This is a genomic window from Sphaerisporangium album, from assembly GCF_003323745.1.
GTDB classification, from domain to species: domain Bacteria; phylum Actinomycetota; class Actinomycetes; order Streptosporangiales; family Streptosporangiaceae; genus Sphaerisporangium; species Sphaerisporangium album.
The window spans coordinates 1-57,671 of the sequence record NZ_QOIL01000019.1 but is presented as its reverse complement, the minus strand read 5'-3'; the positions used below and the strand labels follow the sequence as shown (position 1 = coordinate 57,671).

Annotated in this window: 41 protein-coding genes and 1 pseudogene (1 of these 42 running past the window's edge); 22 read left to right on the top strand and 20 right to left on the bottom strand. The window is 70.2% G+C overall.

All coding sequences use genetic code 11. The features are described 5' to 3' along the window. Positions 1–862: the 5' portion of a GNAT family N-acetyltransferase gene (locus DQ384_RS29165; RefSeq protein ID WP_114032088.1), read on the bottom strand. 20 nt of this gene lie to the left of the window's left edge; 862 of the gene's 882 nt are visible here — the first part of the coding sequence; it begins with the start codon at positions 860–862; its stop codon lies beyond the left edge, outside the window. Between the two features lie 294 nt (positions 863–1,156). Between DQ384_RS29165 and DQ384_RS29160 the strand changes: the two genes are divergently transcribed. The 3 genes from DQ384_RS29160 (at position 1,157) to DQ384_RS29150 (ending at position 4,688) form a co-directional block, all read left to right on the top strand. Then, complete coding sequence (locus tag DQ384_RS29160) at positions 1,157–2,191, top strand: polysaccharide deacetylase family protein (protein ID WP_114032087.1); 1,035 nt, start codon at positions 1,157–1,159, stop codon at positions 2,189–2,191. A 58-nt stretch (positions 2,192–2,249) separates the two neighbouring features. Next, positions 2,250–3,242 (top strand): glycoside hydrolase family 11 protein, encoded by a 993-nt coding sequence (locus DQ384_RS29155; RefSeq protein ID WP_114032086.1) that lies wholly within the window; start codon positions 2,250–2,252, stop codon positions 3,240–3,242. 138 nt (positions 3,243–3,380) lie between these two features. Next, positions 3,381–4,688 carry an aldehyde dehydrogenase family protein gene (locus DQ384_RS29150; protein ID WP_114032085.1) on the top strand — a complete coding sequence of 436 codons (1,308 nt, stop codon included), beginning with the start codon at positions 3,381–3,383 and terminating at the stop codon, positions 4,686–4,688. 48 nt (positions 4,689–4,736) lie between these two features. On the opposite strand, the gene DQ384_RS29145 is transcribed toward DQ384_RS29150, so the two are convergent. Then, complete coding sequence (locus DQ384_RS29145) at positions 4,737–6,107, bottom strand: helix-turn-helix domain-containing protein (protein WP_147268930.1); 1,371 nt, start codon at positions 6,105–6,107, stop codon at positions 4,737–4,739. Between the two features lie 251 nt (positions 6,108–6,358). On the opposite strand from DQ384_RS29145, the gene DQ384_RS29140 reads away from it, so the two are divergent. Further along, positions 6,359–6,991: an ATP-binding protein gene (locus DQ384_RS29140; protein WP_181871480.1), complete on the top strand. Its 633-nt coding sequence runs from the start codon at positions 6,359–6,361 to the stop codon at positions 6,989–6,991. A 72-nt stretch (positions 6,992–7,063) separates the two neighbouring features. On the opposite strand, the gene DQ384_RS29135 is transcribed toward DQ384_RS29140, so the two are convergent. The 7 genes from DQ384_RS29135 to DQ384_RS29105 form a co-directional block, all read right to left on the bottom strand. Then, a complete protein-coding gene (locus DQ384_RS29135; RefSeq protein ID WP_114032082.1) occupies positions 7,064–7,921 on the bottom strand; it encodes a TatD family hydrolase in 858 nt (285 codons plus the stop codon). 40 nt (positions 7,922–7,961) lie between these two features. Then, a complete protein-coding gene (locus tag DQ384_RS29130) occupies positions 7,962–8,669 on the bottom strand; it encodes an EboA domain-containing protein (RefSeq protein ID WP_181871479.1) in 708 nt (235 codons plus the stop codon). A 28-nt stretch (positions 8,670–8,697) separates the two neighbouring features. Beyond that, positions 8,698–9,579: a sugar phosphate isomerase/epimerase family protein gene (locus tag DQ384_RS29125; RefSeq protein WP_114032081.1), complete on the bottom strand. Its 882-nt coding sequence runs from the start codon at positions 9,577–9,579 to the stop codon at positions 8,698–8,700. Positions 9,580–9,724: 145 nt separating this feature from the next. Further along, the gene (locus DQ384_RS29120; RefSeq protein WP_114032080.1) at positions 9,725–10,867 is read right to left on the bottom strand and encodes an inositol-3-phosphate synthase; all 1,143 of its coding nucleotides are present in this window, start codon (positions 10,865–10,867) and stop codon (positions 9,725–9,727) included. A 216-nt stretch (positions 10,868–11,083) separates the two neighbouring features. Continuing rightward, positions 11,084–12,655: a ThuA domain-containing protein gene (locus DQ384_RS29115; RefSeq protein ID WP_114032079.1), complete on the bottom strand. Its 1,572-nt coding sequence runs from the start codon at positions 12,653–12,655 to the stop codon at positions 11,084–11,086. A 116-nt stretch (positions 12,656–12,771) separates the two neighbouring features. Next, on the bottom strand, positions 12,772–15,603 hold the full coding sequence (locus DQ384_RS29110; protein WP_114032078.1) for a carbohydrate-binding protein: 2,832 nt from the start codon (positions 15,601–15,603) through the stop codon (positions 12,772–12,774). 218 nt (positions 15,604–15,821) lie between these two features. Further along, a complete protein-coding gene (locus DQ384_RS29105) occupies positions 15,822–17,117 on the bottom strand; it encodes an ROK family transcriptional regulator (protein WP_245966861.1) in 1,296 nt (431 codons plus the stop codon). A gap of 549 nt (positions 17,118–17,666) precedes the next feature. On the opposite strand from DQ384_RS29105, the gene DQ384_RS29100 reads away from it, so the two are divergent. The 3 genes from DQ384_RS29100 (at position 17,667) to DQ384_RS29090 (ending at position 22,782) form a co-directional block, all read left to right on the top strand. Next, on the top strand, positions 17,667–19,175 hold the full coding sequence (locus tag DQ384_RS29100) for a galactose-binding domain-containing protein (RefSeq protein ID WP_114032077.1): 1,509 nt from the start codon (positions 17,667–17,669) through the stop codon (positions 19,173–19,175). Positions 19,176–19,712: 537 nt separating this feature from the next. Then, a complete protein-coding gene (locus tag DQ384_RS29095) occupies positions 19,713–21,200 on the top strand; it encodes a sensor histidine kinase (protein ID WP_114032076.1) in 1,488 nt (495 codons plus the stop codon). Between the two features lie 385 nt (positions 21,201–21,585). After that, positions 21,586–22,782, top strand: a complete 1,197-nt coding sequence (locus DQ384_RS29090; RefSeq protein ID WP_114032075.1) for a lipase family protein — start codon at positions 21,586–21,588, stop codon at positions 22,780–22,782. Between the two features lie 166 nt (positions 22,783–22,948). Here DQ384_RS29090 and DQ384_RS44285 read toward each other — a convergent pair whose 3' ends face one another. Continuing rightward, positions 22,949–23,158 (bottom strand): helix-turn-helix domain-containing protein, encoded by a 210-nt coding sequence (locus DQ384_RS44285; RefSeq protein ID WP_114032074.1) that lies wholly within the window; start codon positions 23,156–23,158, stop codon positions 22,949–22,951. A 1,017-nt stretch (positions 23,159–24,175) separates the two neighbouring features. On the opposite strand from DQ384_RS44285, the gene DQ384_RS29080 reads away from it, so the two are divergent. From DQ384_RS29080 to DQ384_RS29070, 3 genes are all read left to right on the top strand, one after another. After that, entirely contained in the window at positions 24,176–24,862 is a 687-nt protein-coding gene (locus tag DQ384_RS29080) for a LuxR C-terminal-related transcriptional regulator (RefSeq protein WP_147268929.1), read from the top strand. A gap of 212 nt (positions 24,863–25,074) precedes the next feature. Beyond that, complete coding sequence (locus DQ384_RS29075) at positions 25,075–25,614, top strand: gamma carbonic anhydrase family protein (protein WP_114032072.1); 540 nt, start codon at positions 25,075–25,077, stop codon at positions 25,612–25,614. Then, complete coding sequence (locus tag DQ384_RS29070; RefSeq protein ID WP_114032071.1) at positions 25,614–26,444, top strand: 4'-phosphopantetheinyl transferase family protein; 831 nt, start codon at positions 25,614–25,616, stop codon at positions 26,442–26,444. The genes DQ384_RS29075 and DQ384_RS29070 overlap by 1 nt, the downstream gene beginning before the upstream one ends. A gap of 31 nt (positions 26,445–26,475) precedes the next feature. On the opposite strand, the gene DQ384_RS29065 is transcribed toward DQ384_RS29070, so the two are convergent. Then, complete coding sequence (locus DQ384_RS29065; protein ID WP_114032070.1) at positions 26,476–28,275, bottom strand: fatty acyl-AMP ligase; 1,800 nt, start codon at positions 28,273–28,275, stop codon at positions 26,476–26,478. A 32-nt stretch (positions 28,276–28,307) separates the two neighbouring features. Here DQ384_RS29065 and DQ384_RS29060 point away from each other — a divergent pair, with 32 nt between their 5' ends. The 10 genes from DQ384_RS29060 (at position 28,308) to DQ384_RS29015 (ending at position 48,300) form a co-directional block, all read left to right on the top strand. Continuing rightward, the gene (locus DQ384_RS29060) at positions 28,308–28,535 is read left to right on the top strand and encodes a hypothetical protein (RefSeq protein ID WP_114032069.1); all 228 of its coding nucleotides are present in this window, start codon (positions 28,308–28,310) and stop codon (positions 28,533–28,535) included. 287 nt (positions 28,536–28,822) lie between these two features. Continuing rightward, positions 28,823–38,491 carry a type I polyketide synthase gene (locus DQ384_RS29055; protein ID WP_114032068.1) on the top strand — a complete coding sequence of 3,223 codons (9,669 nt, stop codon included), beginning with the start codon at positions 28,823–28,825 and terminating at the stop codon, positions 38,489–38,491. Positions 38,492–38,522: 31 nt separating this feature from the next. Further along, positions 38,523–39,389 carry a 3-hydroxyacyl-CoA dehydrogenase family protein gene (locus DQ384_RS29050; RefSeq protein ID WP_245966860.1) on the top strand — a complete coding sequence of 289 codons (867 nt, stop codon included), beginning with the start codon at positions 38,523–38,525 and terminating at the stop codon, positions 39,387–39,389. A gap of 71 nt (positions 39,390–39,460) precedes the next feature. Beyond that, positions 39,461–39,721: an acyl carrier protein gene (locus DQ384_RS29045; protein WP_114032066.1), complete on the top strand. Its 261-nt coding sequence runs from the start codon at positions 39,461–39,463 to the stop codon at positions 39,719–39,721. Then, a complete protein-coding gene (locus DQ384_RS29040; RefSeq protein WP_114032065.1) occupies positions 39,718–40,890 on the top strand; it encodes an acyl-CoA dehydrogenase family protein in 1,173 nt (390 codons plus the stop codon). Before DQ384_RS29045 ends, DQ384_RS29040 begins: the two co-directional genes overlap by 4 nt. Beyond that, on the top strand, positions 40,887–41,954 hold the full coding sequence (locus DQ384_RS29035; protein ID WP_114032064.1) for an HAD-IIIC family phosphatase: 1,068 nt from the start codon (positions 40,887–40,889) through the stop codon (positions 41,952–41,954). Before DQ384_RS29040 ends, DQ384_RS29035 begins: the two co-directional genes overlap by 4 nt. Next, complete coding sequence (locus DQ384_RS29030; RefSeq protein ID WP_220183197.1) at positions 41,951–42,709, top strand: thioesterase II family protein; 759 nt, start codon at positions 41,951–41,953, stop codon at positions 42,707–42,709. Before DQ384_RS29035 ends, DQ384_RS29030 begins: the two co-directional genes overlap by 4 nt. A 172-nt stretch (positions 42,710–42,881) precedes the next feature. Continuing rightward, positions 42,882–43,715, top strand: a complete 834-nt coding sequence (locus DQ384_RS29025; protein ID WP_114032063.1) for an ABC transporter ATP-binding protein — start codon at positions 42,882–42,884, stop codon at positions 43,713–43,715. Beyond that, a complete protein-coding gene (locus tag DQ384_RS29020; RefSeq protein WP_114032062.1) occupies positions 43,705–44,460 on the top strand; it encodes an ABC transporter permease in 756 nt (251 codons plus the stop codon). Before DQ384_RS29025 ends, DQ384_RS29020 begins: the two co-directional genes overlap by 11 nt. 42 nt (positions 44,461–44,502) lie before the next feature. After that, entirely contained in the window at positions 44,503–48,300 is a 3,798-nt protein-coding gene (locus DQ384_RS29015) for an SDR family NAD(P)-dependent oxidoreductase (protein WP_114032061.1), read from the top strand. A gap of 219 nt (positions 48,301–48,519) precedes the next feature. Here the strand turns inward: DQ384_RS29015 and DQ384_RS29010 are convergent, their stop codons facing one another. Then, entirely contained in the window at positions 48,520–49,113 is a 594-nt protein-coding gene (locus tag DQ384_RS29010; protein WP_181871478.1) for an ATP-binding protein, read from the bottom strand. A gap of 186 nt (positions 49,114–49,299) precedes the next feature. On the opposite strand from DQ384_RS29010, the gene DQ384_RS29005 reads away from it, so the two are divergent. After that, complete coding sequence (locus tag DQ384_RS29005; RefSeq protein WP_114032059.1) at positions 49,300–50,121, top strand: helix-turn-helix domain-containing protein; 822 nt, start codon at positions 49,300–49,302, stop codon at positions 50,119–50,121. After that, positions 50,114–50,311, top strand: a complete 198-nt coding sequence (locus tag DQ384_RS29000; protein ID WP_114032058.1) for a DUF397 domain-containing protein — start codon at positions 50,114–50,116, stop codon at positions 50,309–50,311. Before DQ384_RS29005 ends, DQ384_RS29000 begins: the two co-directional genes overlap by 8 nt. Before the next feature lie 227 nt (positions 50,312–50,538). Here the strand turns inward: DQ384_RS29000 and DQ384_RS28995 are convergent, their stop codons facing one another. The 8 genes and pseudogenes from DQ384_RS28995 to DQ384_RS28960 form a co-directional block, all read right to left on the bottom strand. Next, complete coding sequence (locus DQ384_RS28995; RefSeq protein WP_245966874.1) at positions 50,539–51,042, bottom strand: GNAT family N-acetyltransferase; 504 nt, start codon at positions 51,040–51,042, stop codon at positions 50,539–50,541. Positions 51,043–51,081: 39 nt separating this feature from the next. Further along, positions 51,082–52,245: a JmjC domain-containing protein gene (locus DQ384_RS28990; protein WP_114032056.1), complete on the bottom strand. Its 1,164-nt coding sequence runs from the start codon at positions 52,243–52,245 to the stop codon at positions 51,082–51,084. Further along, complete coding sequence (locus DQ384_RS28985) at positions 52,242–52,943, bottom strand: TfuA-like protein (protein WP_114032055.1); 702 nt, start codon at positions 52,941–52,943, stop codon at positions 52,242–52,244. The genes DQ384_RS28990 and DQ384_RS28985 overlap by 4 nt, the downstream gene beginning before the upstream one ends. Next, positions 52,940–54,217, bottom strand: a complete 1,278-nt coding sequence (locus DQ384_RS28980; protein WP_114032054.1) for a YcaO-like family protein — start codon at positions 54,215–54,217, stop codon at positions 52,940–52,942. The genes DQ384_RS28985 and DQ384_RS28980 overlap by 4 nt, the downstream gene beginning before the upstream one ends. Continuing rightward, the gene (locus DQ384_RS28975) at positions 54,214–56,190 is read right to left on the bottom strand and encodes a S9 family peptidase (RefSeq protein WP_245966873.1); all 1,977 of its coding nucleotides are present in this window, start codon (positions 56,188–56,190) and stop codon (positions 54,214–54,216) included. Before DQ384_RS28975 ends, DQ384_RS28980 begins: the two co-directional genes overlap by 4 nt. 5 nt (positions 56,191–56,195) lie before the next feature. Next, the gene (locus DQ384_RS28970) at positions 56,196–56,978 is read right to left on the bottom strand and encodes a cupin domain-containing protein (RefSeq protein ID WP_114032052.1); all 783 of its coding nucleotides are present in this window, start codon (positions 56,976–56,978) and stop codon (positions 56,196–56,198) included. A 4-nt stretch (positions 56,979–56,982) separates the two neighbouring features. Then, entirely contained in the window at positions 56,983–57,543 is a 561-nt protein-coding gene (locus DQ384_RS28965) for a JmjC domain-containing protein (RefSeq protein WP_114032051.1), read from the bottom strand. A 10-nt stretch (positions 57,544–57,553) separates the two neighbouring features. Beyond that, positions 57,554–57,671, bottom strand: a pseudogene (locus DQ384_RS28960) (IS5/IS1182 family transposase); the annotation flags it as partial.

The window sequence follows — 57,671 nt, the reverse complement described above, 5'->3', positions numbered from 1 at the left end:
GGAGGTAGCGGTCCAGGCGGATCGCTCCGGGGTCGGTCGCCATGAACGTGTCCAGGTCGTCGATCTGCCAGCCGGACTCCAGCAGGCGGGGCAGCACGGGGTGGACGCCGGGGACCGCCACCTGGATCTCGTCGACGTCCGGGTGCGCGGCGACCGCCGCGTACAGGGCGGCGGCGCAGTCCTGCGGCGTGTCGCCGCCCACCGGGCCCACTTCGAGGTCCTCGCCGCCGGTCACCCGGGCGAACGCGTACCCCGTGCCGGTGACGTGCAGCGTCACCCCGGGCAGGTCCGCGTACCAGGCCAGGGCCCCGGTCCGGTCGCCGCCGCTGAGCGGGGCGTCCAGGATCGCGGCCTCCCGCACGCCGGGCCGCTCTCCCGTCTCCGGCCGAGGCGCGTCCACCGGTCCTCGTACGGACGGCGCGGGGAACGCCTCCCCGTCCCGTGCGACGAATCCGGGCGGCCTGACGGCCTCGGGCGAGGCGGTCAGGTAGAGCAGCGGGCACATGGGGCGCATCCCCTGCCTGATGTACAACGCGAGAGCCCTCGGGTCGTCGGACGCGAACGTGACCGCCGGCGTGCCGGGCGGCAGCAGGCGGCCCAGGATCGCCCGGCCGATCCCGGAGGACTGGTGCTCCGGCAGGACGAACAGGTCGCCCAGGTGGGCCACCGGCCCCCGGCGGAGCACTCCGCCGAACCCCGCGATCCGCCCGTCGACCTCGCCCACGACCAGCGTCCCGAACGCCCGCTCGGCGTCCAGGAAGTCCGGCGTGCCCGTCCAGTCGTCCAGAAGCTCGTAGTGCGCGGCGACCTCCCGTACGCCCGGCATGTCGCCGTCCCTCGCGACCCGTACGACCGATTCCATCGCCGACGCTCCTCACCTGCGCGTTCACACCGTTCCGCCCACCCTAACAACGCAACTCCGCCGGACGGGTCCCCGGCGCGACGACCTCTCCGGGGCGGGCTGCGGCCTCACCTCCGAAATGTTTCGGGACTTTCATTCGCGTCTTACGAGGTCATAACCGTCTTAACCGGTTCATCCGTCTGAAACATTTCTTCATCTCATTGACATGTTTCGGGGATCTCCGCAGAATTACGCGCAGGCCGGCCGCCGCACACATGCCATCTCGACGATCAGCGTTCCACTGGAGGAACAGAGATGATCGACAGTGCCATCCCCCACGGCAGGACCCGGAAGCGTCTTTCCGCCGTCCGCAAGGCCCTCGTCGCCGGCGTCGCCGGCGTCCTTGGCGCGAGCTTCCTCGTGGGGCTGTCGTCCTCGGCCAGCGCCGCCGACTGCAGCGCCGGCTACGTCGGCCTCACCTACGACGACGGACCCAACCCCGGCAACACCAGCACCCTGCTGAACGCCCTCAAATCCAACGGCCTGCGGGCGACGCTCTTCAACATCGGGCAGAACGCGCAGAACAACCAGGCGCTGGTCCGGGCCCAGCAGGACGCCGGCATGTGGATCGGCAACCACAGCTACACCCATCCGCACCTGCCCCAGCTGAGCGGCTCGCAGATGCAGTCCGAGCTGCAGCGCACGCAGCAGGCCATCCAGCAGGCGACCGGGACCGCGCCGAAGCTGTTCCGCCCACCGTACGGGGAGACCAACTCCACGCTGAAGTCGGTCGAGCAGCAGCTCGGCCTCACCGAGATCCTCTGGGACGTCGACTCCCAGGACTGGAACGGCGCGAGCACTGCCCAGATCGTGCAGGCCGCGGGCCGGCTGCAGAACGGCCAGATCATCCTCATGCACGACCAGTACGCGACCACGGTCCAGGCGATCCCGCAGATCGCCGCGAACCTGCGGAGCCGCAACCTGTGCGCCGGCATGATCTCCCCCTCCACCGGCCGGGCCGTCGCGCCTGCCGACGGGGGCGGCGGCACCCCGCCTCCGTCCAGCCCTCCGCCCGGTGGCGGCAGTTGCACGGCCGCGGTCTCGCCCGGCCAGTCGTGGAGCGACCGGTTCAACCTCTCGGTCACGGTCTCGGGGACCAACTCCTGGATCGTCACGGTCACCGTGCGCAGCCCCCAGAAGATCATCGCCACGTGGAACGGCAGCCCGAGCTGGGACGGCAGTGGCAACGTCATGACGATGCGGCCCAACGGCAGCGGCAACACCTTCGGGTTCACCGTCCAGAGCAACGGCAACACGCAGTGGCCGGCGGTCTCCTGCCGGGTCGGCTGACCCTGCCCGGCCCGCCTGACACACCGCCCGGCCTTCACCAGGAGGAGGAAACACGCACATGAACGACGTCCCCGCCCACCCGAAGAGCCGAGGACGCGGCCACGCCAGGCCGCTCATCGGCCGCGCCTTCGCCTTGGCGCTGGCCATGGTCGTGGCGATGCTGCCCGGCGTCGCCCACGCGGCCATAACCACCAACCAAACCGGCACCAACAACGGCTACTTCTATTCGTTCTGGACCGATGGCGGCGGGTCTGTCTCCATGGAGCTGGGATCCGGAGGCAATTACAGCACCTCGTGGAGCAACAGCGGCAATTTCGTCGCCGGGAAGGGCTGGAGCACCGGCGGACGCAGGGCCGTGAACTATTCGGGCAGCTTCAACCCGTCCGGCAACGCCTATCTGGCTCTGTACGGGTGGACGAGAAACCCGCTCGTGGAATATTACGTCGTCGACAACTGGGGCACCTACCGGCCCACGGGAACGTACAAGGGCACGGTCACCACCGATGGCGGCACGTACGACGTCTACCAGACGACGCGAACCAACGCCCCCTCCATCGACGGCACCAGAACCTTCAATCAGTACTGGAGCGTCCGGCAGTCGAAGAAGACCGGCGGAACCATAACCACCGGTAACCACTTCGACGCATGGGCCCGTTACGGGATGAATCTGGGCAGCCACGCTTACATGATCCTCGCCACAGAGGGATATCAGAGCAGCGGGAACTCCAACATCACGGTGGACTCCACCTCCGGTGGTGGCGGCGGCGGTGGAGGCGGTGGCGGTGGCGGTTGCACCGCATCGCTGTCCGCGGGCCAGCAGTGGAGCGACCGGTACAACCTCAACGTCTCGGTCAGCGGCTCGGCCAACTGGACCGTGACGATGAACGTGCCGTCCCCCGCCAAGATCATCGCCACCTGGAACATCAGCGCGAGCTACCCCAGTGCCCAGGTGCTGACCGCCAGGCCCAACGGCAACGGCAACAACTGGGGTGTGACGATCCAGCCCAACGGCAACTGGACGTGGCCGTCGGTCTCCTGCAGCGCCGGCTGAGACCCGGACCCCCGGAACACCGCACCCGTGGCGCGGCGGCCCAGGACCGCCGCGCCACACCGCCGCCGGCCGGCGATCCCACGTGCACGGCCCGCCCGCCTGAAGGCGGATGATGAGAGAGGGGAACGGGGATGCGTCATGATCACCATAGATGTTCCGATCTGGGCCGCCCGGCTGCGCGTGCTGCGCGAGAGCCGCCTGTGGAGCCGCGAGGGGCTGGGACGACGGCTCCGGCAGGTGGCGGCCGAGGACGAGCGCGACCGACTGCCGTCGCCCGCCGTGCTCGCGGAGGACGTCCGCCAGTGGGAGGACGGCGAGCGACGGCCGGGTGAGGCCGAGGCGGACCTGTTGTGCCGGGCCTTCGGCATGCCCGAGCGCGGCCTGTTCGCCGGCGAGCGGTCCGGCACGACCCTCTGGCACCACCTCACCCGGATCCCGCTCGTACCGGGGTTGGTCTCCGAGGACGAGGACGAGGAGGAGCGGACCGGACGGGCGATCGAGCGGCCCGACCGCGTGGACGAGGCCACGGCCCGTTACTTCGAGGCGCTCGCCGACGCCGTTTCCCGGATCGATCGGGCGCCGTCCGCCCTGGTCGCCGCCCTGCGCCCGGTCTTCGCGGCGATCGAGGGGTTCCGCCGGGACGCCCGGCCGGCCGTGCGGCGGTCGCTGCTCGCGCTCGCCTCGCGGGACGCGGAGCTGATCAGCCGCATGCAGCACGAGGCCGGGAACGCCCGCGGAGCGCGGGAGTGGTCCGACCGCGCCATCGGCGAGGCACGGGAGGGCGCCGACACGTTGCTGGAGACCTACGCCCTCGTCCAGCGGGCGGGGCTGGTCGACGCGACCGGCCCCCGGGAGGCGGTCGAGGCCGCCCTCTCCGCCAGGGAACGCGGTCGCATCACGGCCGGGATGGCGGCGGCGTCGCGGCGGTACGAGGCCCGCGGCCACGCCATCGCGGGCGAGGAGGACCTGTGCCACCGGTGCCTGGAGGAGTCGGCGTCGCCGCCGGAACAGCGGGAGCAGGGGGAGGACGTGCGATACCGCCTGGACGTTCCCGCCGAGCCGGAGGCCGTCCTGTGCGCCGGCTGCCTGGTCGACCTGGGCCGTCCCGCCGGAGCCGTCGAGATCTTCGAACTGCGGACCGCCGCGTCCGGGGCCGGCTCCGCCCTTCGCGAGGGGGCCGGCGGGCCGGAGCGTGTCGAGGAGGGACGCGGGCCGGTCGGTGAAGGCGGCCCCTACGGCCCGGAACCCGGTTATGCCACCGCGTTCGCGACCGCCCGCATGGCCCACGCGTACGCGGAGGCCCATGAGCAGCGCGACCGGGCGGCGGCACTGGCGCGAGAGGCGCTGGCCCTCGCCCGCCGGACCGGGGCCGCGCGCGCCCTGCGGGAACTCGCCATGCTCCATCTGCCCCCGGATCCCTCGGCCCGGCGACGCATTCTGCTGTGAACGCCTGCCCCGGATCGTCAGGCCCGCCCTGCTGCGTACGGTGTCGAGTCAGGAGGCGAGTTCGCTGTTCAGGTAGGCGCGGAATTCCTTGACGTGGATGGTCGCGGCGTAGGGCTCAAGGCGGTCGGAGAACTTCCTGACGCGTTCGACGGATCGGACGGACGTGAGTGACCTGGCCATCGGTATCGCGGCTCGGGCGGAATCGATGGCCTGCTCCACCTCACCCATACCGAGGTAGGCATCCGCCGCGTTCATCCGATTGATCTGAGCCGATCTAGGACGCCTCTCCAAGAACTCGCGTACCGCGAAGTCCGCCAGGTGAGCCGCCCTGTCGTACTTGCCGAGCAGTTCCCAGCAGAGGCCGATCTCGGAGCCCAGCTCCGGTTCGTCACACCACGTCGTCCAAACCGGATCGCGGTCCGTGCTGCCTTGGGCATACGCTTGTTCGGCTCCGGCTAGCAGCTGTTCGACTTGCTTGGCGGCATGTGTGTCCAACGTGTCGGCCTGTCTCGCCAGGAGCGCCGTGGTCCATGCCTCTCTGACCAGCAACGGAGCCAGGACACGCGGCGGCGCCTGCGCCCGGCGGGCGGCATCGACCGCTGCACGGGCGAGCCAGACCGCCTGCGAGGGGTGTTCCAGCCAAATCGCCTGCTGCGTCATGCTCGTCAAAACCCAGACGCCCGTAAGCGCGTCGCTACTGGCCTTGGACAACTTCAGCGCCTGGCCGAAGTAGTGCTGTGCCAGCCCATGGCGGCCAAGATCGAAGGCTGTCCACCCGGCCATCTGGGTCATCGACGCAGCCGCCGTCATCAACTCGGCCCCGACCTTGTCGTTGTAGCGGCCTCGTAGGAGCGGAGCGACGACGGTGTTCAGGTAGTCCACCACGGCAGGGCGCACCAGCCCCGCTCCGAACTGGTGGTCCATCTGCCCGAACGCCTGACGGGCTTCGACGATCCGCTGGACGTCGGAGAGACCGACGAGCGGCCCGGACGCCTGGCGTGCCGCCGACGTGACCGGAGCGCCATAGCTCCACGCGGACAGCCAGCCTCCGAGGGCGGCGGGTACGAACGGCAGCGTGGCCAGCAGATGACGCCGTTCCGGATCCACGTCGCACCTCCACAGTCGTCCGGCCGCCTCGACGGTAGCGGGGAGCGACAAGTCGCTGAAGTCCGGACATAGCCAGGCTTCCGTATCGACCGGCTGTCCGCCATCCACCCACCGCTCGACCTCGATCGGGTCTACCCCGAATACCTCCGCCATCCGTGCCCGGTAGACCGGCCGGATCTTCTGCTTGCCGCGCTCCCAGCGGCTCCAGGTCGTGGGCGACACCCACAGCGCCTCCGCGATCTCGTCCTGGCTCATGCCCAGCCGCTTGCGCGCCCGCGCCAGCTCCGGACGTCCCTTGCCCTGTTCGCTCATGACCACCCCCGGAAACAATGAGTCATCAATCAGCTACTCATTGTCAATATCTGTTCTGGTGCGGCCACGTGCGTCCGTGGAAACGACGGGGAAACGACCACCCGGCGTGGTGATCCCTATGGACGGCGGCGCCCCATCGGGCGTGCCGGTCGATCTACGCGGTGCAGCGCGACGCCCGCGTCCGGACCTGCCGGATGAGCCAGTAGATGGCGTCTCCTGCTGAGCACTGCCAGCGAGAGCGAGGAGTCCCCATGAAGCCCACCCCCCGGAACCAGCAGCACGACCCCGCCCCCGGTACGCCGAAGGCCGAGATCCCCTCGGACGAGACCCGTGCGGAGGGCGCCTCAGAGGAGACCCCCGCCGACCTGGCCTCGGACGAGGCCCGTGCCGAGGTCGGCATGCTGGTGGCGTTTCTGCATCCCGGGTCGGCCTCGCGCCGGGCCCGCGCACTGGTTCGTGAGGCACTTCAGGGCGAAGGGGTATCCGAGGACGAGATCTCCGACGCCGAGACGGCGGCCGGGGAACTGGCCGCGAACGCCGAGCGGCACGGCCGTCCGCCGTACGAGGTGCGGGTATTCACACTGGGCGGCGCGCCCGCCTGGTGCGAGGTGGTCGACGGCGACCCCGACCTCGGGTGGATCCCGGCCGTCCTGGACCGGCCGCGCGTCCAGACCGTGGTGGACCTGTACGCGGAGGGCGGGCGCGGCCTGATGCTGGTGCGCGTGCTGTCGGAGGGCCACTGCCGCGCCTACCCGACGACGACGTTCGCCACCGGCGAGCCGGCCAAGGCCGTCGCGTTCGCGCTCCCCACGCGGTCGGGCACCCGGCTGACCTGCCCTCCGTTGCTCCGCCTCGGCCGTCGCCGGGCCCGAGTCCTGTCGTAGGCGCCGCGTCCCGCCCCGGGGCCGGGGCCGTGGGGATGGCCCCCGGGGCGGGGAGCTCTTGGGGCGCCGGGGTCAGCGGTCGCGGGGGGCGCCGCGCTGGATGCTGTTGCCCGCGTAGGTGTCGCCCGGCTTGACGTCGGAGAGGTCCAGGCGGCCGCTCTGGGCGTAGAAGGCGACGGGGTTGTCCCACAGGACGGTCTCGACCTCGGCGTCGGAGAAACCGCTGCTGAGCATGGCGTCGGCGACGGCGCGGGTCTTCAGCGGGTCGCTGCGGCCCCAGTCGGCGGCCGAGTTGACCAGCATGCGGTCCGAGCCGTAGTCCTTGAGGATCGCGACCATCCGGTCCTCGTCCATCTTGGTGTCGGGGTAGACCGAGAAGCCCATCCAGCAGCCGCTCTCGGCGACCATGCCGACCGTCATCTCGTTGAGGTGGTCGATCAGCACGCGCTCGGGCGGCAGGCCGGACTCGCGGACGACGTCCAGCGTGCGGCGGGTGCCGGCGGCCTTGTCGCGGTGCGGGGTGTGGACGAGGACGGGCAGGCCGTGCTCGGCGGCGAGTTCGAGCTGGCGGGCCAGGGCCTCGTCCTCGGCGGGGGTGACGTCGTCGTAGCCGACCTCGCCGACGGCGACCACGCGGTCCTTGGCCAGGTAGCGCGGCAGCAGGTCCAGGACGGGGCGCAGGCGCGGGTCGTTGGACTCCTTGGGGTTCAGCGCGATCGTGCAGTGGTGCACGATGCCGAACTGCGCGGCGCGGTAGGGCTCCCAGCCGAGCAGGCCGTCGAAGTAGTCGGCGAACGTGCCGGGGGACGTGCGCGGCTGGCCCAGCCAGAAGGCCGGCTCGACGATGGCGCGGACCCCGGCCGCGTACATGCGCTCGTAGTCGTCGGTCGTGCGCGAGGTCATGTGGATGTGGGGGTCGAAGATGCGCATGGGGGTGGGATTCCTCTCGGTCGGGCGATCTCGGCAGGGCTCAGGCCAGGTCGCGTGGGGCGTCGGACCCGGCCGCGGCGTGCGGATCGCCCTCGGCCAGCAGGGCGCGGACCTTGGTCAGCAGGGAGGGGTACCGCTCGACGACGGGCCAGATGTCGGCGGGGACCTCGCGGCCGGCGAGCAGGCGTTCCTGGGCGAAGTCGGCCATCATGCGGGCCAGTTCCTCGTCCGCGCGCGTGTCGAGGCCGGACACCTCGGCCAGCGGCACCCCGATGAAGACGCACTTCAGGATGGCCTGCCGGTAGGAGTGGTCGGGCAGGTGGCGCGCCCCGTACGGCCCGAGCGCCGCGCGGACGAGGCGGGCGTCGTTGGTGCGCAGGGCGTCGCGGACGACGGGCAGGCCCGCGTCGCCGAGCCCCCGGTCCTCCTCCAGGGCGGGCAGGCCCTTGAGGACGGCGAGGCGCTCGGCGGCGTCCCCGTGGGTGTACAGGTCGAAGAGGGTCTCGCCGAGATCGGCGCCGGTCAGGGGCAGTGCCCGCAGGAGTTCCACGCGGACCGCCTGGTCGACGGTCCAGCCGGGCATGGCGGCGACCGGCCCTCGGCCGCAGACCCGCCCGGCGGCGGGGAACAGGCTCGCGAGCGCCCGGGGGTCGGCGCCGATCCGCCCGGCGGCGTCCGCCAGCCAGCGGGCGGCCTCCTCGCCGAGGCCGAGGGAGAGCGCCGGGCCTGGGTCGTGGGTCGTGCTCATCGTTGGCTCGTCCTTCCGGTACGGGCGGTCATCGCTGCCTCACGCCCCTGGTGGGGTGGGCGCGGGACGGGATGGAGGGGGTGGGGGCCGCCTCGCGCAGGAAGCGCAGCGACCGTTCGGCGATCATGGGGGCGGCGTGGCTGTGCCGGGGCAGCTCGACGCTGACCAGGCCGCGGTACCCGGTCAGCTCCAGGGCCGCGAGCACGGGCGGGAAGTCGATCTCGCCCTCGCCGAACTCCAGGTGCTCGTGCACGCCGCGCCGCATGTCCTCGATCTGGATGTTCACCAGGTGCGGCCCGGCGCGGCGGACGCAGTCGGGGACCGGTTCGGGCTCCACGGCGCGGCAGTGCCCGATGTCGAGGGTCATGCCGAGCCGCGGGGGCGCGCCGGCCAGCGCGTGGAGGCGCTCGAACGCGGCGATCGTGTCCACGAGCATGCCCGGTTCGGGTTCGAAGCCGAGCGTGACCTGGCGTTCCTCGGCCTCCTCCAGGACGGCGGCGACCCCGGACAGCAGGTTGTCCCAGGCCTGCCCCTCGTCGACCTCGGGCGGGATGACGCCGCTCCAGAAGGAGACGGCCTCCGCGCCGAGGTCGGCGCCGATGCGCACGGCGCGGCGGAGCAGGTCGATCCGGCGGGCCGCCGCCTCGGGGGGGTGGAGCAGGGTCGGGTGGTGTTTGCGGTACGGGTCCAGGACGTAGCGGCCGCCGGTCTCGATCACCACGGCGAGGCCCAGCTCGCCGAGTCGTTTGGCGACGTGGCCGACGTCGCGGGCGATCCCGGGAGCGTACGGGTCGAGGTGGCCGGAGTCCAGGGTGAGCGCGACGCCGTCGTAGCCGAGGTCGGCCAGGACGTCGAGCGCCTCGTCCAGGCGGTGGTTCGTGAACCCGTTGGTTCCATACCCGAACCTCATGCCTGGCCGCCTTTCCCGCTATACCGTGATATTTCGGGCTTAACGGTATCGGGCGTGCAAAGCAAGACCTCTGCCGGGACGGGCCGCCGGACGGGCACACCGGCGGGGAGCGTACGCCGCTCCCCGGACGGACGACGGGAGGTGCTCACGCGAGGGTCCGGGCCCAGGCGCGCAGCAGGTCGTACTGGGCGTGCAGGCGGTGCTCCTCCTGCCCGATCGGGTCCTTGAAGAAGAAGCCCAGCTCGGGGACCGCCCCGGCGTGCCCCCGCTCGTGCGCGCGGGCGATCAGCCGGACGAGGTCGAGCACGAGCGGCGCCGCGAGGGCCGAGTCGCACCCCTGCCAGGTGAACTGCATCGTCATGCGGACGCCGAGGAAGCCCTCGAAGGTGATGTGGTCCCAGGCGGTCTTCCAGTCGCCGAGGTGGGAGACGTGGTCGATGTGCGTCTGCCCCTCCACCGGGTGGCCGAGGATGCCGGGCAGGGCGCGGTCCTTGGAGATCTTCTTGCTCTCCCCCGCCGCCGGGTCGGCCAGCGTGGCGCCGTCTCCCCCGCCGAGCAGGTTCGTCCCCGACCACGAGCGCACGGCCAGCGCCCGGTCGGCGAACATCGGCGCGAGCGCGGTCTTGACCAGGGTCTCCCCCGTCTTGGCGTCGCGGCCCGCGTACGGCACGCCCTGCGCCCGGGCCAGCTCGTCCAGGGCGGGCAGCGACACGCCGGTGGACGGGGTGAAGTCGACGTAGGCGCACCCGGCGCGCAGCGCGGCGTACGCGTACAGCGAGCTCGGGGGCAGCACGTCGCCGGGCCGTTCGAGGGCCTCGGTCAGCGCCGCGAGGTCGCCGTGGGCCGGGTGCGCGGGCACGGGCGGCTCGGTGGAGGCCACATGGACGACGACGACGCGGGCCAGTCCCCTGCGCTCGCGGAAGCCGGTGATGTCATCGGCCAGCCGGCGCGCCTGCTCGGCCTGGGTGCCCGCGGGTCCGGGCGTGACGCCGGGACGGATCTCGGCGTCGGCCTCCTCCAGGTCCTGGCGCACGAGCTCGGGCAGCCGGGCCGGGACGACCCCGGCGAGGGCGAGCTCCTCCGCGCGCTTGGGCAGCGGCGTGCCGGCGATGTCATGGCCGCCGAACACCAGGCCGCGGATCGGCGGCAGGCCCGCCTCGGCGAATCCGGGCTGCTCGGTTACGCACCCTATGGGCGCCGCGAGCCCGGCGCGCAGCGCGGCCGCGCCCGTGATCACCGTGGTCGCGACCGATCCTCGTGCTCCTACGAGCCACACCCCGACGTCCATCGCCTACTCCTTTTACTTTTACGGGCGGGCCCCCGCCGGGCTCGCCTTCTCGCGATACAGCAGTGGGCGCCGCGCGCCTGCCCGATGCCCCGGGCCCCGTCCGCGGGGGCTCCGGGGGGCATGCGCGCGGACACCCGTGCGCCCGGGACATCCGAAGTGGACGTCCCGGGCGATGGATCTCCGTGCCGATCGGTCATTCGATCGGGTGATGAAGGGTCACTTGGAGACGGTGAAGGTGTCAATATCGAACAGGGAACCCGCGCCGCCACTGAAGATCAGGAACACCGGGCCGGTGCCCGTGCCGTTGAGCGTGGTGTTGACGGTGGTGAAGGTGTCCCAGCTCCCGGTGTTGGCGACGCTCACCGAGCCGAGGACCGATCCGGTCTGCGAGCCCGAGCGGACCGTGATCGTCCCGCCGGGGCCGCCCGAGGAGACGCGCGCCGAGAACTTGGTGGCGCCCGCCGTGCTCACCGAGGAGTAGCCGGCCCAGTCGCCGTTGTCGATGAAGCCCAGCGTCCGCCCGCCGCTCGCGCCGGCGTGGCTCGCCGGCTGGACGCCCGACTGCGAGGTGTACGCCTCGCCCTCGGTCGCGGCCGGGGGCGGAGTGGTGTTCCGGGTCACGGTGAGCGTGTCGATGTCGAACAGGGAACCCGCGCCGCCGCTGAAGGTCACGAACAGCGCGCCCGTGCCCGTGCCGTTGAGCGTGGTGGACACCGTGGTGAAGGTGTCCCAGCTCCCGGTGTTGGCGACGCTCACCGAGCCGAGGACCGGTCCGGTCTGCGACCCCGAGCGGACCGTGATCGTCCCGCCGGCGCCGCCGGAGGAGACGCGGGCCGAGAAGCCGGTCGCCCCGGAGGTGCTCACCGAGGAGTAGCCGGCCCAGTCGCCGTTGTCGATGTACCCCATCGTGGTGCCGCCGCTGGCGCCCGCGTGGCCGGCCGGCTGCACGCCGAAGTTCGAGGTGTACGCCTCGCCCTCGACGGTGGTGGTGTTGCCGGGCGGCGGGCCGCTCGCCGGGCGGCAGTCGGCCGTGACCATGCCGGCCGCGTACCGGATGCCGCCGAGCAGCAGCTGACGGTAGTTCCCGTCGGCGAACGACTCGATCGTGTGGCCGAGGCCGGTGTAGAAGGACCGGCCGGAGGCCTGGGCGTGGCACCAGGTGATCGGGTGATCGCCGCTCATCTCGCCGCCGGTGTAGCTGCTCTCGTCCAAGCTCTGCAGGACGCGCACGGTCGAGCGCGGGTTGGTGCGGTAGTTGTACCACTCGTCGTACCGCGTCCAGGTCGCGCCCAGGTGGGCGGTCGCCGGGTGGGTGCGGTCCTCGTTCTTGACCACGGCGTTCTGCTGCGCCGGGTGGCTCTTGAAGTAGGCGCCGACGAGCGTGCCGTAGTAGGCCCAGTCGTACTCGGTGTCCGCGGCGGCGTGGACGCCGACGTACCCGCCGCCACCGTCCACGTAGGACTGGAACGCGGTCTGCTGGCCGGCGTCGAGCACGTCACCGGTGGTGCTGAGGAAGACGACCGCCTTGAACTGGGCCAGGTTGGCCGTGTTGAAGGCGGTGGCGTCCTCGGTCGCGGTGACGGTGAAGTTGTTGGCGGCGCCGAGGTCACGGATGGCCTGGATGCCGGCGGGGATCGAGTCGTGGCGGAACCCGGCGGTCTTGGAGAAGACCAGCACCTTGTAGGCGGGGTCGGCCGCGTGGGCGGCGGTGGGGGCGAACTGCGTGGCGACCAGCGCTGCGGCGACAAGCGCCAGACCGCCGCGCATCACCTTGGTGAGGGCGAACATGGCTGTCCTTTCGTCTGAAGGGCTCCGGTCCCGCGCGAGTGGATGCTCTCGCGCGGGACCGGAGGCCCGTCCGGCGCGGCGGCCCGTCCGAGGAGGGCGCCGTGCCGGACGTGCCGTCAGCGGGTGATGGTGAAGGTGTCGACGTCGAGCAGCGAGCCCGAGCCGCCGGTGAAGGTGAGGAACAAGGGGCCGGTCGCCGAGCCGGTGAGGTTCGTGGAGACGTTGGCGAAGGTGTCCCAGCTCCCGGTGTTGGCGACGTTCACCGTGCCGAGGACCGTCCCGGTCTGCGAGCCCGAGCGGATCGTGATCGTCCCGCCGGGGCCGCCCGAGGAGACCCGCGCGGTGAAGGTCTTGGCGCCCTGGGTGTTCACCTGGGAGTACCCGGCCCAGTCACCGTTGTCGATGTACCCCATGGTCGTGCCGCCGCTGGCGCCCGCGTGCGAGGCCGGCTGGACGCCGAAGTTGGAGGTGTAGGCCTCGCCCTCGGTCGTCGTGTTCGTGCCGCCGGTGGAGGTGTTCAGCGTGAAGGCGTCCAGGTCGAACAGGTTGCCCTGGCCGGTGACGCCCTTGAACACCAGGTACAGCGTGGTCGCCCCGGCGGGCTTGTTGGTCAGGTTGGCGTTGACGTCGACGAAGGTCTCCCATCCGCCGGTGTTGGCGACGGTCGCCGTGCCGAGCAGCGTGCCGGTCGCCGAGCCCGCGCGGACCTCCAGCGTGCCGCCGACGCCACCCGAGGAGACCCGGGCGGTGATGCTGACGGCGTTGCTCACGTTGTAGGGCGTGAAGGAGATCCAGTCGCCGTTGTCGGTGAAGCCGACGGTCGTGGCGCCCTCGGCCGGGCCGTGCGTGGCGAGCTGGATGCCCTGCATGGCGCCGTAGTGCTCGGCCTGGCGGTGCCGGGGCTGCAGGGTGCGGGTGCTGGTGGAGGTGAGGCCGCCCTTGTCGGTGTAGGACGCCTCGAAGACCCCGTAGATGTTGGCCGCGGCGTCGTGCTCACCGTCGGTCGGGATGGTGATCGAGCCGGAGCAGCCGGTCTTGGAGGTGATCTGGTGGCGGTGGCTGTCGTGGCCGAGGAAGTAGGTCACGGTCACCTTGGTGCAGTCCAGCGCCCCGTCCTCCGGGTCGCTGCCGGTCACCGTGAACGGCACGGTGTCGCCGTAGGAGAACAGCTGGCCGTCGCCGGGCGTGGTCAGGTTCACGGTCGGCGCGGTGTTGCCGACGGAGACGACCAGGCTGGCGGTGCCGGTCAGGCCCTGCGGGTCCCTGACGGTCAGGGTCGGGGTGTAGGTGCCGTTGGTGGTGTAGGTCTTCGTGGGGTTGGCGGCGGTGGAGGTGGTGCCGTCGCCGAAGTTCCACGAGTAGGTCAGCGCGCCGCCCTCGGGGTCGGAGCTGCCCGCCGAGGAGAAGTTCACCGTCAGCGGCGCCGGGCCGGAGGTCTTGTCGGCGGCCGCCTTGGCGATCGGGTTGCGGTTCGCCGCGCCGATGTACTCGATCCGGTACAGGGCCTGGTTGTTGGAACCGGTGCCGTAGTCCAGGACGTACAGCGCGCCGTCGGGGCCGAAGGCCATGTCCATCACCTGGGTGCCGGTCCAGGGGAAGGCGCCGATGTCACCGGGGGTGCCGTCGGCGTTGACCTGGATGGCCTTGATCCACCTGCGGCCGTACTCGCCGGCGAAGTAGCGGCCGTCGAGCGACTGCGGGAACTTGACCGCGGAGTTCAGCGAGGCGTTGTACCGGTAGACCGGGCCGCCCATCGGGGACTCGGAGCCGCCGCCGAAGTCGGGCGGGGAGCCGGCGTCGCCGCCGTAGCGGATCCAGGCCGGCCTGGCCGCGGGCAGCGTGGTGAGGCCGGTGTTGCGGAACGAGTTGTTGGTCGGGCCGCCCGCGCAGTTGTACTTGGCCTGGGACGGGCCGCTCGGGAAGGTGTACTCGTTGTAGGTCTCGTTGGTGGTGTTGGTGCCGGTGCAGTACGGCCAGCCGTAGTTGCCCGCGCTGGTGATCCGGTTGAACTCCACCTGGCCGCCGGGGCCGCGGTTGGGGTCGGTGCCGCCCGCGTCGGGGCCGTAGTCGCCGAGGTAGACGATGCCCGTCGCCTTGTCCACCGACATGCGGAACGGGTTGCGGAAGCCCATCGCGTAGATCTCGGGACGGGTCTTGGCCGTGCCCGGCGCGAAGAGGTTGCCCGAGGGGATCGTGTAGGTGCCGTCCGCCTGGGGCTTGATGCGCAGGACCTTGCCGCGCAGGTCGTTGGTGTTGCCCGAGGAGCGCTGGGCGTCGAACTGCGGGTTGCGGTCGGTGCGCTCGTCCAGGGGCGAGTACCCGCTCGACTCGAACGGGTTGGTGTCGTCGCCCGTGGTCAGGTACAGGTTCCCGGCCGCGTCGAAGTCGATGTCACCGCCGACGTGGCAGCACTGGCCGCGGTCGTTGGGCACCCGCAGGACGATCTTCTCGCTGCCCAGGTTGACGGTCTCGTCGGCGTTGAGCGTGAAGCGCGAGAGGTACAGCTCGCCCTTCCACTGGTCGAACTGCGCCTGGGTGCCGGTGGTCGGCGCGTCGCCGCCGGGCGTGCTCAGCGGGGGCGAGTAGTACACGTAGATGTACCGGTTGGAGGCGAAGTTCGGGTCCGCGGCGATGCCCTGGAGGCCCTCTTCGTCATGCGTGTAGACGCTGAGCTTTCCGGCCACCTTGGTGTTGCCGGCCGCGTCGGTGACGCGGATCGTTCCGTCGCGCGCGGTGTGCAGCACGGAGCGGTTGGGGAGCACCGCGAGGGACATGGCCTCGCCGAGCTCGGCGCCGCCGACGGCCAGCTGTACCTGCTGGTAGTCGGACGCGGGGATGACCGAGGCGTTGGCCGCCGGTCCTGAGGCCGTCACGGCCGCCATGCCGCCCGAAAGTACGAGGGCGAACGTGGCGAGAAGCCGGGTCCACGGCCGAGGACGTGGTGACATGGGGGGTCCTTTCCTGACTTGGGGGGTCAGTCAGGCAAGGCGCGCGCCGCCGCGCTTGTTGCCGGGGGGTGGTGCGTGGTGCTGTGTGCCGGGATGGTGCGGGTGGTGCTGCGCTGTGCCGCGGTGCGCCTGGAAGGGTGCCACCTCCAGGGGGTCCGGTGCCTAGGCCGGACAGAACATGACTCCGCAAAAAGCGTATCAACTATTGAAAGAAGGAGTCATCTGCCTGCCAGGTTTGTCGTCGAGGCGATCGGGGCCGAACCGATCGCCGTGGGGTCGTTGATGACCTGCTCGACCACCATGCTGGCGGCGCCCCGGGAGGCGGCGCCGAAGCCGAGGCCTGAGGCGAGGAACCGGCAGCGGGCGGCCGGACCTGCGATGACCAGCCGCTCCAGCTCCGCCTGGGCGGGCGGGATCAGCCGCTCCGCCAGCTTCGCGAAGTATCCGCCGAGCACGATGGCGCGGGGGTTGAACAGGTTGACCAGGATCGAGCCGCCGAGCCCGAGCCAGCGTCCGACCTCGGCGACCGCGGCCATCACGCGCGGGTCGCCCGCCGCGAGGCCCTGGGCGATCTCGGCCACGCGCTCCTCGGGATCGGGCGCCGGCCCGAGGCCGTAGGCCCGCTCGGGCGTCGCCGAGCTGACCAGCGCGGCGAGGCCGACCTTGGTCTCCCAGCAGCCGACGCGCCCGCAGCCGCAGCGGCTTCCCGTCGGGTCGACGGGCATGTGCCCGACCTCGCCGGAGAACCCGTCCGCGCCGCGCAGCAACGCCCCGGCGACGATGATGCCGCCGCCGACGCCGACCTCGCCGGTGAGGTAGACCATGTCCGGCGTGCCGGCCGCCACCCCGCCCGTGAACTCGGCGAGCGCGGCCAGGTTGGCGTCGTTGTCCACCATCACGGGCGCCCGGCCGTCGCCGATCTCGGCCTGCAGCCGCTCGGCCAGCGGCAGGTCACGCCAGCCGAGGTTGGGCGCGAACGAGACCGCGCCGCGGGCGACGTCCACCAGGCCGGGGACGGCGACGCCGATGCCGGCCGGGACGGCTCCGGAGGCGGTCAGGTCGTCCAGCGCCTCCTTGGCGACCCGGCCGAGCTCCTTCAGCGAGCGGTCCGGGCCCATGCCCATGGCGTCGAAGCCGACGCGCCGCTCGACCAGTACGCGTCCGGCCAGGTCGGTGCCGTAGACGGCGACGTAGTCGACGTTGATCTCGGTGCCGAGCACCCCGACGTGCGAGCCGTCCAGGGCGACCGCCCTGCGCGGGCGGCCGACCGCCCCGATGTGCTCGATGCCGACCTCGCGTACCAGGCCCCGGCCGAGCAGCTCGGCCATGAGGTTGGACACGGTGGCCCGGTGCAGGCCCGTGGCGTCGGCGATGTCGGAGCGCGAGCAGGAGCCCTCCTCGCGTAGGTGGCGCAGGACCAGGGCGAGGTTGGCCCGGCGGAGGGAGGCGTGTCCCACCGCCTGGGCGCCCCCGCCGGCCGGCGCCGCCGGCCGTCTCTGCGCCACATCGATCACCCGACCAAGTTTGTATGTATCGAAGAACAATTAACCGAGTTCTAACACGGCGAGATCTGGACGTAAACACCCTGATCAGGTAACGACTTGGCATCCGTGGCACAGTCGCAGGTCACGGCTCGGTGGCATCCCACGTTACGGAAGCGTTACAAAAGCCAAGTGGTCGGAGGTCTTGGCACAGCCCCCAGGCGCGGTCTTTAATTCGACAAGCCCTGTCAAATCCATTGGTTGAAACCGCAAATTACTTAGCGATCTCTGCAAATTTTTGAGGGCGGGGCGAGTACTTCCCTGACCTCGCTGATGCTCCCGTCCGTCCGGCCGACAAGACCCGCGGCGGAGCCGTTCCCGCCGACTTCGGCTGCGCCGCGGTGGTGCCGCTCGAATCGGCCGGACGGACGGGCCCTTCTCCCGGCCGGCCGCAGGAGGCCCTGGACCCCTGCGGCCGGCCGGGCTCCACGCGGCCGCCGGCACGACAGAGCCCGCCCGGCGGACGGCGCGTGACCGCGGCACCGGCGCGCACCCCCCACTCGACGTGAGGAGTCAGCATCCATGCCTAAGTGGCGCAGCGTGACAGCCGCTGCCGTCCTGCTCGTGACCTCCGGACTCATGTCGGTCCCCGCGGGGCCCGCCCTCGCCTCGGGCAAGGCGGCCGCCGCCGCGGCCGCCGCGCCCACCGCGACCGACGTCCACCTGTTCTACTACCCCTGGTACGGCAGCCCGTCGGTGTACGGGAGCTACCGGCACTGGCAGCAGGGCGGTCACACCCCGCCGGACGACATCGGCGCCGACCTGTACCCGAAGCTCGGCGCCTACGACTCCGGCGACCAGAACGGCGCGGTGGCCCAGCACATGCGGTGGATCCAGCAGTCCGGCGCGGGCACGATCGTCTACAGCTGGTGGGGCCAGGGCTCCTACGAGGACGGCCTCGCCGCCGGCGTGCTGGCCACGGCCGCGCGCTACGGGATCAAGGTCGCCTGGCACCTGGAGCCGTACAGCGGGCGGACCGCCGCCTCGACGGTCGCCGACATCAACTACATCAACTCCCGCTACGGGAGCAGCCCGGCCTTCTACCGCGACGCCGCGCACGGCAACCGGGGGGCGTTCTACGTCTTCAACAGCCTGGACGTCACCGACTGGTCGGCGCTGGACCAGGTGAGCTCCACCAGTATCGTCCTCGCCCAGACGACCGACACCAGCAAGGTCGCCCACTTCGGCGGCATGTACACCTACGACGGCATCGCGGGCATGACGGCGCCGGGCTGGAAGAACGCCGGGGACTACTGCAAGGCCAACGGCCTGGTCTGGTCGCCGTCGGTGGCCCCCGGGTACATCGACGACCGGGCCGTGCCCGGCAACACCAGCCCGACGGTGGCGCGTGACAACGGCGCGTCCTACGACAAGGAGTGGCAGAACGCCCTGTCACCGACCATCGGCGGCTCGCCCACCTGGGTCTCGGTCACCTCGTTCAACGAGTGGCACGAGGGGTCGGTGATCGAGCCGGCGTCCTCCACCCCGCCCGCCGGGATCGGTTACCAGACCTTCAACGGCGCCTACGGCAAGACCGGCGCCGCCGCCGAGACGGCGTACCTGGACCGGACCCGCTACTGGGTGGGCCAGTTCACCGGCACGACGGTCCCGCCGCAGAACCCGAACCTCGCGCTGCGCAAGTCGATCACGGCGAGCAGCCACACCCAGAACTACGTCCCCGCCAACGCGGTGGACGGGAACACCGGCAGCTACTGGGAGAGCGCCAACCACGCGTTCCCGCAGTCGATCACCGTCGACCTCGGCGCGGCGAGCGACGTGAGCAAGATCGTGCTGACCCTGCCGCCGTCGTGGGGCGCGAGGACCCAGACATTGTCGGTGCTGGGCGGCACGAGCGGCACGCCCACCACGACGCTGGTGCCCTCGCGGTCGTACACGTTCAGCCCGTCCACGGGCAACACCGTGACGATCACCTTCCCGGCGACGACGCAGCGCTACCTGCGCCTGAACATCACCGCCAACACCGGCTGGCCCGCGGGCCAGGTCTCGGAGTTCCAGGTCTACCGCCAGTAGACGGCGGCGCGGGCCCCGGCGTGACAACGCCGGGGCCCGCGGAACGTCTGACGGCCCCCGGCGGGCGGGAGCGGGCACCGCGACCGCCTCGCCGGGGGCCGTTCGCCTTACCCGGCCGGGCACGGTGCTCCCGTCCTCTGCCGGGTTTCTTTCCGTCCGGGGGCCCGGAGCTTTATCCCGCTGTGACCTCTTTGAAGTAGTCTTTTGTCTGGTTTGCACCATTTTGGGGTTGCTGCTAGGGTGGGTTTTGCCCTAGTGGATCGCTCTAGGTGCGCGGTCGTTCGCGCCCTGTGCCCACCGCGCCGGCACCCACCCGGTGGTGTCAGACCCACCGCGCCTCCCTCCCGCGCCCACAGGGCGCCCGCGTCCGCGCCGTCCTCGCCGGACCGCTCCGAGGGGACGGCGAAGATCCTCGCCCGCCGCGCGTCCGCCCGGCGGACACCACATCGGCCGGACGCCCTCCGGGCCCGCGAGGCCCGGAACACCGGCTCCCACACCGCACCCACGACCGCAGACCGCGCCACCTGGAGGACCCGCTTGCCGCTCGGACTCCCCGCTTCACCACGCCCGCCGAGGCGCGCCCTGAAGCTGTGGCGCCCCCGGTCCATCCGGGGACGGGTCACCGCCCTGGTCGCCGGCCTCGCCATGCTCCTGCTCGTCCCGGCCGGAGTGCTCGCCGGGATACTCGCACGCCAGGAGCTCACCAACGCCGCATGGCTCGACGCGCGGTACGCGGCGAGCGCGGTGGCCGCTGCGGACCGTGCCGGGCGGGTCGTCGGCCCGGAGATCACGACCGGCTTCCCGGGCGCGGACCTGATCCAGGTCGTGGACGCCGACCAGCGCCTCGTGGCCGCCTCGCCCGACGCCCGCGGGCTGCCGCCGCTCTCCGACGTCCGCCCCGAGCCCCTGGAGCCGCGCCGTGACGTGCAGACCTGCGCCAACAAGAACCTGGGCTGCCTGCGCCTGGCCGCGGTGCGGGTCGACACCTCCCCCGGCTCCCACGTCGTGTACGCGGCCGGCCCCGACCGCGGGGGCATCTCCGCGGGCGCGTTCGACCTGATCTTCGCCGTCCAGGTGGCGGCGCTGATCTCCGTCGCCGTCTTCGCCACCTGGAAGATCACCGGGCGGACGCTGCGGCCCGTCGAGGCCATCCGCGCCGAGCTGGCCGCCACCAACCTCAGCGACCTGAGCAGCCGCCTGCCCGAGCCCGTCGGCGACGACGAGATCGCCCGGCTCGCCCGGACGGTCAACAGCACGCTGGAGCGCCTGGAGAACGCGCGGGGACGGATGGAGGAGGTCCTCGCCCAGCAGCGGCGGTTCGCCTCCGACGCCTCGCACGAGCTGCGCACCCCGGTCGCGGGGCTCCGCGTGCAGCTTGAGGAGGCGCGCATGTACCCCGAGGAGACCGACCTGCGCGAACTGGTCGACCACTCGCTGCGCGACGTCGACCGGCTCCAGGCCATCATCTCCGACCTGCTGCTGCTGGCCCGGGTCGGCGGGGGCGAGCCCAGGGCGAGGGACGACGTCGACCTGGCGGAGTCGGTCCACATGGAGGTCTCCCGGCGCAAGGACCGGCTTCCCACCCAGTTGCGGCTCGCGCCGGGCGTCGTCGTCAAGGCCGTCGACACCCAGATCGCCCGTGTGCTGACCAACCTGCTCGACAACGCCCAGCGGCACGCCAAGCGCCTGGTGCTGGTCGAGGTGTGCCGGGACGAGACCCACGCCGAGCTGATCGTCACCGACGACGGGGACGGCATCGCCGAGGCGGACCGGGAGCGGATCTTCGAGCGCTTCACCCGGCTGGACGCCTCCCGCTGCCGCGACAAGGGCGGCACGGGCCTCGGGCTCGCGATCGTCCGGGACATCGCCCGCGCGCACGACGGGACGATCGAGGTCGGCACGTCCCACGCCGGCGGGGCGCGGTTCGTCCTGCGCCTGCCGCTCGCCGCGTCCGCCACCGGGGACGACGCGCCGGCGCGCCCCACCGGCACCGCGCTCACGCTCGCCGCGTTCTCCCGGCGCTAGCCTCCGGGCGCGGCGCGGCCGGCCGCCTTCCCGGCGCGGCGCGGCCCGGACCTGGCCACCCGTCCCCGGCGGGCCACCCCTGGGCGAAAATGGGCACCCGGGAAATGAGTTTGCCGATACATGGGATTTAACCCGGGATGTCCAGGAAATTGTCAGGGACAGGCGGATCTCGGGGTGCGCGTTAAGCGATGCTTACGATCGTTGAAGATGCTGTCCTGCTCATCGTTGAGGCCGCGGAACAGTCGAAAGCACCGTCGCTTACCGGAAGGTGTATGGCGTGGCAAGCGTGGATACCACCAGAAACAGTCGCCAGTCGGATAAACCTGTTACGGCCACCGTCGGCCAGCCGAACGCCGGGAAGGTGGTGAGCGGCAACAGGAAACCGATGACGGCCTCCGAAGACTCCTTCGAGGCGCGGATGCGCGACATCCTGCAGGCGGGAGGGCTGCGCAGGCGCGGCGTGCAGGCCCCCTCCTACGACGAGCTCCGGCCGTTCGGCCACCGCGAGACCGCGGGGTTCCCGGTCTACAAGAACCTGGAGCGAAAGCTTCTCAACGCCGTCGAGCAGCCGGACCCGGAAATCGCGCACCTGATGGCGACGTGCGCGGCGTACGCCTACTCCGACCCGGAAACGCTCTCCATGATCATGGCCAGAATGGGCCTCGAGGACAATCACTGCCAGATGATCCAGTCCTCGGTCGACGCGATGCTGATTTCCTCGACCGCGTTTCTCATTCTCAGCAGAAGCGGCCGGGTCGGCATCCTGTGTTACCGGGGCACCGAGCCGCTGAACTTCATCAACTGGATGAGCGACATCGATGTCGAGCCCGAGCGGATGGGCTACCAGATCAGCGACCCCTGCGCCACGGTGCACGCGGGCGTCTACCGCAACGTGCGGGCCACCCGCTACGAGATCATGAACGCGCTGCGGCGCGCGTGCGGTGACCGCCAGGCGACCGGCGGCCCCTCCGCCGGCGGCGACCACTACGAGGCCGACGGCCCGCGGAGCGAAGGCGAGCTGGAGGCGCTCTACATCACCGGGCACAGCCAGGGCGGCGCGATGGCCGCGCTCATGGGCGTCATGATCAGGCACGAGCGCAAGTACCACGACGCGCTCGCCGACCGGCTGCGCGCGGTCTACACGTTCGGCCAGCCCATGATCGGCGACCCGAACTTCGCCGATGCCTGCCAGAGCGACGAGTTCCTCCGCGAGAACGTCATCCGGTACGTGTACGACAGCGACGTCGTGCCGCACATGCCGTCCACCGCGTCCGGCCCGTTCCGGCACTTCGGCCGCGAGATGCACTACCGCGTGCCGCACCTGGTCAACAGCCTCATGTCCATGATCGCCACCTCGCGCTGCGCCTCGCAGGCCCGCAAGGGACGTTGGGAGGCGCGGAGGCGGCCGACGGGGCAGATGCCGGGCCTGCTCGGCATACCGATGTCGGCGATGGCGTACGCCGCGCGCAAGTTCGAGGCGACCCGCTCGTTGCCGGCGGTCTACTCGATCGACGACCACCTGCCGCAGCACTACGTCTCGGCGCTGACGCCGGCCGGGGTGCAGAACGAGTTCGGCGACTGACACCCGACCACGTTCTCCGCCGGCGCCGGAAACACCACCCGGCTTCGACCGCAGCCCGGCACCAGGCTCTCCGCCCGGTGCCGGGCTCTCCACCGCCCACGCGGCATCGCCTTCACCTTTCTTTAGAAAGCGTTCTCGGCTTCAAGTCGCCGAATGCGGCGTTCCATCACCGCACGCTCGGCACGGTCGAACGCATCGCGCGCCTCGGGCGTATTTCCTGCCGCTTCTTCTCGGCGGCTCGGACCCATGTGCGAACCGTTTCCGGCACCAGGACGAAGGCGCGAGCGGCCTGCGCACAGTTGCCGCCGCTGTCGATGACCGCCTGGACCACTTCTGCCCGCAGCCCAAGGGAATAGATGCGAGATTTCCTACCCACGCACTCTTCCTTCTGGACTTGACCGTAACCCTACTTGGGTCCGTGTCCGAAATGATCAGGGCACCTGACGGAACCCCGCACGGGGTGCCGAGCCGTTCGTCCGCGAGAGCACTGACGCGCAACCTGCCCCTTGACCCCAGCCCCCAGACGAATCGCCGCATCGGCCCCGTGGACCGACGCCCACCCGGCGCGAGAGCCGGGCGGACACGCTGCCCGGCAGCTTGACAACGGGATTGACAGGATGGCCGAGGATCGGCTTCATGTCGGCGATACTCCCTCACGCATCACGCGTGACTGATCAAGGCTATTGCTGCCGAACCCCGGATCTTGCATAATGCGTCCTGCGGGGCTTAAGGACGCACTTTTCAAGATGTCGGGGGACCTCTCCACGGGTGCAGTGCGGAGCCGGAGGATTTCACAAGGGGGAAGTCATCCTGTGATTACTAGAACGAGCACGAGGCGCATCACGAGGAACGCCTTGGAGGGCGTTCAGCGAACTGGACACGCATGAGCGCTCGGCGGCCCATCATGCCAGGCCTCCGCAGAGGACGAAGCAGTCGCGGTCAGACCGCCGGGGCGGAAGAGTTCCTCGTGTGTTCCGTTCACCACCCGGTGGGCCACGTCGATGCCCATCTCGACCGCGTGGTCCATGTCGCCGATCTCGTTTCTCAAAGTCTCGAAACGGCCGCTTGGATAAATGGCAGGAGTTCCATCCGGGGCGGGAACCGGATAGGGTGCGGATCACCTCGAGGTGGGCGACGCCGCCGCGTCATCCCGGTGAACCTGAATACCGGTCGGTTCAGCCGGCAGTGATCGACCGCCGCTCTGGTCGAGGATCCATCTGGAGCACTCAGGCGAACCCGTCGGGCGAGCTCCGCAATTGATGAATACTGGGCCAAGCCTGGTTCAAGGTATTCCACTGGCCCCAATACTCCGACTCCAGGCGGCCCGATACCTCCGTGGTGCTCCTTACACCACTATCTAATCGAGGCAGGTAGTGTGATTAAGGTTCTGTTGGTGGACGACGAGGATATATCCCGAAGAGGGATGTCCACGGTATTACAAGAAGTGCACGACATATCTGTGATCGCGGAATCCAGATTCACGGGTCAATCACTGCCCAACGTTATCGCGCAAGGGCCCGACGTGGTTCTGATCGGCCTGCGTGCGAAGGTGGGCCTTGGATTGGCCGCGGGGATCGCCCGCGACTGCCCACACACGCGTGTCCTGATCCTCGTTGGAGACCACAGTTACCAGTTCGTTTATGAGGCCATATCCGCCGGCGTTACCGGCATGTTGGTGCGCGGCGCAGACGCGGGCGAACTGGTGTACGCCGTGCGAAAGGTTGCGGCAGGGCTGACGGTGATCGATCCTGTGATCGCCACGATACTGTTCGATCGCCTCCGCATGCTCGGCCAAGCGGTCGGCTCCTCGCAGGTTGCCGCACTGGAGAACCTGAGCCCGCGCGAGCGTGATGTGCTCCTCCGCCTGGCAATCGGGGAGAACAATCAGGAAATCGCACGGAGCATGCATGTCTCGGTGGCGACGGTGAAGTGCCACGTGTCCAACATCTTCGTGAAACTCGATGTTCGCGATCGCTTGGGCGCCGCACTGGTCGCGCGCCTCGCCGGGGTCTCGACCGCAGGGGATGGAAGCAACCCCGGCCCCGAATGGCGGGATGATCTTCGCGTGGCCGGACCATGAACCTCTCGCCTCCCTCCGATCGAAAGCATCGGATGGATCTCTCCTCAACTGCTCGGCGCGCCACCGGCGTGCCTGGGAGGCCGGTCATGACGGGCGGCGAAGGGTGGTCCTGAGATTCGTCGGTCCAGTTCCTGATTGCCGAGGGTTCCGAAGTTTCATAAGAGTCATGGCCGGGCCGGACAGGAGAGACGGTCCGGAGAGGGGAGCGCGACATGCGGGGCACGCTTGAGGAAAACGTCCCTAGGATCGATCCACGGGCCTGGCTGGCGCCCGGCGCGATCGTGGTCGGGAACGTCACGATCGGCCGGGGAACCAGTGTGTGGTACGGGAGCGTACTACGCGGCGACGACGACGCGATCGTCGTGGGTGAGGAGTGCAACGTCCAGGACATGTGCTGTCTGCACGCCGACCGGGGCCAACCCTGCATCATCGAGGACCGGGTGAGCATCGGGCATAAGGCGGTGGTGCACGGCGCCCATGTAGCCGCGGGATCACTGATCGGCATCGGCGCGATCGTGCTCGGCGGAGCACGGATCGGGGCCGGGTCGATGATCGCCGCAGGTGCACTCGTCGGCCCGAGGATGGCGATCCCGCCCGGCGTTCTGGTGGCCGGGGCGCCCGGAAGGGTCGTCCGCAAACTGACCGACGGTGACCGCGCCGTGCTGACCGGCACGGCGGACAGCTACGTGGAGCTGGCGAGACGTCACCAGGCGGCAAAGTGGGATGACCTCCTCTCGACCTCCCACCCCTGATGCGGACCTCGAAGGGACCGGAAGCGGCCACCGGCCATGCCGTGGCGACCAATCCATCCACCTCCGGGCCCCAGGCGAGAGCGGTCACGACGGACGGCACCGCCGAATTGTGGCTGGTCCCCGTCCGGCCGAATATCGACTGGCCGGACCTGCTCGACGAGGCTGAGCAGGTCCAGGCGGCGAATTTCGTCGTCGAGCAAACCCGGTTGACGTTCATCACATCGCGGGTGGTTCAGCGCCTGGTCGGCGCCCGATACCTCCGCCGGCCGCCGGAGTCGCTGACGATCGAACGAACCTGTGAACACTGTGGCAAGGCCGACCTCGGCCGACCGCGGTTCCCCGGCGCTCCGTTCGATTACTCGGTCTCACACACCGCGGACTGGATGCTGGTCGCCGTCATCGGCCGGGGCCGCATCGGGGTCGACATCGAGAGCCACCACTCGTTGCGGGACGTCGAGGGGTTCGCCCGGCGGACACTGACCCCTGACGAGACCGCCGCCTTCAACCGGATGACCGAACCTGGCCGGACCCGGTGGTTCTTCCAGGTGTGGACGCGCAAGGAGGCGGCGATGAAGGTGTCCGGTCTGGGGCTGCGCGTCGGCCCGGACCAGCTCGATGTTCGGGGATCGACCGCGACGGTCGAGTCGGTGCCGGGTTGGCCGAGCAGTCCGGTCTGGCTGTACGACGTGGACCTCGATCAGCTACAGGGGCCGCCCTGGCACAGTGTCTCGCTCGCGTCGACCGTGCCGGTGACGGCGATCGTGGTAGGCGACCCCGCCGAGCTGCCGGGCTATCCGCCGGCCGATCCCGGCCTGCTCGCCGAGCGGTGAGCCCTGAGGGCCAACGAAGGTGCCCTGGGCTTCATAACCGGCCGACCGGATCCGCCGCCGCGCGCTGTTCGGCGACCGCTGATCTTTCCTCCAGGGCGCCATCAAGGGCCAGCGTCCGGCACAGGTTCCGCTGGATCTTGCCGCTTGAGGTCAGAGGGATGGTACGCGGCCTCACCAGGTAGAGCCGGTCGACCCTAAGGTTGTGCGCGACGCTGACCGACTGCCGAATCGCCTGCTCAAGCTCCGCGGAGAGGACCACCGATCCGCCGTCCGCCGCGGGCTGCAAGTGGGTGGCGACTCGGTAACGCCGATTGACCTCGACGACCAGGCCGAGCGCTCCGTCCTCGAATTGGAAGGCGGCGCAGCCGTTGGGCTGAACCGCTGGGTGGCTGGCGGCGGCAGTGGCCTCGATGTCCTGCGGATAGTGGTTGCCGCCGTCGACGATGATCAGATCCTTGCGTCGACCGGTGACCCAGAGCTGTCCGTCCTGCAGAAAGCCAAGGTCCCCGGTGCTCAGGAAGAGCCCCTCAGCCCCGTTCAGGCGCACGTTGAAGCAGTCCGCGGTGGCCTCAGGGTTGTTCCAATATCCCTGGGCCACGCTGTCACCGGATACGAAGATCCCGCCGATCCGTCCGTCCGGCAGAACCTCGAGGCTCTCGGCATCGGCGATGCGTACCTGCATGCCCGCCAGCATCCCGCCGCTGGAGGCCAAGAGGCGCCCGTGCCGAGGATCCACATCTCGACGGAATCGATCCGATGCGAGCGCGTCGGGGTCCGCCCATGCGGTGCGCATTCCGGTGCCGAGAGGTCCGCCGGTGACCATGAGTGTCGTCTCCGCAAGGCCGTAGCACGGATAGAGGGCCTGCCGCCGGAACCCGCACACGGCGAACATGTCGGCGAAGCGGTCCAGTGTGGCCGGCCGGATCGGCTCGGCTCCGCACATGGCCGCGTCCCAACCAGACAGGTCGAGTTCCGACATCTGCGGCTCCGTGATCCGCCGAACGCAAAGGTCGTAGGCGAAGTTCGGTGCGACGCTTGTCGTGGCTCCCACCTCCGCGATCATGCGCAACCAGCGGTGTGGCCGCTGGACGAAGGCAAGGGGCGCCATCTGAAACGTAGTGATGTCAGCCGAGATCGGGAGCAGGACGGCGGAGATCAGACCCATGTCGTGGAACGTGGGCAGCCAACTGACGACCCGCGATTCCTCGGTGATCCCGACGGCGGTGCCGATCACACGCAGATTGGCCAGCACGCTGGCGTGTGTCAGGGCGACTCCCTTAGGTGCGCCGGTAGAACCCGACGAGTACTGGAGGTAGGCAACCGTATTCCCAGAGACCGAGACCGGCCGCCACTCCTCCGCTTCGCCGTCCTGGAGGTCGTCGGTCGCGAGAATCCGCACGTGCTCGAAGCCGCCGATCAACGGCAGGGCCTCCCGTAGGCGTTCAGCGGTCGGGGAGTCGGTCAGCAGAACGCGCGCGTCGGAATTGGCCGCGATCGCCCGCATCCGAGCGACCCCGGCTTCCAGCTTGCTCAGCTGCGGGGGCGCGACAGGCACCCCGATGACCCCGGCGTAGAGGCACCCCCAGAACCCGGCATTGAACTCCAGACCCGGCGGGTACAGCAGCAGCACGCGGTCGCCGGGTGAGCAGAGCCCCGCCAGCCGGGCGGCCACCGCCCGGGCGTTCTGATCAAGCCTTTGATATGAAAGCTCGACGTTCTGCTTGTCGCCGTACTCGGAATAGACGTGAGGTATGTGCTCCGGCCGATCCGCGGCGCGCGTGCGCAGCAGGTGGACGAGCGTTTGGGCGGTTCGCCCTGCGAGATCAGGCATTCTTCGACCCCATGGGTGTCAGGAAACGGTGGGTGGTCCAGGCCGAGCGGCGGATGCCCGGGAAGAATCGGTCAGCGGCCGGGCTCGCCGGGCTTGGCCGCCGGGATCACTCGTTCGCGAAGACCGAGGAACGCTTCATCGATGTGGATGAGGCCGATCGATGCTCCACGGGGTGCGCCGCGGCGTTCGCGTTCTTCGCGACCGCGGACGATGCGCAGGTCGGCTGCCGGCTGAAGGTCACCCGGATCGTATGCCCATGAAGCTATGACCCCGGCGATGAACGGTGTCACGACAGAGCCCTCCATAAATCCGGAAGTCAAGGGGAGAGGCTACCGACCCTAATGAGCATTGTCACTGGCCGGGGGTCTGGTTCCGGATCCACCGGAGGTCGGAGTGAGCCATTATCCGGTCGGCCGACGAAGGCATCCCCTGAATTCCTAGACCGATCTCCCTCGATCAGCTGATGTAGCCGAGACAAAAGGCCGTTACCGTCGCGGTTGCGAACCCGACCAGACTCGATAGTGCCCCGCGTACCAGGAGTAGTGACATGGCGGAGAAGGACGATGGCCAAACGAGCGGTATTCGCGCGGGGGACATCGAGAGATGGCTGGTCGATCGAATCGCGCAGGCGATAGGCGCTCCTCCCACCGCGATCGGGTCAGACAGCGCCTTCGAGACGTTGGGCATCGGCTCGACCGAAGCGGTGAGCATTTCCGGGGAACTCGAAGAATTGCTGGGTCGCCGCCTGTCTCAGGCGCTCCTCTACGAGCACTGCACTATCGCCGACCTGGCGTGCGCCCTCGCCGAGCCGGCGGAACCGGACAGCGGAGCCTCTCACGAGTTCGAGGCCCTGGCCGCGCCGTCGTCGTCCGCTGCGGATCCGATCTGCCTGGTGGGCATGGCCTGCCGCTTCCCCGGCGCCGATGATCCGAGCGAGTTCTGGGCCGGCCTTCTCGCCGGAGCGGACGCCTCCGCGGAGGTGCCGATGGACCGGTGGGACGCCGCGGCGCGTTTCAACAAGGATCCTGACGCGCCCGGCACGGCCTACACCACTCGGGGCGCCTTCGTCGAGGATCTGGCTGGATTCGACGCCGCGTTCTTCGGCCTCTCCCCTCGGGAGGCCCTCCGCATGGATCCGCAACAACGACAGTTGCTTGAGGTGAGCTGGGAGGCGCTCGAAGACGCCGGGCTTCCGCCGGAGCAACTGCGGGGCAGTCGCACTGGCGTGTTCATCGGCATGATGGCCGGCGACCAGTACGCCTCGTTACAGAAAGATCACGGCAAGGACTGCCTGGACGATCCACACTACGGCGTCGGATCCGCCTCCAGCGTGGCCGCCGGTCGAATCTCCTATCTCTTCGACCTGCGCGGACCGAGCCTGACCGTCGACACAGCCTGTTCCTCCTCCTTGGTGGCATTGCACCTGGCCGTCGAGAGCCTGGAGCGCGGAGATTGCGACCGCGCTCTCGTCGGCGGTGTGAGCGCCACATCACACCCTGATGCGTTCCGCCAGGCCTGCAAGATGCGGATGCTGGCCGCGGACGGACGATGCAAGACCTTCGACGCGGCCGCCGATGGCTTCCTCTTGGGCGAGGGCTGCGGCGTCGTCGTCGTCGAACGGCTCAGCGAGGCCACCCTGCGGGGCCACCAGGTACTGGCCGTGGTGCGCGGAACCGCCACGAATCAGGACGGCGCCAGCAATGGCTTGACAGCGCCAAGCCGACAGGCGCAGACAGCGGTCATACGTGAGGCATTGGGGCGGGCCGGGGCCGCGCCGACCGACATCGGGTACGTCGAGACGCATGGCTCCGGCACGGCGTTGGGCGACGCGATAGAGATCGCCGGCCTGCGAGAGGTGTTCGCACGGAACCGCGACGCAAGCCGCCCGCTGATCCTCGGCGCGGTCAAGACGAACATCGGCCACCTGATCGGGGCGGCAGGCATGGCCGGCCTGATCAAGACGGTACTGGTCCTCAAGCACGGCCGCGTCCCGGCCAATTTGCATCTGTCGGAGCCGAGCCAGGCCGTGGACTGGCAGGCCTTCCCCATGCTGCTGCCTGATCGCCCTCTCCCCTGGCCTGACGGCTACCAGTCGCGACTCGCCGGCGTGAGCTCGTTCGGATGGTCGGGCAGCAACGCCCACGTCGTGCTGGAACAGGCGCCGGAGCCCTCGCCTCGCGCCGAATCCGTCTCGACGTGGCACGCCGTTCTACTCTCTGCGAAGTCCCCGCCGGCCCTGGCGAAGGCGGCATCCAACCTGCTCGACCGGCTGGGTCGCGGCGACCTCGAACTCCCCGAAGTTGCGTGGACCACGCAAACCGGACGCAGTGCGCTCGACATTCGTGTCGCCGTGGTGGCAGACGGACTCGAGGACACCGTGGCGCGGTTGCGCGAGGTGGCCGATGGCCGAATCAAGGGTCGGCGCGTTCGGAATCCGGGCGGTGGCGGTACCCCGGTCTCCCTCCTGCTGCCGGGAACCGGTGATCAGTATCCCGGCATGGGCCGGGAATTGTATGAGCGGCACCCGGTGTTCCGGGCAGCGCTGGAGCGCTGTGCCGCTGCCGCCGCCGCCCATGGTGTGGACATCCTCTCAGCGCTGTACCCGGAAAGGCCCATCGAGTCGGCGGGCATGGACCTGCCGGCGATGCTCGGCCGCGAAGCCGTGGCCTCCACAGACCTGACATCGTCGATCGAGGTGTCCCACGCGGCGGTCCTCGCCGTGGATTACGCATGCGCCATGTTGTTCGAGTCGCTCGGGATTCGGCCGGCCACGCTGATCGGATACTCCCTCGGCGAGTACGCGGCCGCCTGCCTGGCCGGAGTGCTCAGCGTGGAGGATGCGGTGCGCGTCGTCATTCATCGGGCTCGGCTGATCCGATCCGCCCCGGCAGGGGCGATGCTGGCCGTGGCACTGGAGGCCACGGCGACGGCCCACCTCCTCGATGGGGAGCTGGGTCTTGCCGCGGCGAACGGACCGATGGCCTCGGTCGTATCCGGATCCGAAGAAGCGATCAGGCGTCTGGAACTGCGGCTGGAAGCGCAGGAAACGGCTTGTCGCCGATTGCCGAACTCGCACGCGATGCACTCGGCCCAGCTGGAACCCCTACGCGAGCAACTTGTCGCGCTCCTTGGCGACGCCGAGCTTCGGCCGCCACAGGTGCCGGTCGTGTCCAATCTCACCGGCGAACCCCTCACTGCGGCTCAGGCGGTGGATCCGCGGTATTGGGCCGACCAAATGTGCCACACGGTTCGCTTCGATGCGGGTATCCGTTTCATAGCGGAGGAAGTCGGCGGAGTGCTGCTGGAGGCCGGCTCCGGGCAGTTGTCGAGTCTTGCCAACCAGATCTGCGCGGCCGGCGCATCGGAGCGGGGACTGGTCGCTCTCTCCGCCTTGCCGTCGCCACACCGCGGCGTCGGCGAGGAGGAGCACCTGGTGCGGACCTCCACACAGCTGTGGGTCGCGGGGGTCCGGATCAGCTGGCCTGCCTTGCACAGCCCCTACACGCACGCTCAGGTCTCGCTGCCGACATACCCCTTCGAGCATCAGCGATTCTGGCCCGGCCCCGCACCGCTGCCGGTCGCCGAGGTCTCGACCTCGCCGGACGGCGCGCGGATCACTGCCGGCGACCCCGCGGCCGTAGAGCCGGCGGCCGCACCGGCCGGCCATGTGCAGCTGATGACCCGGCGGTGGACCCCGTGCGAGGACACCTGGCAGGACGCCGGATCCACCCGGCCCCATGGGGTGACCGTCTTGGCCGGAGACGACATCGCCGGCGAGATGGCGACAGAGCTGGCCGCGCGACTGGGAGGCCACGAGACCGTCCTGACGGCCGGCGCGTCCGAGTTGGCCGCGGTCGCCGCGCGCGCGACGGCGGCAGCCACCGGCCCGGTCACGCTCGTCGTGCTGGGCGCCCTCGAACGCCCCGAGCCGTCGGCCGCTGTGGCGGCCACCGCCGCGACTCTGGCCGCCTGGGGCGAGCACGCCACTGGCATCACCCGGGTGCTGGTCGCCACCCGTGGCGCGTTCGGCATCCTGGACGGCGAGCCGGCCGACCCGGCTCAGGCCGCGGCGGGGGTGCTGCCTGTGGTGGCGAACCAGGAGTACCTGAACCTGAACTGCCAGGTACTCGACCTGGATCCGGCGGGCCACCCCGCGGAGATGGCCGCCGTGCTGGCCGCCGCGGTCCGGGACGCCCCACCGGTCCGGCTGGCCGGGCACCGGCTCGGCCGCTGGTACCTGCCCGAGTACGTACAAGCCGGCGCCGCGGCCGACGGCTACGCCGTCCGCCCCGGTGGTGGTTATCTGATCACCGGCGGGCTCGGCAGTATCGGCCCGGTGCTGGCCGGCCACCTGCTCCGCCGCGGCGCCGGTCGGATCGTGCTGACCGGCCGCACCGAGTTGTCCGCGGACCCGGCCGATCCACGCGCCGCCGCCGTGGACCGGTTGCGCGCCCAGGCCGCGCGAACCGGTGCCACCATCGAGGTGGCCGTCGCAGATGTCACCGATACGGCCGCGATGCGGGCGCTGTTCACCGGTCGCCGGATCGACGGCGTGCTGCACGCCGCGGCGGCCATCGGACCGGACACGTTCGTGCCCCTGCGAGACCTGGACACCGCTCTCGCCGCCCGCAGCTACGACGCCAAAGCCGGTGGAGCCCAGGTGCTTGCCGCGCTGTTCGCCGACCTGGAGCCCGGCCTGGCGCCGGACTGGTGCCTGGCGTTCTCGTCCACCTCGGCGCTGCTCGGCGGACTCACCTTCGGCGGCTATGCCGCGGCGAACGCGGCGCTGACGGCGGTCGCCGCGAGTGCGGCGGGCCCGACCCGGTGGCTGGCCGCCTCCTTCGACACCTGGTCGGTCACCCTGGACCGGCTCGGTGCCCTCGGCGCCACCATGACCGCGCACGCGATGACCGACGCCGAGGCGCTCGCGGCCGTCGACGACGTGCTCCGGCTCGGCCGGCCGGACGTGATCGTGGCCGCGGGCGGGTTGGCCGATCGGCTGCCCACCGGCTCGGGCGGGCCGGACCGGGCGACCGCCGGTCCGCGGTTCCCGCGGCCGGATCTCGCCCAGCCCTACGCCCCGCCGCGAACCGCGACCGAGCGGGCGCTGGCCGGTCTGTGGTCGGATCTGCTGGGCATCGACTCGGTCGGCGCTCGCGACAACTTTTTCGACCTCGGCGGAAACTCGCTGATCGGCCTGCAGATGCTCGCACTGGCCGGTAAACGGTTCGGGGTGAGCGTGCCGAGCGTGACGCTCTTCGAGGCACCGACCGTACAGGCGCTGGCCGCCCGCCTGGATGAGCGCGTGGCACCGTCCGCCTCGATCACCGAAGATGAGCGCGCGACGTCGTCCGCGTCGATCACCGAAGGGGTCGCGTTGCCCGCGGCGCCGGCCCGGACCCCGTCAGAGGAGGACCAGCGGATCGCGATCGTCGGCATGGCCGGCCGGTTCCCCGGAGCCGAGGACGTGGCGGCGTTCTGGCGGAACCTGTGCGACGGCGTCGAGTCGATCACCTTTTTCACCCCCGAGGAGCTGCGCGAGGCGGGCGTCGACCCGGCCGAATTCGAGGACCCCTCCTACGTGCCGGCCCGGGCGGTACTCGAGGACATCGCCGGATTCGACGCCGCCTTCTTCGGCATCAGTCCCCGGATGGCGGCGATCACCGATCCCCAGCAGCGGCTGTTCCTGGAGGTCTGCTGGGAGGCCCTGGAGCAGGCAGGCTACCCCGAGCCCGGCGACCGGGGGCGCGTGGGCGTGTTCGGCGGCGCGAACATCAGCACTTACCTGCTCGGCATGACCGATCAGCTGACCGCCGATGCGGACGTCAGCAACTACGAGGTCATCATGGGCAACGACAAGGACGCGCTTACCACGACCGTGTCCTACGCGCTCGACCTGCGCGGCCCGAGCATGGCGGTGCAAACGTTCTGCTCCACATCGCTGGCCGCCGTGCACACCGCGATCCGCAGCCTGCGCGCAGGCGAGTGCGAAATGGCGCTCGCAGGCGGCGTTTCGATCCGGGTACCCGACCGCGTCGGTCACCGGTTCGCCGCGGGCGGGCAGGAATCGCCCGACGGGCACGTACGCACCTTCGACGCCGCCGCCCGCGGCAGCGTATTCGGGGACGGCGCCGCTGTCGTCGCGCTCAAGCGGCTCCGCGACGCGCTGCGCGACGGCGACCACGTGTTCGCGGTGATCCGCGGCTCGGCGCTGAACAACGACGGGGCGCTCAAGGTCGGCTACGCCGCGCCCAGCGTGATCGGCCAGGCCCGGGTCGTGTCCGACGCGCTCGCCGACGCGGGCGTCACCGCCGCCGACGTCGGCTATGTGGAGGCGCACGGCACCGCGACCGAGCTCGGCGACCCGATCGAGATGGCCGCGCTCACCCGGGCGTTCGGGCCGCTGCCGGCCGCCTCGGTCCGGGTCGGGTCGGTGAAGACGAATATCGGCCATCTGGACCGGGCGGCCGGCGTCGCCGGTCTGATCAAAACGGCCCTGGTGGTGAACGAAGGCGTCGTCCCGGCGACCCTGCACTACACCACACCCAATCCGGAGATCGACTTCGAGGGCGGCCCGTTCGTGGTCAACGCGGCGCACACGCCGTGGCCAGTGCGGAATCGGCCGCGGATCGCCGGGCTGAACTCCCTCGGTATGGGCGGCACCAACGTGCACGTGGTCGTGGAAGAGCCGCCGGCCCGGGCGGCCATGCCTCCGGTCCACGCCGAGACCGGCCGCCGGTACCAGGTGCTTCCGGTGTCGGCCCGGACCGCCACCGCCGCCGATGAGGCCTGTGCCCGGCTGGGCGAGGCGCTGGCCGGCCAGCCCGACACCGGCCTGGCCGACCTCGCCTTCACCCTGCAGGCCGGCAGAAAGACCTTTGAGCACCGCCGGGTCGCCGTTGTCTCCTCGATCGCGGATGCGTCGGCGGTGTTCACGGGCAGCGGTCCCCAGCCCGCAGGGCGCGTCGAAGCGGTACTCGACCGACCTGTCGCCTTCCTGCTGGCCGGGGTGGGCGAGCAGTACCCCGGGATGGTGGGCGAGCTGTATCGGCGGGAGCCGGTGTTCCGCGCCGCGCTGGACGAGTGCCTCACCGTGCTGGCCGACGAGCTCCCCGGCACCGACCTGCACGACCTGCTGACCGGGCCGCGCGGCGGCGGGCCGGATCTCGCCGCGCTACTCGGCCGAGCCGCCGGCCCTGACGAGCGGGCCGCACTGATTCAGCGCACCGAGATCGCCCAGCCGCTCATGTTCGCCGTCGACTACGCCCTGGCCACCACCTTGATCGCTTGGGGGGTGCGACCGCGGGCGATGCTCGGCTACAGCCTCGGCGAGTACGTCGCCGCCTGCTTGGCCGGGGTGCTCAGCCTGACGGACGCGCTGGCCCTGGTCGCCTACCGGGCGCGGCTCATCGCAAGCGCACCGACCGGCGCGATGCTGGCGGTGCCGCTGCCGGTCGGCGAGTTGGCCGGCCGGTACCGGATCGACCAGCGCGGCTTGGACGTGGCGGCGGTCAACGGTTCGCAGATGACCGTCATCGCGGGGCCTGCCGTCGCCGCCGAGACGCTGGCCGATGAGCTTCGGAGGGCCGAGATCCCCTGCCGGCCGCTGCAGACCACGCACGCCTTCCACTCCCGGATGCTCGCCCCCCTGGCCGACGACCTCACCGCGTGGGTCGCCGCGAATGTGACACTCAAGCCGCCGGCGGTGCGCTACTTGTCGAACGTGACGGGCCGGCCGATCACCGACGAGGAGGCGACCGACCCGGGCTACTGGGGGCGCCACATGTGCCGCACGGTCCAGTTCGCCGACTGTGCCACCGCACTGCTCACCGACCCGGATCTGGCGATCGTGGAGATCGGGCCCGGCCCGTCCCTTGGCGCGCTGATCCGTTCCGCGGGCTGCCCGCCCGAGCGGTGGCCGCTGATCGCGACGACGCTGCCGGCCGCGGCCGACTCCCGGCCCGCGGACGCGGCACTGGCCGACTGCCTGGCCCGGCTGTGGCTGTGCGGGGCCGACGTGGACTGGCCGGCCGTCCACGGCCGCGGCGACGGTGATCCGCACGTCTACTCGGGCGGACGGCCCGGCCGGATCCCACTCCCGACCTATCCGTTCCAGAGGAAGCGGTACTGGATCGAGCGGTCCGCCGTTCGCCCCGCGGCGCCGGCCGGCAGGGAGGCCCCGGCCGGGCAGGCCCTCCCGGAGGAATTCAGCGACCTGCCCCGGCTGCCCGAGGAGCGATGGCTCTCCCAGCCGGTCTGGCGGCAGGCGGCGGCGACCGGCCCGGCACCGGACCAGCCGGGTTCCTGGCTCGTCTACGCCAGGGAGGGCCGGGCCCAAGAGGTGCTCGCCGCGCTGCGGGCCGCAGTGCCAGCCGACGGCGTGACGATCACCGTCGTCACGCCGGGGACCGGCTACGCCTGTTCAGGCGAGGAGTACACCGTACGCCCCGGCAACCTGGCGGACACGCTGGCGCTGCTGCGCGGCATGCGGGCGAGCGGCCGCCGCCTCGAGCGGGTCGTCCACCTCTGGACGCTGGACTGCCCCGACGTCGAGACGGTGCCCGCGGGCCTGCACACGCTGGTCGCATTGGCCCGGGCAGCGGGCGAATCCGGCGCCGACGGCTGGACGCTCGACGTGGTCTCGGCCGGCGCGCATGACGTACTGGGCGGTGAGGCCAGGCCGGCCGCGGCGACCGTGACCGGGCCCTGCCTCGTCATTCCGCTGGAGTACCCCGGGGTGACCACCCGGCTCATCGACGCCGGGCCCGAGACCCCTGGAGCGGACATCGTCGCCGAGCTTCGGCGGCCCCGGACCGATCCGACGGTCGCTCTGCGTCGCGGCCGGCGCTGGCTGCAGGGATATGAGGTGCTTGAGGGGGCGGCCGACCTCGGACCGGGCAGCACCTTCAGGGACGAGGGCGTTTACCTGATCACCGGTGGGCTCGGCGGCATCGCCCTCGGCCTGGCCGGCCACCTGGCCCGCGACCACCGGGCCCGGCTGGTGCTACTCGGCCGCAATGGGCTCCCGGCCAGGGACCGCTGGCCGGCCGTACTGACCGACGACGGCGCCGACGAAGTCACCCGCCGGCGGATCGCCGCGGTCATGGAGATCGAGGCGCTCGGCGGCCGGGTCGAGGTCGTCACCGGGGACGTCGCCGATCCGGCCGCCGTCCGCCGTGCGATCCTGATGGCGAAGGAGACCTTCGGAGCGCTGCACGGCGTCCTGCACACCGCCGGTGTCCCGGGCACCGGGCTCATCCAGTTCAAACTGCCCGAGGATGGCGCCGACGTGCTCGCCCCGAAGATCGCGGGCACTCAGGCGATCGCGCAGGCGCTGCGGATCGGCGAGCCGGACGAGGTGCCGCTTGACTTCCTGGTCCTGTTCGGCTCCATCGCCAGCGCGACCGGCGGCGGTCCGGGGCAGGTCGACTACTGCGCGGCCAACGCCTTCCTCGACGGCTACGCCCACCAGCAGACCGGCACCGGCCGGCGAGTTGTGACCATCGACTGGGGCGAGTGGGTGTGGAACGCCTGGGAGGCCGGACTCGGCGGCTACGACGAGGCGCTCGCGGATTTCTTCCGGTGGCACCGTGCCGAATTCGGCATCGCCATCGAAGAGGGCTGGCGGGTACTGCGCCGCGTGCTGGCCGCCGGCGTCCCACAGGTGGTGGTGTCCACTCAGGACCTGCCGACCGTGGCCCGGCTCAGCGCGGCGTTCACCCTCGACGTGGTCGAGCAGAGCACCAGGGCCGACACCACCCGGCATCCCAGGCCCGAACTGCTCACCCCCTACCAGGAGCCGACCGGCCCGACGCAGGAGGCGGTCGCCGGGGTCTGGCGGGAGTCGCTCAAGCTCGAGCGGATCGGCAGTGCGGACAACTTCTTCGAGCTCGGCGGTAACTCACTGATCGGGGTGTCGATCGTGTCTGTGCTGCGAAAAGCCTTCCCCGGCGCGCGCCTGGCCCCGCACATCCTCTACGAGGCACCGACCGTCGCCGCCATGGCGAGGTACATCGACTCGGATGGCGAGCCTGGTACCCGCCGGGACGACAGCCGCGCCAAGGCGCAGCTGCGCCGGTCCGGGATCGAGGCCGCTCACCGCCGCAGGACGGAGGGGAGGCCCAACGCAGGCGGCAGACCGCAGCCCGTCGCGGGCCAGGTCGTTTCCGGAAGGCAGGCCCTCCCCGGAAACCAGGTCAGTACCGATGAGCGTTGACCGACGAACTGGCGACCGAAGGGACACCGGCATGACAGACATGAGAAATGGCGCCTCCACGATCGGCGTGATCGGGGCCGGCGTGATGGGCATCGGCGTCGCCCAGAACCTCGCGCAGTTCGGCTACGACGTCGTACTGGTCGACACCGGGGAGGAGATCCTGGCAGCGGCCAGGGCGGCGATCGCCGGCCATTGCCGGATGAGCGCGCTGATGGGCGGCCCGGCACTGGACGCCGCCGAGATCCTCTCCAGGATCGCCACCAGCACCAGTCTGGACGAGGTGGCCAAGGCCGAGGTCGTCATCGAGAACGTGACCGAGAACGTCGAGATCAAACGTGCTGTACACGAGCGACTGGACGAGATCTGCCCGGCCGAGACCGTCATCATCGTCAACACGTCCGCGATTCCGATCACCAAGGTCGGTGCCGTCGGCCGCCACCCCGAGCGAGTGGTGGGCGTGCATTTCATGAACCCTGTGCCGGTCAAGCCGGTCGTGGAGCTGATCCCCGGATTCCACACCTCCGCCGAGACCGTGCGGCGGACCCGGGACCTGCTGCGCGGCATGGGCAAACGCGCAGTGGACGTCAAGGACGCCTGCGGGTTCGTGTCCAATCGGGTGCTGATGCTCACCGTGAACGAGGCCGCCTACCTCGTGCATGAAGGGGTGGCCACCGCCGAATCCGTGGACGAGGTGTTCCGCGGCTGCTTCGGGCATCCCATGGGTCCGCTCGAAACCGCCGACCTGATCGGCGTTGACACCATCCTCTACAGCATGGAGGTGCTCTACGAGCACTACGCCGACAGCAAGTACCGCCCGTGCCCGCTGCTGAAGCAGATGACCGACGCGGGACTGCACGGCCGCAAGTCCGGCCGCGGTTTCCACACCTATGCCGGCTGACCGGCTTGCCGCCGATCGAATCGCCACCAGGGCGCCCGGAGGAGCTCCGGGGAATACGAGGAGATCTGATCATGTCACGTGACGTCACGTCCGAGGTCCTGGCGTTCATCGTCAGCCGGTTCCCGCAGGCCGAGGTCACCGAGTCCGAGGACATCTTCTCGCTCGGCTACGTCAACTCGCTGTTCGCGATGGAGCTGGTGATGTTCCTGGAGAAGACGTTCGAGATCACGATCCCGAACGAGGAGCTGCGGATCGACAACTTCAGGACCGCGTTGGCGATGGCCGACCTGATCGGCCGGCGGTCGGCCGACGCGGTGGGGATAGCTCCATGAGCACCGCATATGAGGTCACAAGTGAGGAAGAGGCCGCAGGGCGGTCTCACCTCCGATCGTTCGATCGTGGTGCGGTCCGCGAGTTCGTGGATCGCCACATCGTGCCGTTCGCTGATATGTACGACCGGCTGGGCCGCATTCCCGACGAGTTGCTGGACCGGATCGCGGAGGCGGGCCTCTGGGCACCGTTCCTGTCCGCCGAGGTCGGCGGCGCCGGGCTGGACATGGTCACGCTGGGCCGGGTGCACGAAGAGGTCGGCCGCGGGTGCTCCTCGGTCCGCAGCCTGCTCACCGTGCACACCATGCTGGCCTGGGCGGTGCAGCGCTGGGGCAGTCCGGCCCAGCGCGAGCGGTGGCTGCCCGAGGTGGCGGCCGGCCGGACCCTCGGGGCCTTCTGCCTTTCCGAGCCGGGTGCCGGCAGTGACGCGGCCGGGATCGTGACCACCGCGGTGGACCACCGCGGCGGGTGGCGGCTCAACGGCACCAAGACGTGGGTCACAGGTGGCCAGCGGGCGGAGCTGTTCTTGGTGTTCGCCCGGACGGCGACCAGCATCGGCGCGTTCCTGGTCCCAAGGTCGACTTCAGGGGTGTCGGTGCAGCCGATCGACGACATGCTCGGCACCCGCGCCTCGATGCTGGCCGAGATCACATTCAGGGACGTACTGCTGGACGCCGACGCGCTGCTCGGACCGAGCGGATTCACCGCGGGCATGGTGCTCACCGGGACCCTGGATCTCGGCCGCTACAGCGTCGCCGCCGGCTCGGTGGGCATCATCCAGGCCTGCCTGGATGCCTGTGCCGCCTACACGGCGACCCGGACCGTGGGCGGCACGCAACTGCGGCACCTGCCGCTCATCCAAGCGAAGATCAGCGACATGGTCACCGACGTCCGGGCGGCTCGGATGCTGGTCGAGGAGGCCGGTCGGCTCAAGGACGCCGGCGACGCCGACACCATCATGGCGACCTGGGTGGCGAAGTACTTCGCCTCCACTGCTGCGGCCCGGCACGCCGGCGAGGCGGTCCAGGTGCACGGTGCCGGCGGGTGCAGTCCCAGACATCCGGTCGCCCGGCTCTACCGGGACAGCAAGGTGATGGAGATCATCGAGGGCAGCAACGAGATCCAGCGGCTCACCATCGCGGCCGCCGCCTACCAGGGGAGGGCGGCATGAATCCTGCCACCGGTGCGGTGCTGCCGGGCACGCCGAAGCAGGGCCGGATCAAGTGCGTCGTGTGGGACTTGGACAACACCTTGTGGGACGGGGTGTTGCTCGAGGACGGCGAGGTGACGCTCCGCAGGACGGTGGTGGATCACATCCACCGGCTGGACCGCATGGGCGTGCTGAACTCCATCGCCAGCAGGAACGACCATGAGGCGGCGATGGCCAAGCTGGCCGAGTTCGGCCTTACCAAGATGTTCCTGGCCCCCCAGATCAACTGGAACGCCAAGTCCGACTCGATCCGGCACCTGGCCGGGGTGCTCAACCTGGGCCTGGACGCTTTCGCGTTCATCGACGACCAGCCGTTCGAACGGTTCGAAGTCGCCGCGGCGCTGCCGGAGGTGGCCTGCGTGGACGCATGCGACGTCGACTCGGCCCTGGCCGGGCCGGAGTTCCGGCCGCGGTTCGTCACCGACGAGTCGGCGAAGCGCAGGCTCATGTACCAGGCACAGCTGACCAGGGATGCTCTCGAGCGCGACTTCGTCGGCACCAACGAGGCGTTCCTCGCCGATCTCGGCATGACCTTCACGATCGCGCCGGCCCGCCGGGAGGACCTGCAGCGCGCCGAGGAACTGACCATCCGCACCAATCAGCTCAACGCGACCGGCCGCACCTACTCCTACGACGAACTCGACGCGCTGCGAGAGTCGCCCGGCCATCTTCTGCTGGTCGCCTCCTTGACCGACCGGTTCGGCTCCTACGGGAAGATCGGCCTGGCGCTTGTGGAAAAGGGTGCGGACGACTGGTGGCTGCGGATGATGCTGATGTCCTGCCGGGTGATGTCCCGCGGGGTGGGCATGGTGCTGCTCAACCACGTCATGCGGCTGGCCAGGGAGGCGGGTGCCGGGCTCCGGGCCGACTTCGTGGAGACGGGCCGCAACCGGATGATGCAGATCACCTACGCGTTCAGCGGGTTCCGGGAGGTGGCCAGAGACGGCGCCCACGTCGTGCTGGCGGCGGACCTGGACGCGCTCCAGGCGCCTCCCGGTTATGTGCGGCTGGAGGTCACCCGGTGAGCCCGCTGGAGTCGGCGGCGATCGACCGGCGGCTGCCGTTCGGCCGCCGGTCCGGGGCGCTCCGGCTGTACTGCCTGCCGCACGCCGGCGGGGCCGCCTCCACCTACCGGTCGTGGGTGGACCGGCTGCCGGGAGTCGCGGTCTGCCCGGTGCAGCCCGCGGGCCGGGAGGGGCGGCTCAGGGAGGTGCCGCACCGGCGGATGGCCGAGTCGGCGGCCGAGCTCGCCGAGATGATCCTGGCCACCGCGGACGGCCCTTACGCCGTCTACGGGCACAGCCTCGGGGCGCTGGTCGGCTTCGAGGCACTGCGCGAGATCCGCCGCCTCGGCGGCCCGGCGGCGACGCATCTCGTCGTGTCCGGCTGCGCGGCGCCGCAGGTCCCGTTCGACGATGGGCCGCGGGTCGGCGGGGCGACCGACGCCCAGATCGTCGGCATGCTGCGCAGGCTGGGCGGGACGCCGGAGTGGCTCCTGGCCGACCCGGACATGCTGGCGATGATCCTGCCGCCGTTCCGGGCGGACTTCGAGATCAAGGAGTCGTACAGATATACCGAGCTGCCGCCGCTGGACGTGCCGATCACCGCTGTCTGCGCCACCGCCGATCCGCGCGCCGACGGCGCCTCGATGCGCGGCTGGCGGGCGCAGACCAACGGACCGTTCACCGCGCACACGCTGCCCGGCGGGCACTTCGCCGTTCTGGAACAGTGGGAGCGCACCCGGCAGATCCTCTGCGAGGCGCTCAGCTTGCCGGTCTGATCCCGCCGCTGATCTTCGAGTGACCGCACGAGGCCGCTCGGTTTCGCGACGACGCCGCGCCCCTCTACCGGCGGGCTGCGGCAGGCGAAGGACTGAATCACCGATCTTGGCAAAACCGCATTACCCGACAATGACCGCCCATCGGAAGGGTCGCGCTCACCGCGGAAGATCTATGTTGAAAGCCGAGAATCTAACAAAGCGCTACGGACGGGTCCAGGCGCTTGCCGGGTTCAGCCTCGAGGTCGCCGCAGGGGAGATCGTAGGTCTCGTCGGCCATAACGGCGCAGGCAAGACGACGTTCATCGAGACGGCCACCGGGCTGATCCGGCCGGACGGCGGCCGGGTCACGGTGAACGGGCAGGATCCCGCACGGGTCCGGGGCATCACCGGCGTCTGCCCGCAGCAGATAGGCCTCTACTTGTCCACGACGGTACGCGAGCATCTCCGGCTGTTCGGCGGGCTCGCCGGGTTGCGCAGGACGGCGCTGCGGGCCGAGATCGACGATCTGGCTGAAAGCCTGAAGCTGACCTCCTTCATGGACCGGCCGGTCGGCGTCCTGTCCGGCGGCCAGCAGCGCCGCACTCAGGCCGCGGTGGCGCTGATCAACCGGCCGTCGCTGCTGTTGATGGACGAACCCACCGCGGGCGCCGACCCCGAGACCCGGCAGGCGCTGCTGGACGTGGTGAAGCAGCGCGCCAGTGAGGGGGCCGCCGTCATCTACACCACGCATTATCTGCCCGAGCTCACCGAGCTCGCGGCCACGATCGCCGTGGCCAGGGCCGGCGCGGTCATCGCCCGCGGCAGCGCGGCCGACCTGCTCGACGGGCTGCCCGGCGAGGTCCTGGTCACGTTCGCCGACGCCGAGGTCCACGTGTCGACCACCGACCCGACGGGGACCCTCCTGGAGATCCTCCGCGACGCCGGGCGGCCGCCGATCGCCGTCGACCTGCGCAAGCCCTCACTCGACGACCTCTACCGATCGCTGACGGTTTCCTATGCTCACTGAATCCCTGCGCCGCATCGGCGTCCTGGTTCGGCACAACGTGCTTGTGCGGCTGCGCGACCCGGGCCAAATGATCAGTTACATCGTGCTGCCGATAATCCTCATGACGGTGTTCAAGCCGTTGTACGAGAAGGCCGTCCAGGGCGCCAATTACCAGATCATCAGCGGACCACTCGTGATGTTCTCGATTTTCACACTGGCGATCGTCGGCAACTCGATCCTCATCGAGCGGGAGTGGCGCACCTGGGACCAGCTGCGGGTCAGCCGGGCGCACCGCGCCGAGCTCCTGCTGGGAAAAACGCTGCCCATCATGGCGATCCTCATCACCCAGCAGCTCGTCGTGGTCCTCTTCGGCTGCGCGCTGACCGGCATCCCTCTCCCGGACACGATCGGCTACGTCGTGCCGGCCATCCTGATCTGGGGCGTCATGCTGCTGGCCATTGGTGCCGCGCTCGCGACGATCGTGCGCAGCCGCGGGGAGATGGGGATGGTCTCCGATCTCGGGACCATGATGGTCAGTGCCTTTGGCGGCGCCCTTCTGCCTGTCTCCCTGATGCCGAGCTGGGCCCGCCACGTGGCCCCGTTCTCCCCCGGCTACTGGGGGGTTGACATGTTCCAAGCGGCACTGCGTGGCCAACCCGCGCACCTGGTCCGACCCGCCTTGGTATGCCTGGCGATCGCACTGGTGGCCGGCACATTCGCCACCTACCGGCTTGCCCATGGCTTCGGCCGCGGCCGACTGATGTGACGCCGGCGGCTCAGGCTGACCAGCATTTCCCGGAGGGTAATTGTGAGTGAGTCCGCGTTCGATACGGCTGTCGCACTGATCGGCATGTCCGGCCGGTTCCCCGGCGCGGCGACCGTCGCGGAGCTGTGGCACAACCTGCGCACCGGAGTCCCCGGCCTGCGCGAGATCACCCATGACGAGCTCGCCGACGCCGGCGTGCCGTCGGAGCTGAGTGGAGACCCGGGCTATGTCCGCGTAGGCGGCGCGGTCCCGGACATCGACCGGTTCGACGCGACCATGTTCGGCCTGAACCCGCGCGAGGCCGAGACGATGGATCCCCAGCACCGGCTGTTCCTGGAATGCTCGTGGGAGGCCCTTGAGGCAGCCGGCTACTGCCCCGTCGACGTGCCGGGCCAGGTCGGGGTGTACGGCGGCTGCGCGTTCCCCGACTACATGGTCCAGAACGTGAGCGGCCTGATCGGCGAGCCCGGCGGCGTCCTGCTGCTCGCCGTGGGCAACGAACGCGACTCGCTCACCTCGTTCGTGTCCTACAAGCTCGGCCTGACCGGCCCTTCGATGACCGTGCAGTCGTTCTGCTCCACCTCTCTGGTGGCCGTGCACCTGGCCTGCCAGGGCCTGCTCACCTACGACTGCGACATGGCCCTGGCGGGCGGCGCCTTTCTGCCGCTTCCCCAGCCCGCCGGCTACCTCTACACCGAGGGCGGCATCCTGTCGCCGGACGGGATCGTGCGCAGCTTCGACGCCAAGGCGAACGGCACGGTCATGGCCCCGGGTGTGGGAGTCGTCGCCCTCAAGCGGATGAACGACGCACTGGCCGACGGAGACGTGATTCATGCGGTGATCCTCGGGTCGGCGGTCTCCAACGACGGCAGGGACCGCGTCGGCTACACGGCGCCCGGCGTCGACGGCCAGGCACGAGTGATCGAGTCGGCGCTGGCGGCGGCCGACGTCAACCCCGACTCCGTCGGCTACGTGGAGTGCCACGCGACCGGAACCATGCTCGGCGACTCGATCGAGCTGGCCGCGATGAACCGGGTGTTCGGCCCGGATCCGCGGACCCCGTGCGTACTCGGCACCATCAAACCGATGCTCGGCCACCTGGACCGCGCCGCCGGTGTCGCCGGACTGATCCGGGCGACGCTCGCGCTGGAACACCGCGTGCTGCCCGGCACGCCGCACCACACCAAGCCGAACCCAGTGCTCGCCGCCGCCGGTGACAGGTTCACCGTGCTGGCCGGCGATCAGCCGTGGCCGGCCGGGACGGATCCGCGGCGCGCCGGGGTCAGCTCCTTCGGCCTTGGTGGGACGAACGCACACGTGGTCCTGCAGGAGGCACCGCCCCGGCAGGCCGGAGTCCCCCGGACCGGACCCCACCTGCTCACCATGTCGGCCGCCGACCCGGCCGCGCTGGACGAGCTGACCGCCAGGCTGCGCGACCACCTGACCGCGCACCAGGACACCGACCTGGCCGACGTCGCCTTCACTCTGCAGGAGTCCCGCGGCTACTTCGCACTGCGCCGGGCGGTCGTGTGCGCCGATCTCGACGACGCCGTCGCGGCACTCGCCGATCCGGCCCGCTGGATCGACGGCCGGACCGACCGCCGCGACCCGCGGCTTCACCTGGTGACCCCGGCCGATCCGCCCGCCGACTGGTGCGCCGAGCTTGTCTCGGCCGCCGGTGAGTTGCTCGGGGCAGCCGTGGCCGGCGTGCCGCCCACCGGGGTGGGGGCGGCCGCGGCCGTGACGGACGGCCTGACGCGGCTCGGTATCCGGATCGGCTCGACGCCGGACGCCGTGGAGGTCGCGCTCTCCCCGGACGGCGCACCGGCCGTGGATTGGCTGGCGGGCACGCTCGCCCGGCTGTGGCTGGCCGGCGCGACGATCGATTGGGCGGCGCTACACCATGGGATGGGCCGCCGCGTCGAGCTGCCCACCTACCCCTTCCAGCGCCGCCACTACTGGGTCAAGGCCGCCCCGGCAGACCGGGACGCCCAGGCCACAGGCCGGTGCGCCGATCCGTCGCGGTGGACCTACCTGCCGACCTGGTTCGAGCACCCGCTGCCGCTCACCGACCTGGACGCCCGGCTGCGAGCCGCCGGCCCATGGCTGGTGTTCACTGCCGACCCGCGCGGAGATGCCTTGGTCCAACGGCTCCGCGACGCCGGAGCGGAGGTGACCACCGTACGGCCGGGGGCGACGTTCGACGCCACCGACTCCGGCGAGTTCGCCGTCCGGCCCGGCGAGCCGAGCGATCACGAGGACCTGCTCCGCAGCCAGGTCCCCCCGAGGACGATCATTCATGGCTTCGCGTTACGCGGCACCGGATCCGCCGCCGATGCCATCGACACCTTCGAGGCGGCGCAGGAGTACGGCTTCTACTCCGCCCTCGCGCTGGCCGCCGCCCTGGCCACCGACCCCGGTGCCGAACCGACCGAACTGATCCTGCTCACCGGCGGCGCGGTCGGCGTGGTCGGCCCCGATCTGACGGATCCCGAGCATGCGACCCTGGTCGGCCTGGCACCCAGCCTGAGCCAGGAGAACCCACACCTGCGCTGCCGCACCGTCGACGTGGGCGATGTCACCGCTCCGGCAGATGTGGACCGGACGCTCGCGGCCATGATCGCCCCCTTCGAGGGCCCGGTGGCTGTCCGGGCCGGCGAGGCCTGGCTGCGCGGCTACCGGTCCCTGCCACTGGCCGCCCCGGAGACCGGCCCGATCCGCAGCGGCGACACCGTGCTCATCACCGGCGGCCTCGGTGACGTCGGCCTCGTGCTGGCCCGGCACTTGGCCGCGGGCCGCGACTGCCGGCTGGTGCTCACCGTCCGGAGCCCGCTGCCCCCGCGGGAGGAGTGGCCGGCCTTCCTCGCCGCCGTCCCCGAGGGCGCCGACCGGACGGCCCGGCATATCAGGAACGTCCTCGACCTGGAGGCCCGGGGCGCTCAGGTGCTGGCCGTCTCGGCCGACGCAGCCGACGCCGAGGCGATGCGAGAGGTGGTGCGGGCCGCGGACAGTGTCTTCGGCGGCGTTGACGTGGTGGTCCACGGCGCCGGCGTCCAGAACGAGCAGTTCTTCGACCTGGCGCACCGGATGGACCGGGCCGCCTGCCAAGCGCACCTACGGGCGAAGGCGGCCGGGTTCCTCGCGCTCGAGGCGGCCCTTTCGATACTGCCGGCCGGCCGGCGGCCGCACCGGCTCATCACCCTGTCGTCGCTGTCCGCTGTTCTCGGCGGCATCGCGCTCGGCCCCTACTCGGCGGCGAACGCCGCCCTCGACGCCTACGTCCGGACCGCACGGCTCCGCGGCACACCATGGATCACCGTGGATTGGGACACCTGGGCCATCGACCCTGCCCGGCTGGCGCAAGGCCCCACGGCCGGCACCTTCGCGATGACGCCCGAGGAGGGCATCGCCGTGTTCGAGCGGGCGCTCGCCGCCGTCGACCATGTGGGACACGCCGTGATCTCCACCGGTCCGCTGGCCGACCGGATCGCCCAGTGGGTCACCGGCGACCTCGCCGCGCCCGGCACAGTGGACGACGACCGCGAGCGGTATCCACGACCCGACCTCATGACCCCCTACGCCGAACCGGCCGACGAGACGGAAGCCGCGATCGCCGATATCTGGGCCGCCGTCCTCGGTCTGGAAACGGTCGGCATCGACGACGACTTCTTCGAGCTGGGCGGTCACTCGCTGATCGCCATCCAGCTCGCCAGCCGGATCGGGTCGGCCCTCGGCGTGCGACTCCCGGTCACCGCTCTCGTCGAGCAGCCGACGGTGCGTCGGCTCGGCGCCATAATACGAATAGCCACCCCCAACCATGAGGCGGCAACCCCGGCGTAGCCGGGACAGCACCGCCCCAGACCAGCCGCGATGTTCCAGCAGGTGCCGAAATGGCCGTGACCTGCGCGGTTTCATGCGGGCTCCCGACGGTAACGGTCCGGACCCGCATGAGACTGGGCAGGCTACGGTGCTCCTGAACCACGAGGAAGCAACCACCCGCCCATCCAATAAGGTCTGCTCGTCCCGGTCCGGCCAGGCGGACGAACGCCGCGGAAAGACTTAGTACAGGAACGGATCGACGCCGGGTGAGCCGGATTCCCCGCCGAATCCGTCCCGGGCACGGCTCCAGCGCCCCGCGAAACGCCGAGAATGAACCCTTTCCGGAGCACGGCTTTCGGTGACCGCCGGGGCCGCGCGCCTGGCGGTCCGGCGTAAGGCGGTCTCGCCGCCGTCCGGGGATTCGCGCTGCCGGGGCAAGACCGGATGGGCCCCCCGCTCGTACGCGTACGCCACCTGAAACCACACGGTCCTGCTGGTGAGGTCCTGGCGTACACCCCAGCCAGAGGCGAGCGCTTGGACGATGTGGAGACCCCGCCCACCCTCGCCTGATTCGTCGTCACGCACCCGTGGAACCTCTTCACCGCCCGCGTCGATGACGTCGGCGTGAACGAAGTCGTGGCAGTCGGCGAGCGCCAGGGTGACTTTTCCGCCATTCCTGGAATTCGAATGGACCACCGCGTTGGTGACCACCTCGGACACCAGGAGTGTCACGGTGTCCAGCGCCGGATGATCGTCGCCCAGTTTCTCCCGTACGAACTCACGGGCCATTCCGGCCGACCTGGGCTCGCCGGCCAACTCGATGACGCCCAGCAATCTTCCCATTCGCATGCGCTCGCCTTTTCGTCCGACGCGAGGAACGCGCTTGTTGGAGACTTCGCCCTATCAGAGTGGCGACGGAGAGCTACGATCGGGAGCGATTGCCCCGCACATAGGGTCACATTTCTGTGAGGAGCCGGTGAGCACTTCAATATCGTCGAAATTCGGATAGAAAGGAGCGATATGCCCCCCATCAAGGACACGGACCCAAGCGAATCCCCGCGCACCTTCTTCGCCGCCGAGCTGCGGCGGTACCGCGAGGCGGCCAGGCTCTCCCAGCGGGCACTGGCCTCGCGCATGGGCTTCTCGGAGTCGCTGGTCGCCATGGTCGAAACCCTCCGACGTCCCCCGACCGACGACTTCGCCAGGGCGTGCGACAAGGCTCTCGGGCTGGACGGCACCATGGTGCGGCTCTACATCGCCATGACGTGGGACAAGGCCAGTGAGCACCTCAGGCCCTGGCTCGAAGAGGAGGAAGACGCCGAAGCGCTCCGCAGTTGGGAGCCCACCCTCATCCCCGGCCTTCTCCAAGCCGAGGCGTACGCACGTGCGCTGATCGCAACGGCCCCCGGCATCACTCCGGAGGAAGTCGAGGACCGGCTGACGAGCCGCATGCGACGACAGTCGCTTCTGCACAGGGACAGGCCCCCGACGGTCACCTTCCTCATGGACGAGGCCGTGATCCGGCGCCGCATAGGGAGCGCGGCGGTCATGCGCGAACAGCTGAGGCTCCTGCTGGAGATCGCCCAGCATCCCAACGTGACCATCCAGATCGTGCCCTACGACGCCGGAGAGCACTGCGGGTTGGCGGGCGGGTTCATCATCGCCGAGCGGAACGGGACCGCCTATGCCGCCTATACGGACGCGCAACCGAACGGGCGGACGATACAGAACCGGCAGATCCTCGCGGAACTCACCGCCACGTATGACGCGGTTCGCGCTGAAGTCCTACCATTCAAACAGTCACTCCGCCTCATACAGGAAGTGGTGAACCAAAGTGGGTGACCTCCAGGGCGCAAAGTGGCGCAAGAGCACCTATAGCACCCACAACGGCAACTGTGTCGAGGTCGCGGCGAACCTCCCAGGCCTCATCGCGGTCAGAGACAGCAAGACCCCGACCACGCCGGTGCTCCTCCCCCCGGCCGAGTGGTCCGCGTTCCTGACCGGACTCAAGACCGGCACCCTCAACACCTGATCCCCCGGCGACAGCACCAGGACGAGAGAGCCCTCCTAACCGAGGAGGGCTCTCTGGTTCCCCGCTGGCGATCGGTCAGTCCGTGTTCGACCAGGTCAGCGCACCCCTCTGAGCGTACCGCGGGCACCCCAACGGTTCCGGGTACACGAAGTGCGGGCGGGACGGGTACGACTGGCCCCGGGTCACCACGTGCCCGCGACCTGCGTGCGCGCGGTCTAGGCCTCGCCTCAGTCGGCGCGGAGGAGTGAGTAGAGCACCTGGTCATGCCATTGCCCCCCACGCCAGAGGGCACCCCGAAGGACACCCTCACGCGTGAAACCCGCCTTCTCCAAGGCTTTCCGTTCGGCGATGTTCCGGATGTCGGTGGAGGCTTCGATCCGGTTGGCCCAGCTGTGGTCGAACAGGTACCTGGCGAGCCCCCGTTGCGCTTCCGTACCGATGCCCCGGCCCTGGAGGGCCGGTCGGATGAGGATGCCGATGGTCCAGCACCACGACGTGGCCGGGGGACCCCAGATGGCCTTGCCCCACTGCACCCGCCCTGCCACTTCGCCATCGGCGCAGACGGTGAGCGTGCCGCCGTCGTCAGTGAGCAGGCCGTTCGCCTCCAACGCCCGCCGGTCATGTAGGCCGGACCGGTAACCGAACCACTGGAAGTCCCCCCGACCCTCAGGGCTGTGCAACTCGCGGTCGAAGACTGTCAGATCGCTCTCGACGACCGGCCGTAACGTCACTTGAATCAAGCGGGTCTCCTGATCTGGAAGCGGGAGCTGCTATCGTACGCTCGCTTCCGGACAGCCCGCAGAACACACCAGGCGCGCCTCCACGAGCTGGTCGAGCACTTTCCCGGAGAGCGGCTCCCCGATCTCCTCCAGGGAGAAGGACCCGGTCCTGGTCAGCAGGTCGCCGAGGTCAGAGGCCAGCTCAGCCGGAATGGCCAGATCCGCGTCGGCGGTCATCAGGTGGACGTGCGTGTCGTCGGCGGAGCTGTACAGCACGCCTTCCGGGTGCGTGTGGACAGTCCCGTCCCGGCCGGTTCCTAGCACCTCGGCCAGTGGCCGGGCAGGCAGCGGGTCGAAGGGATCCAGACGTCGTGTGACGACGCGCTCCGTCAGCGCCTCCACGTCCAGGTTCGCGAGCAAGCGGCCGATCTCCATGGTGGCGTCCATCACGGTGGTCTGGGCGCGTTCGCGGTCACTGAGCGACTTCGGTGGCAGTTCTCCGGCGAGTGCGGCGTGCTGGGCAAGGTCTCCCACCACCGCCTCAAGCACGTCGGCCAGTGTCGTGGCGACCACGGCGAAGGTCAGATGGAGGCTGGGGCGTTCTCCACTGGCTCCCTCGTGCCACCAGCCTCGAGGAATCCACAGCACATCCCCCTCGGAGAGCACTAACTCCAGGTCGGGAGCATCGGTGGCGGGCCGCCTTCCATATTCCCAGAGTCGCCACTTCTTAGTGCCTTCGAGCTGCGTCAGCCAGGCATGGGTGGGGTCGAAATGCGCTCCGAATCCCTGTGCGGACGGCGGAGTCAGGTACGCGTTGACGGAGACCGCGTGACCGATCTCGGTGGCCAGCCGTCGCGTGAGATCGCGCAGTGGGAGGCATCGTCGGTGCACGCCCTGAAGGACCAGGGTGGCGCCCCGCCCCAGTTCGGCCGTCATCCGAACGGGATCGGCCAACTCTTTGCCCGCAGCTGATTCTGCGCGATCCGATCGGGTGATGGATGGCGCGGGAACCAGCCGGTTGTCTCTGGCCATGCGGAAAGCGGGCAGCCGGATGGCCTGGTCGTTCAGCAGGCCGTCGAGGGACGACCAGGTGAATGCCTCCCGCAGGCCCATTGCGGTCCGCGCGCTGTGATACGGCCTGTCCGGCCAGGAGCTGTCGAACAACCGCGGGTCGCCGAGGAGGGGCAAAACCCGCCCAGATGGGGTCACGTTCATGTCAGCTCCGAAGGTCGCGCGTCGGTCCCGTGGAGTCCCAGTGCCATCCGCACTGCGGCGAGCGCGTCGAGGCGCTTGCGGTCCCAGGCGTCCCGCCGGTCAGGGGACAATTCCGCTAAGAGCACTGCGCTGACCCCCTCGGGAAGGTGCCGTTCCCAAGCACGCAGCAGCACCGACGGCCGGCGGTCCCGGAAGTGCACGCCATGGGCGATCCGGAGGGCCGCCTCGGCCGGGCCTTCGGGAAGGCCTGTGCGTTTCAGCAACCAGCGCACGTTGACCAGCGGGATCGTCACCGGAGCAAAATCCTCCGGGTCGTAGAGCAGGGCGACGTCACCGTCGGAGTCGATCGTGCCGTCCAGGTACTGCCGGTAGATCCAGCCGGTGCCGGTCATGCCGAGCGTGCGGCACTCGACGGCCCGGAGGGCACCCATCGAGGAGGCACCGGTCAGCGGTTGGCCGGTAGCCAGTACAGCGCGCACCTCGGCGATGCTGACGGCGAGCCGCTGGCCGAACTCGCCGTCGATAATGACAGCCGTGCGTTTCGGACCGTCGGCCAGGTCGAGCAGGTCCCCGCGGCGGACGGGAGGCCGGACCTCCAGCGTCCGGCCCATGGTCACCGCCAGCTCGCGAAGCCGGGCCAGGTCAGCGGGGCGGAAGGAGGGGCCGGCGAAGACAATCACGTCACGGGATGTGGTCACGACAGGGACCTCACCAATCCGTCGCGGACCATCTCCCGCCGCAACCGGGCACCCAACCTGAGAGGATCGTTGTGGTAGTTCTCCAGGCCTGGGACTACGACCTTGGTGACTGAGAACGGCAGGTCGTGCGGTGCGAGTTCGGTGGCAAGGACCAGGTCGAGGCCGATTCCGCGCAGACCCGAAAGTACCACGTCAAGATCGCCGTCGATTCGTCCCGTGCCGGCACTGGGGAGTTCGGCGAAGTCCATTTCGGGTCGGCCGTCACTCCAGACCCTGAGCATGTCCCGCATGGCTTCGTAGGAGGCATGGCGGCGGTAGGCCTGGCTGTCGAGGTCCTCGCGGGCGCCTCCGATCACATTCAGCCGGGACTGGGCCGCCTCGGTAAGCGCGCGGGTGGCCGCCACCACCGGGTCGAGGTGGCATCCGGCACCGCCGTTGATGAGCATGCCGTCCTCGGCGTGGGTGTCGTCGGCGGTGGCGAAGACCGTCGGCACGCCGATTTCGTTAACGTAGCCGAACAGCTGGACGTTCACCCCCATCTCCCGGAACCGGGCGGCGAGTTTCGCGGGCCCGTCGGGCAGGGATCCGGGGCGGATGCGGCCGCCCCGTTTAAGGGTTTCCCCGAACGCCGTGCAGTCCTGCTCGACGGCCTCGAGCAGGCCGTGTAACAGCGCCTCCTGAGGGCTGTTGCCGATGGCCAGGCCGATGGTGTTCGACCGGAACATGTCACATTCTGGGGGATAAGGAGTGAAGATCGCGAGCGCCGGGACCAAGACTTCGATGTCGGAGGACAACTCCCGGGTCGGCCACCAGCCGAGGACCGCGTCCTCGTGCCAGGTGTGACCGCGTCGCAGGATGAGCCGCCGGGGGTCGAGTACGGGGATGTCCTCCCGGCGGAGCTCCGCGTAGGACGCGCGGCGGGGTTGCCGGCCCGTAGGCGGCTCGCACCAGGTACGCTCGATCGCCTCCATCATCGCCGACACCTTCGCCGCGCGCCTGGTTACGCCTTTTCCGCTGGTCACCGTGTTGAGCCCGGCAGCCGCGCCGGGACGGGTGCTGTGGAAGACGGGGATGCCGAGGACATCGAGGTCCGTGATGTCGGAGATTCGGGTGATACCGCAGCGGGATAGGAACGCCGTGGCCAGCGCCTCGGTCTCCTCGAGTGGGCGGGTGCGCAGCGAGGTGCCGCATGCGGTGGCGGGCGCGCGGTCTCCCGGCGGGAACCAGTGGCTCCTACCGGCGCTCGCCGGCATGCTCAATGTCGTGTCGGTCACCGGAGGAACTGCTCCTTCCTCGCCGGTCGTGGTGCGAGGGCGGTCCGGCACGCCTCCAGCACCCACCGGTACCAGGCTGCCACGTTCGCCGGCTTCTCGATGCTGTGCCGCTCGTCGGGGAGCAGCATGAGCCGCACGTCCACTCCCCGGCTCTCGAGTGACCGGTACATCGCCCGGGTTTCGCCCACGGGCACGTGGGTGTCACCACAGCCGTGGGACAACAACACCGTCACGCCGGGATCGATCCGGGTCAGGTCGAGGCTCTCCCTCCGGTACGTGGGGGAAGTCTCGATTGGGCCGTACTCCCGAAGCCAGTGCCAGTGCAGGTCGCAGGCGCGCGCAACAGCGGCGAAGTCGGCCCAGCCGCAGTGGGCGGCGATCAGATGGATCTCGGGTAGCAGCGTGCCCAGGGCCAGCGCGAGATAGCCACCGAAACTGCCGCCCATGGCAGCGACCCGGTTCCCGTCCAGGGCGGGATGGTTCAGCGCGTCCCTGACCTGTCCGGCCGCGACGGCGGCCACGCCGGACGTCCAGCGGCCCCAGCCCCGTTCCACCGCATCCTGCCCGTACCCCAGCGACAGCGGGGGGTCGAGCATCAGTACGGCGTATCCCTCCGTGACGAACGGCCAGGGGTTCCATCGCCATGACCAGTTTGTCCAGCTTAGGAGTGGGCCGCCGTGGCACCAGATGAGCACGGGCAGAGCGTGTCCCGGATCATGGGCCGGCAGACAGAGGCGGCTATGCCATTTAGACCCGTCCGGGGCGTGGTGGGTGAGCCGTTCCACCCGCCCGGCCGGGGCGACGGCCGAGGCGGGTGCGATCAGCGGTTCGGGAACCGACGCCGGACGGTCCGCCCGGAGCGCGACGACTTCGGACGGCAGGTCGACACGCGAGCGCACCACGAGCGCCTCACCCGCCGTTACGGTCACCTCGTCGACAGAGCCTCCCAGCTCGACAGGCTCGGGCCGGCCACCTTCCAGATGTACCCGCCACAGGCGGCGCAGGCCGTTCTGCTCCCCAGTGCAGAGCAGAACGTCCGGAGCAGCCCAGGCGGCCGGTTGCAACCAGTCGGGATGGAGCCGGGCGACCCGGACCGACCGGGAGCTGTCGGCCGCGACGAGAACCACGCCCTGGCGCGGGCCCCTGCCCGGTACGGCCACTCGCTCGGCCGTGCAGGCGAACCAGGCGCCGTCTGGCGAGGCCACGGGCGCGGTGAGGTCATCTTCGTGCCAGAAGGAGCTGGCTCCCCTCGGGTCGGTGGGGGCGAACAGCAGCAGGCCATGGCGGCGGTGGCCGCCGGGGAGGAAGCGCACCACGCCCGCCGCGCAGCGCCCACCGTCCGGGGTCATGGCGAGTTCGCCCGTCAACCGCGTATGCGAGGGCAGAGGCAGGGGAAGGATTTCGGGGTCTGAGTGGTCAGGGTCGATCCGAACCAGGCGGAGCGTTTCGGCCCGCATCTGATAGCTGGACTCTGGCCAGAGATCACCGTGCACCATGGTGGCGCTCAGCCCGCTCCGCGCCAGCTCTTCCCGCAGTTCCGCGTCTTCCCGCGTCGTGCGCGCCTCGGCGTGCATCCAGACGGCGGCAACGATCACAGAAGCCACGGCGTAATAGGAGACGACGTCACGTGGTGTGCTCAGGACCAGGCGCAGGCCCTCCTCCGGCCGATGCCGCCACAGCGCGCGGCCGGAGTGCCCACGCGTGGCCTTCTGCTCGGAAGGCCGGTCAGAGAGGATCAAGTGACCGTCATCGAGCGTCGTCACAGCCGAGGCACCCGCGTAAGCGTTTCGCAATGCCCATCCACCGGAGGGCGCCGGCGCGTAGCAGAGCACGAAAGGTACCAGGAAGGGCCGCCCATCACGCCTGAGCATGGCTTCGACGATCAGCTCGTCACCCCGCCGATGGGCCCTCAGCACCCGGGACTGGCCCAGCGTCAGTTCGATCAGCCGCACGCCCGGGCCTTCGGCTGTCATCACGCTCACGCCTGGCCACCACGCCGCGCGATCCGCACCGCCTGCTCTGCCAACGCGCCGGAGTCGAGCTCTTTCAGGTACGCGCTCAGCTCGGCACGTAACCACGCGACCTTCTCATCGGGAGACATGAAGTGGTGCGTCGCCGCGATTGCCTCGGCCCTGGAGTCGCTCAGAAAGTTCGCAAGGGCGAGTTCGGCAAGGTCGGTGATGCCGGGCTGTCGGATGGTGAAGGCGACATGCAAAGACTCATCACCCGGATCGGCCGTCTGACGCAGATGGTCGGGTGGGACGTACAGGGCGTCCCCCGGCTGGAGCGTGACCGGGTCACCGCCCGGCCGCCACACCGTGTGCCCCGTAACCTGCAGGATCAGCACGTGCGCCCCATCCAGGGCCGGGGACGGCGGGGAAGTGCCTTTTGGGCGGAGCACGACCGACGAACGTACGTCCGCCCGCAGTTCCGTTCGCAGCCACTCGGCCGTCGCCTTGATCCCGGCATGCCAGTGATCGACCTGGTTCAGCGTGAGGACGGCGCCCGCGGCGTAGTGCTCCCGGATGGCCCGGCCATCCGCGTAGCCAGGTCTGGGCTTTGTCTGCACGATACGCGTCACCGTGGCGGGCGCGGGAGCGACCTCAGGACGGACCTCGAAGTATGGGCTGACCAGAAGCCCACAGTCGAGGAGGTCCCAGATCTCCGCCGGGGTCAGCGCCGGCGGGCCGCTCCAGCGGAACACCTTCGGGCGAAGGCCCCAGGAGTCCGCGAGGGGCATGGTGGTGATGACGCTCGTCATCGGCTTACTCCGTCCTGTCCCTCATCCGGGCCACCGCCGTGTCCACCAGGGTTCGCGCCTCGACGGAATGAAGATGCCGCAGCAACTCCCCGATCATGACGTCCGTCTTCTCCTCGGGTGACATCCGGTCCGTCGCCGGGGTCGCCGTGGGGGCGAATGTGTTCATCAGCGACTCGATCAGGTCCAGCGGTGTCGGTTCGGTGATGGTGAGGGTCAGGTGAAGGGAGGTGCCGCCCCGGGCGGACGCGACGTGCGGATACCCATGGGGCAGGTAGAGCACATCGCCGGGCTCCATGACGAAAGAGTGGGAATGGCTGTCCACGTCAAGGTCCACAAGGCCGGGTCGTGCGTCGATGTCGCCAGGGGAGTCGTAGATCCGCCACTCTTTGGCGCCCGCGACTTGTAGGGCCAGCACGTGTGAACCGTCCCGGTGGGGGAGCATGCCGGTGTTGTCACACGGGGTGTAGAACACGTACGCCTTCAGTTCGGCCGGAACGCGGGCCTCGATCTCCCGGAGAAGGTCACGGATGGGCCGGTGCCAGTCCTCCAACTGGTTCAGCTTCATGGAGCCTATTTCAGCGGGCTTCCCGGAGTTGTAGGACGAGGATTGCTTTGACGATCTGACCTGCGCGAAGTGGGCAGCAGCGGAGCTTTCGCAGGATGCGCCAGGCCTTCAACTGGGCGTTCGCGCGT

Excerpts from the sequence above, each read along its gene's own strand:
- DQ384_RS29025 (WP_114032063.1), top strand. The coding sequence starts at position 42,882 with ATGTTGAAAGCCGAGAATCTAACAAAGCGCTACGGACGGGTCCAGGCG.
- DQ384_RS29020 (WP_114032062.1), top strand. The coding sequence starts at position 43,705 with ATGCTCACTGAATCCCTGCGCCGCATCGGCGTCCTGGTTCGGCACAAC.
- DQ384_RS29040 (WP_114032065.1), top strand. The coding sequence starts at position 39,718 with ATGAGCACCGCATATGAGGTCACAAGTGAGGAAGAGGCCGCAGGGCGG.
- DQ384_RS29045 (WP_114032066.1), top strand. The coding sequence starts at position 39,461 with ATGTCACGTGACGTCACGTCCGAGGTCCTGGCGTTCATCGTCAGCCGG.
- DQ384_RS29100 (WP_114032077.1), top strand. The coding sequence starts at position 17,667 with ATGCCTAAGTGGCGCAGCGTGACAGCCGCTGCCGTCCTGCTCGTGACC.
- DQ384_RS29150 (WP_114032085.1), top strand. The coding sequence starts at position 3,381 with ATGATCACCATAGATGTTCCGATCTGGGCCGCCCGGCTGCGCGTGCTG.
- DQ384_RS29120 (WP_114032080.1), bottom strand. The coding sequence starts at position 10,867 with ATGGACGTCGGGGTGTGGCTCGTAGGAGCACGAGGATCGGTCGCGACC.
- DQ384_RS29140 (WP_181871480.1), top strand. The coding sequence starts at position 6,359 with ATGAAGCCCACCCCCCGGAACCAGCAGCACGACCCCGCCCCCGGTACG.
- DQ384_RS29005 (WP_114032059.1), top strand. The coding sequence starts at position 49,300 with ATGCCCCCCATCAAGGACACGGACCCAAGCGAATCCCCGCGCACCTTC.
- DQ384_RS29055 (WP_114032068.1), top strand. The coding sequence starts at position 28,823 with ATGGCGGAGAAGGACGATGGCCAAACGAGCGGTATTCGCGCGGGGGAC.
- DQ384_RS29090 (WP_114032075.1), top strand. The coding sequence starts at position 21,586 with ATGACGGCCTCCGAAGACTCCTTCGAGGCGCGGATGCGCGACATCCTG.
- DQ384_RS29070 (WP_114032071.1), top strand. The coding sequence starts at position 25,614 with ATGCGGACCTCGAAGGGACCGGAAGCGGCCACCGGCCATGCCGTGGCG.
- DQ384_RS29155 (WP_114032086.1), top strand. The coding sequence starts at position 2,250 with ATGAACGACGTCCCCGCCCACCCGAAGAGCCGAGGACGCGGCCACGCC.
- DQ384_RS29065 (WP_114032070.1), bottom strand. The coding sequence starts at position 28,275 with ATGCCTGATCTCGCAGGGCGAACCGCCCAAACGCTCGTCCACCTGCTG.
- DQ384_RS29145 (WP_147268930.1), bottom strand. The coding sequence starts at position 6,107 with ATGAGCGAACAGGGCAAGGGACGTCCGGAGCTGGCGCGGGCGCGCAAG.
- DQ384_RS29135 (WP_114032082.1), bottom strand. The coding sequence starts at position 7,921 with ATGCGCATCTTCGACCCCCACATCCACATGACCTCGCGCACGACCGAC.
- DQ384_RS29075 (WP_114032072.1), top strand. The coding sequence starts at position 25,075 with ATGCGGGGCACGCTTGAGGAAAACGTCCCTAGGATCGATCCACGGGCC.
- DQ384_RS29115 (WP_114032079.1), bottom strand. The coding sequence starts at position 12,655 with ATGTTCGCCCTCACCAAGGTGATGCGCGGCGGTCTGGCGCTTGTCGCC.
- DQ384_RS29160 (WP_114032087.1), top strand. The coding sequence starts at position 1,157 with ATGATCGACAGTGCCATCCCCCACGGCAGGACCCGGAAGCGTCTTTCC.
- DQ384_RS28970 (WP_114032052.1), bottom strand. The coding sequence starts at position 56,978 with ATGACGAGCGTCATCACCACCATGCCCCTCGCGGACTCCTGGGGCCTT.
- DQ384_RS28990 (WP_114032056.1), bottom strand. The coding sequence starts at position 52,245 with ATGAACGTGACCCCATCTGGGCGGGTTTTGCCCCTCCTCGGCGACCCG.
- DQ384_RS28975 (WP_245966873.1), bottom strand. The coding sequence starts at position 56,190 with ATGACAGCCGAAGGCCCGGGCGTGCGGCTGATCGAACTGACGCTGGGC.
- DQ384_RS29035 (WP_114032064.1), top strand. The coding sequence starts at position 40,887 with ATGAATCCTGCCACCGGTGCGGTGCTGCCGGGCACGCCGAAGCAGGGC.
- DQ384_RS29125 (WP_114032081.1), bottom strand. The coding sequence starts at position 9,579 with ATGAGGTTCGGGTATGGAACCAACGGGTTCACGAACCACCGCCTGGAC.
- DQ384_RS29050 (WP_245966860.1), top strand. The coding sequence starts at position 38,523 with ATGACAGACATGAGAAATGGCGCCTCCACGATCGGCGTGATCGGGGCC.
- DQ384_RS29130 (WP_181871479.1), bottom strand. The coding sequence starts at position 8,669 with ATGAGCACGACCCACGACCCAGGCCCGGCGCTCTCCCTCGGCCTCGGC.
- DQ384_RS28965 (WP_114032051.1), bottom strand. The coding sequence starts at position 57,543 with ATGAAGCTGAACCAGTTGGAGGACTGGCACCGGCCCATCCGTGACCTT.
- DQ384_RS29110 (WP_114032078.1), bottom strand. The coding sequence starts at position 15,603 with ATGTCACCACGTCCTCGGCCGTGGACCCGGCTTCTCGCCACGTTCGCC.